The sequence below is a fragment of the Micromonospora sp. C28SCA-DRY-2 genome, from assembly GCF_030519475.1.
In the GTDB taxonomy this organism is placed as follows: domain Bacteria; phylum Actinomycetota; class Actinomycetes; order Mycobacteriales; family Micromonosporaceae; genus Micromonospora.
In genome coordinates this window covers 111,438-168,821 of sequence record NZ_JAUMKD010000010.1, presented here as the reverse complement: position 1 = coordinate 168,821, position 57,384 = coordinate 111,438, and the positions used below count along the sequence as shown (strand labels likewise).

The 57,384-nt window shown below is 75.0% G+C and carries 49 protein-coding genes (2 of these 49 running past the window's edge); 30 read left to right on the top strand and 19 right to left on the bottom strand.

Annotation, left to right across the window (positions count from 1 at the left end):
• Positions 1–440, bottom strand: the start of a protein-coding gene (rfbB, locus tag Q3W71_RS29430) for a dTDP-glucose 4,6-dehydratase (RefSeq protein WP_302922722.1). Its footprint begins 562 nt before the window's first position; the window shows 440 of its 1,002 coding nt (coding positions 1–440); the start codon lies at positions 438–440; its stop codon lies beyond the left edge, outside the window.
• 88 nt (positions 441–528) lie between these two features.
• Between rfbB and rfbA the strand changes: the two genes are divergently transcribed.
• The 5 genes from rfbA (at position 529) to Q3W71_RS29405 (ending at position 5,092) form a co-directional block, all read left to right on the top strand.
• Positions 529–1,416 carry a glucose-1-phosphate thymidylyltransferase RfbA gene (gene rfbA / locus Q3W71_RS29425; protein WP_302922721.1) on the top strand — a complete coding sequence of 296 codons (888 nt, stop codon included), beginning with the start codon at positions 529–531 and terminating at the stop codon, positions 1,414–1,416.
• A 52-nt stretch (positions 1,417–1,468) separates the two neighbouring features.
• Positions 1,469–2,092, top strand: a complete 624-nt coding sequence (locus Q3W71_RS29420; RefSeq protein ID WP_302922720.1) for a dTDP-4-dehydrorhamnose 3,5-epimerase family protein — start codon at positions 1,469–1,471, stop codon at positions 2,090–2,092.
• A 69-nt stretch (positions 2,093–2,161) separates the two neighbouring features.
• The gene (pafA, locus tag Q3W71_RS29415; RefSeq protein ID WP_088993761.1) at positions 2,162–3,520 is read left to right on the top strand and encodes a Pup--protein ligase; all 1,359 of its coding nucleotides are present in this window, start codon (positions 2,162–2,164) and stop codon (positions 3,518–3,520) included.
• 67 nt (positions 3,521–3,587) lie between these two features.
• On the top strand, positions 3,588–3,773 hold the full coding sequence (locus Q3W71_RS29410) for a hypothetical protein (protein WP_302922719.1): 186 nt from the start codon (positions 3,588–3,590) through the stop codon (positions 3,771–3,773).
• A 179-nt stretch (positions 3,774–3,952) separates the two neighbouring features.
• On the top strand, positions 3,953–5,092 hold the full coding sequence (locus Q3W71_RS29405) for an oxalate decarboxylase family bicupin (RefSeq protein ID WP_302922718.1): 1,140 nt from the start codon (positions 3,953–3,955) through the stop codon (positions 5,090–5,092).
• 30 nt (positions 5,093–5,122) lie between these two features.
• Here Q3W71_RS29405 and Q3W71_RS29400 read toward each other — a convergent pair whose 3' ends face one another.
• Both Q3W71_RS29400 and Q3W71_RS29395 read right to left on the bottom strand, forming a co-directional pair.
• On the bottom strand, positions 5,123–6,208 hold the full coding sequence (locus tag Q3W71_RS29400; RefSeq protein WP_302922717.1) for a DUF3866 family protein: 1,086 nt from the start codon (positions 6,206–6,208) through the stop codon (positions 5,123–5,125).
• A 227-nt stretch (positions 6,209–6,435) separates the two neighbouring features.
• Complete coding sequence (locus Q3W71_RS29395) at positions 6,436–7,425, bottom strand: cation diffusion facilitator family transporter (RefSeq protein ID WP_302922716.1); 990 nt, start codon at positions 7,423–7,425, stop codon at positions 6,436–6,438.
• A 112-nt stretch (positions 7,426–7,537) separates the two neighbouring features.
• On the opposite strand from Q3W71_RS29395, the gene Q3W71_RS29390 reads away from it, so the two are divergent.
• The 5 genes from Q3W71_RS29390 (at position 7,538) to tatC (ending at position 11,327) form a co-directional block, all read left to right on the top strand.
• Positions 7,538–8,536 (top strand): YafY family protein, encoded by a 999-nt coding sequence (locus Q3W71_RS29390; RefSeq protein ID WP_302922715.1) that lies wholly within the window; start codon positions 7,538–7,540, stop codon positions 8,534–8,536.
• Complete coding sequence (locus tag Q3W71_RS29385; RefSeq protein WP_302922714.1) at positions 8,533–9,594, top strand: YafY family protein; 1,062 nt, start codon at positions 8,533–8,535, stop codon at positions 9,592–9,594. The genes Q3W71_RS29390 and Q3W71_RS29385 overlap by 4 nt, the downstream gene beginning before the upstream one ends.
• A 10-nt stretch (positions 9,595–9,604) precedes the next feature.
• Entirely contained in the window at positions 9,605–9,853 is a 249-nt protein-coding gene (locus tag Q3W71_RS29380; protein WP_302922713.1) for a DUF5320 domain-containing protein, read from the top strand.
• A 209-nt stretch (positions 9,854–10,062) separates the two neighbouring features.
• Positions 10,063–10,359 carry a Sec-independent protein translocase subunit TatA gene (gene tatA / locus Q3W71_RS29375; RefSeq protein ID WP_302922712.1) on the top strand — a complete coding sequence of 99 codons (297 nt, stop codon included), beginning with the start codon at positions 10,063–10,065 and terminating at the stop codon, positions 10,357–10,359.
• 17 nt (positions 10,360–10,376) lie between these two features.
• Entirely contained in the window at positions 10,377–11,327 is a 951-nt protein-coding gene (gene tatC, locus Q3W71_RS29370) for a twin-arginine translocase subunit TatC (protein ID WP_302922711.1), read from the top strand.
• Between the two features lie 64 nt (positions 11,328–11,391).
• Here the strand turns inward: tatC and Q3W71_RS29365 are convergent, their stop codons facing one another.
• Positions 11,392–12,201: a formate/nitrite transporter family protein gene (locus Q3W71_RS29365; protein WP_302922710.1), complete on the bottom strand. Its 810-nt coding sequence runs from the start codon at positions 12,199–12,201 to the stop codon at positions 11,392–11,394.
• Positions 12,202–12,310: 109 nt separating this feature from the next.
• Here Q3W71_RS29365 and Q3W71_RS29360 point away from each other — a divergent pair, with 109 nt between their 5' ends.
• Complete coding sequence (locus Q3W71_RS29360) at positions 12,311–13,246, top strand: diacylglycerol kinase family protein (RefSeq protein WP_302922709.1); 936 nt, start codon at positions 12,311–12,313, stop codon at positions 13,244–13,246.
• Here the strand turns inward: Q3W71_RS29360 and Q3W71_RS29355 are convergent.
• Positions 13,209–14,057 (bottom strand): DMT family transporter, encoded by an 849-nt coding sequence (locus tag Q3W71_RS29355; protein ID WP_302922809.1) that lies wholly within the window; start codon positions 14,055–14,057, stop codon positions 13,209–13,211. The two genes, Q3W71_RS29360 and Q3W71_RS29355, sit on opposite strands and share 38 nt — an antisense overlap.
• A gap of 136 nt (positions 14,058–14,193) precedes the next feature.
• Between Q3W71_RS29355 and Q3W71_RS29350 the strand changes: the two genes are divergently transcribed.
• The gene (locus Q3W71_RS29350) at positions 14,194–15,048 is read left to right on the top strand and encodes a LysR family transcriptional regulator (protein ID WP_302922708.1); all 855 of its coding nucleotides are present in this window, start codon (positions 14,194–14,196) and stop codon (positions 15,046–15,048) included.
• Positions 15,049–15,282: 234 nt separating this feature from the next.
• On the opposite strand, the gene Q3W71_RS29345 is transcribed toward Q3W71_RS29350, so the two are convergent.
• A complete protein-coding gene (locus Q3W71_RS29345; RefSeq protein WP_302922707.1) occupies positions 15,283–16,047 on the bottom strand; it encodes an HAD family hydrolase in 765 nt (254 codons plus the stop codon).
• A gap of 87 nt (positions 16,048–16,134) precedes the next feature.
• Between Q3W71_RS29345 and Q3W71_RS29340 the strand changes: the two genes are divergently transcribed.
• The gene (locus Q3W71_RS29340; protein ID WP_302922706.1) at positions 16,135–18,912 is read left to right on the top strand and encodes an RNA helicase; all 2,778 of its coding nucleotides are present in this window, start codon (positions 16,135–16,137) and stop codon (positions 18,910–18,912) included.
• A gap of 118 nt (positions 18,913–19,030) precedes the next feature.
• Here the strand turns inward: Q3W71_RS29340 and Q3W71_RS29335 are convergent, their stop codons facing one another.
• The 3 genes from Q3W71_RS29335 to Q3W71_RS29325 all read right to left on the bottom strand — a co-directional run bounded on the left by Q3W71_RS29335 (position 19,031) and on the right by Q3W71_RS29325 (position 21,633).
• A complete protein-coding gene (locus Q3W71_RS29335) occupies positions 19,031–19,951 on the bottom strand; it encodes a 5'-3' exonuclease H3TH domain-containing protein (RefSeq protein WP_368051333.1) in 921 nt (306 codons plus the stop codon).
• Between the two features lie 51 nt (positions 19,952–20,002).
• Complete coding sequence (locus tag Q3W71_RS29330; RefSeq protein ID WP_302922705.1) at positions 20,003–20,236, bottom strand: hypothetical protein; 234 nt, start codon at positions 20,234–20,236, stop codon at positions 20,003–20,005.
• A gap of 128 nt (positions 20,237–20,364) precedes the next feature.
• Complete coding sequence (locus Q3W71_RS29325) at positions 20,365–21,633, bottom strand: MFS transporter (RefSeq protein WP_302922704.1); 1,269 nt, start codon at positions 21,631–21,633, stop codon at positions 20,365–20,367.
• A gap of 88 nt (positions 21,634–21,721) precedes the next feature.
• On the opposite strand from Q3W71_RS29325, the gene Q3W71_RS29320 reads away from it, so the two are divergent.
• Entirely contained in the window at positions 21,722–22,624 is a 903-nt protein-coding gene (locus tag Q3W71_RS29320; protein ID WP_302922703.1) for a winged helix-turn-helix transcriptional regulator, read from the top strand.
• Between the two features lie 85 nt (positions 22,625–22,709).
• Here Q3W71_RS29320 and Q3W71_RS29315 read toward each other — a convergent pair whose 3' ends face one another.
• Positions 22,710–24,089, bottom strand: a complete 1,380-nt coding sequence (locus tag Q3W71_RS29315; RefSeq protein ID WP_302922702.1) for a glycosyl hydrolase family 18 protein — start codon at positions 24,087–24,089, stop codon at positions 22,710–22,712.
• A gap of 231 nt (positions 24,090–24,320) precedes the next feature.
• On the opposite strand from Q3W71_RS29315, the gene Q3W71_RS29310 reads away from it, so the two are divergent.
• From Q3W71_RS29310 to Q3W71_RS29300, 3 genes are all read left to right on the top strand, one after another.
• Positions 24,321–25,436, top strand: a complete 1,116-nt coding sequence (locus Q3W71_RS29310; protein WP_302922701.1) for a Xaa-Pro peptidase family protein — start codon at positions 24,321–24,323, stop codon at positions 25,434–25,436.
• The gene (locus Q3W71_RS29305; RefSeq protein WP_302922700.1) at positions 25,433–26,575 is read left to right on the top strand and encodes an acyl-CoA dehydrogenase family protein; all 1,143 of its coding nucleotides are present in this window, start codon (positions 25,433–25,435) and stop codon (positions 26,573–26,575) included. The genes Q3W71_RS29310 and Q3W71_RS29305 overlap by 4 nt, the downstream gene beginning before the upstream one ends.
• Before the next feature lie 116 nt (positions 26,576–26,691).
• On the top strand, positions 26,692–27,198 hold the full coding sequence (locus tag Q3W71_RS29300) for an Lrp/AsnC family transcriptional regulator (RefSeq protein ID WP_088993780.1): 507 nt from the start codon (positions 26,692–26,694) through the stop codon (positions 27,196–27,198).
• On the opposite strand, the gene Q3W71_RS29295 is transcribed toward Q3W71_RS29300, so the two are convergent.
• Entirely contained in the window at positions 27,128–27,739 is a 612-nt protein-coding gene (locus Q3W71_RS29295) for a histidine phosphatase family protein (RefSeq protein ID WP_302922699.1), read from the bottom strand. The genes Q3W71_RS29300 and Q3W71_RS29295 overlap by 71 nt on opposite strands.
• 162 nt (positions 27,740–27,901) lie before the next feature.
• Between Q3W71_RS29295 and Q3W71_RS29290 the strand changes: the two genes are divergently transcribed.
• Positions 27,902–28,096, top strand: a complete 195-nt coding sequence (locus Q3W71_RS29290) for a CsbD family protein (RefSeq protein ID WP_302922698.1) — start codon at positions 27,902–27,904, stop codon at positions 28,094–28,096.
• A gap of 277 nt (positions 28,097–28,373) precedes the next feature.
• On the opposite strand, the gene Q3W71_RS29285 is transcribed toward Q3W71_RS29290, so the two are convergent.
• On the bottom strand, positions 28,374–29,780 hold the full coding sequence (locus tag Q3W71_RS29285; protein ID WP_302922697.1) for a KamA family radical SAM protein: 1,407 nt from the start codon (positions 29,778–29,780) through the stop codon (positions 28,374–28,376).
• A gap of 150 nt (positions 29,781–29,930) precedes the next feature.
• Here Q3W71_RS29285 and Q3W71_RS29280 point away from each other — a divergent pair, with 150 nt between their 5' ends.
• From Q3W71_RS29280 to Q3W71_RS29255, 6 genes are read left to right on the top strand one after another with little or no spacing between them, the layout of a single operon-like run.
• Positions 29,931–30,980: a zinc-binding alcohol dehydrogenase gene (locus Q3W71_RS29280; protein ID WP_302922808.1), complete on the top strand. Its 1,050-nt coding sequence runs from the start codon at positions 29,931–29,933 to the stop codon at positions 30,978–30,980.
• 5 nt (positions 30,981–30,985) lie between these two features.
• Positions 30,986–32,554 carry an amidohydrolase gene (locus tag Q3W71_RS29275; protein WP_302922696.1) on the top strand — a complete coding sequence of 523 codons (1,569 nt, stop codon included), beginning with the start codon at positions 30,986–30,988 and terminating at the stop codon, positions 32,552–32,554.
• Positions 32,555–32,614: 60 nt separating this feature from the next.
• Entirely contained in the window at positions 32,615–34,177 is a 1,563-nt protein-coding gene (locus Q3W71_RS29270) for a lysine 5,6-aminomutase subunit alpha (protein WP_302922695.1), read from the top strand.
• Positions 34,174–34,971: an OAM dimerization domain-containing protein gene (locus tag Q3W71_RS29265; protein ID WP_302922694.1), complete on the top strand. Its 798-nt coding sequence runs from the start codon at positions 34,174–34,176 to the stop codon at positions 34,969–34,971. The genes Q3W71_RS29270 and Q3W71_RS29265 overlap by 4 nt, the downstream gene beginning before the upstream one ends.
• Complete coding sequence (locus Q3W71_RS29260) at positions 34,968–35,360, top strand: hotdog domain-containing protein (protein ID WP_302922693.1); 393 nt, start codon at positions 34,968–34,970, stop codon at positions 35,358–35,360. The genes Q3W71_RS29265 and Q3W71_RS29260 overlap by 4 nt, the downstream gene beginning before the upstream one ends.
• Positions 35,357–36,694 carry a glutamate mutase L gene (locus tag Q3W71_RS29255; protein WP_302922692.1) on the top strand — a complete coding sequence of 446 codons (1,338 nt, stop codon included), beginning with the start codon at positions 35,357–35,359 and terminating at the stop codon, positions 36,692–36,694. The genes Q3W71_RS29260 and Q3W71_RS29255 overlap by 4 nt, the downstream gene beginning before the upstream one ends.
• A 390-nt stretch (positions 36,695–37,084) precedes the next feature.
• On the opposite strand, the gene Q3W71_RS29250 is transcribed toward Q3W71_RS29255, so the two are convergent.
• Positions 37,085–37,666, bottom strand: a complete 582-nt coding sequence (locus tag Q3W71_RS29250; protein WP_302922691.1) for a helix-turn-helix domain-containing protein — start codon at positions 37,664–37,666, stop codon at positions 37,085–37,087.
• A 75-nt stretch (positions 37,667–37,741) separates the two neighbouring features.
• Between Q3W71_RS29250 and Q3W71_RS29245 the strand changes: the two genes are divergently transcribed.
• The 4 genes from Q3W71_RS29245 (at position 37,742) to Q3W71_RS29230 (ending at position 42,534) form a co-directional block, all read left to right on the top strand.
• A complete protein-coding gene (locus Q3W71_RS29245; RefSeq protein ID WP_302922690.1) occupies positions 37,742–39,322 on the top strand; it encodes a bifunctional NAD(P)/FAD-dependent oxidoreductase/class I SAM-dependent methyltransferase in 1,581 nt (526 codons plus the stop codon).
• 264 nt (positions 39,323–39,586) lie between these two features.
• Complete coding sequence (gene lnt, locus Q3W71_RS29240) at positions 39,587–41,113, top strand: apolipoprotein N-acyltransferase (protein ID WP_302922807.1); 1,527 nt, start codon at positions 39,587–39,589, stop codon at positions 41,111–41,113.
• A 40-nt stretch (positions 41,114–41,153) separates the two neighbouring features.
• Positions 41,154–41,963 (top strand): polyprenol monophosphomannose synthase, encoded by an 810-nt coding sequence (locus Q3W71_RS29235; RefSeq protein ID WP_302922689.1) that lies wholly within the window; start codon positions 41,154–41,156, stop codon positions 41,961–41,963.
• A gap of 52 nt (positions 41,964–42,015) precedes the next feature.
• On the top strand, positions 42,016–42,534 hold the full coding sequence (locus Q3W71_RS29230) for an FxsA family protein (RefSeq protein WP_302922688.1): 519 nt from the start codon (positions 42,016–42,018) through the stop codon (positions 42,532–42,534).
• A gap of 73 nt (positions 42,535–42,607) precedes the next feature.
• On the opposite strand, the gene Q3W71_RS29225 is transcribed toward Q3W71_RS29230, so the two are convergent.
• Positions 42,608–42,949, bottom strand: coding sequence for an RNA polymerase-binding protein RbpA (locus Q3W71_RS29225; RefSeq protein ID WP_046564157.1), 342 nt, complete (start codon positions 42,947–42,949; stop codon positions 42,608–42,610).
• 219 nt (positions 42,950–43,168) lie between these two features.
• Between Q3W71_RS29225 and Q3W71_RS29220 the strand changes: the two genes are divergently transcribed.
• Together Q3W71_RS29220 and Q3W71_RS29215 are read left to right on the top strand one after the other, a co-directional pair.
• Complete coding sequence (locus Q3W71_RS29220) at positions 43,169–44,650, top strand: peptide MFS transporter (protein WP_302922687.1); 1,482 nt, start codon at positions 43,169–43,171, stop codon at positions 44,648–44,650.
• Between the two features lie 3 nt (positions 44,651–44,653).
• Positions 44,654–45,949 (top strand): low temperature requirement protein A, encoded by a 1,296-nt coding sequence (locus Q3W71_RS29215; protein ID WP_302922686.1) that lies wholly within the window; start codon positions 44,654–44,656, stop codon positions 45,947–45,949.
• Between the two features lie 41 nt (positions 45,950–45,990).
• Here the strand turns inward: Q3W71_RS29215 and Q3W71_RS29210 are convergent, their stop codons facing one another.
• From Q3W71_RS29210 to Q3W71_RS29190, 5 genes are all read right to left on the bottom strand, one after another.
• On the bottom strand, positions 45,991–46,596 hold the full coding sequence (locus Q3W71_RS29210) for a pyridoxamine 5'-phosphate oxidase family protein (protein WP_302922685.1): 606 nt from the start codon (positions 46,594–46,596) through the stop codon (positions 45,991–45,993).
• Positions 46,597–46,693: 97 nt separating this feature from the next.
• Positions 46,694–47,986: an aminoglycoside phosphotransferase family protein gene (locus tag Q3W71_RS29205; protein WP_302922684.1), complete on the bottom strand. Its 1,293-nt coding sequence runs from the start codon at positions 47,984–47,986 to the stop codon at positions 46,694–46,696.
• A gap of 156 nt (positions 47,987–48,142) precedes the next feature.
• Entirely contained in the window at positions 48,143–53,764 is a 5,622-nt protein-coding gene (locus tag Q3W71_RS29200; protein ID WP_302922683.1) for a non-ribosomal peptide synthetase/MFS transporter, read from the bottom strand.
• 6 nt (positions 53,765–53,770) lie between these two features.
• Complete coding sequence (locus Q3W71_RS29195) at positions 53,771–56,926, bottom strand: amino acid adenylation domain-containing protein (protein ID WP_302922682.1); 3,156 nt, start codon at positions 56,924–56,926, stop codon at positions 53,771–53,773.
• Positions 56,927–57,119: 193 nt separating this feature from the next.
• Positions 57,120–57,384 carry the final stretch of a hypothetical protein gene (locus tag Q3W71_RS29190; RefSeq protein ID WP_302922681.1) on the bottom strand. 908 nt of this gene lie beyond the right edge of the window, so only the last 265 of its 1,173 coding nucleotides appear in the window; the start codon falls outside the window, past its right edge — the gene reads right to left on this strand; the stop codon is at positions 57,120–57,122.

Here is a 57,384-nt window from a genome sequence, read left to right as displayed (position 1 = left end):
TCCGTCCAGGACCCCTCGTCGATCGAGCCGTACACCTCGTCGGTGGAGACGTGCACGAACCGGCCGGTGCCGTGGCGCAGCGCGGCGTCGAGCAGGGTCTGGGTGCCGAGCACGTTGGTGGTGACGAACGGCGCGGCGCCGGCGATCGAGCGGTCGACGTGCGATTCGGCGGCGAAGTGCACGATCACGTCGTGACCCGGCACCACCTGCTCGACCAGGGCCGGGTCGCAGATGTCGCCCTGCACGAAGCGGAACCGGGGGTCCTCGCGCACCGGCGCCAGGTTGGCCAGGTTGCCCGAGTAGGTCAGCTTGTCGAGCACGGTCACGGCGGCAGGTTCGATCGCGGGCACACCCGTGGCGCTGCCGAGGGGCACGCCCAGCAGCATGCGGACGTACTCCGACCCGATGAATCCGGCTCCGCCGGTGACGAGGATCCTCACGGGTCCGGAAGTGTACGCGACGTGACGGCGGGGCCGGGGGACGCGGACCCGGCTGTCCGGTTCGGCCCGGTCCCGGTAGGCTCCCCCGGTGCGCGGAATCCTACTCGCCGGTGGCACCGGATCCCGGCTCTGGCCGATCACCCGGGCGGTGTCCAAGCAGCTGATGCCGGTCTTCGACAAGCCGATGGTCTACTACCCGCTCTCCACGCTGGTGATGTCCGGCGTCCGGGAGATCCTGGTGATCACCACGCCGGAGGACCAGAGCCAGTTCCAGCGGCTGCTGGGCGACGGCAGCCAGTGGGGGTTGCGGCTGGAGTACGTCGTCCAGGCCCGCCCGGAGGGCATCGCCCAGGCGTTCGTGCTCGGCGCGGACTTCATCGGCGACGAGGCGGTGGCGCTGATCCTGGGCGACAACATCTTCCACGGCGTGGGCCTGGGCCGGCAGCTGGCCGCGCACGGCGACCTGGTCGGCGGGCGGGTCTTCGCCTACCCGGTGGCCAACCCGGAGGCGTACGGGGTGGTCGAGTTCGACGAGGGCGGCACGGTGCTCTCGATCGAGGAGAAGCCGGCCCGGCCCAAGTCCCGGTACGCGGTGCCGGGGCTGTACTTCTACGACAACCGCGTGGTCGACATCGCCCGCAAGCTCACCCCGAGCGCCCGCGGCGAGTTGGAGATCACCGCGGTCAACGAGGCGTACCGGGAGACCGGCGAGCTGTCGGTGACCGTGCTGGACCGGGGCACCGCGTGGCTGGACACCGGCACCTTCACGTCGATGATGCAGGCCGCCGAGTTCGTCCGGGTGATCGAGGAGCGGCAGGGCATGAAGATCGGCTGCGTCGAGGAGGTGGCCTGGCGGGCCGGCCTGATCGACGACGCGCAGCTGCGCGAGCTGGCCGAGCCGCTGACCAAGAGCGGCTACGGCGACTACCTGCTCGGGCTGCTGGCCGAGCGGGACGGCCAGGCGGTGCCCCGGTGAGCGCGAGGAGCGAGCTTGCGAGCCCCGCAGTCGCGAACGAAAGGCTGGCCCGGTGAAGATCCGGCCGTTGGGCATCGAGGGCGCCTGGGAGATCACCCCGCAGCAGCACGGCGACCCGCGCGGGCTGTTCATGGAGTGGTACCGGTTCGACCGGCTCGCCGAGGCGGTGGGGCATCCGCTGCGGCTGGCCCAGGGCAACCTGTCGGTCTCGGCCCGGGGCGTGGTGCGCGGCATCCACTTCGCCGACGTGCCGCCCGGCCAGGCCAAGTACGTCACCTGCGTACGCGGCGCGGTGCTCGACGTGGTGGTCGACCTGCGGGTCGGCTCGCCCACGTTCGGCCGCTGGGAGGGCGTCCGGCTGGACGAGGTGGACCGCCGCGCGGTCTACCTGAGCGAAGGGCTGGGGCACGGGTTCTGCGCGCTGACCGACGACGCGACGCTGAGCTACCTCTGCTCCACCACCTACAACCCGACCGGGGAGCACGCGGTGCACCCGCTGGACCCGGAGCTGGGCATCGAGTGGCCGGTCGAGGAGCCGCAACTGTCGGCCCGCGACGCCGCCGCGCCCAGCCTGGCGCGGGCGCGCGAGACCGGCCTGCTGCCCGAGCACGCGACCTGCCGGTCGTACGTGGCGAGCCTGGGGCCGGACGGTATGCCGCAATCGGCCGGGAATTGACCGCCCCGCGGATGACGACCTGTGGTGTGACAGTGACGAACGGGCCCTCCGGGCGGCTAATGTCTCATCATGGAGCGGCGAATCTTCGGCCTCGAGACCGAGTACGGCGTCACCTGCACCTATCGGGGGCAGCGGCGGCTCTCCCCTGACGAGGTCGCCCGGTACCTCTTCCGCCGGGTGGTGTCCTGGGGCCGGTCGAGCAACGTGTTCCTGCGCAACGGCGCCCGGCTCTACCTCGACGTCGGCTCGCACCCCGAGTACGCCACCCCGGAGTGCGACTCGGTGGTCGACCTGGTCGCCCACGACCGGGCCGGCGAGCGGATCCTGGAGGGGCTGCTCGTCGACGCGGAGAAGCGGCTGCACGACGAGGGCATCGCGGGTGAGATCTACCTGTTCAAGAACAACACCGACTCGGCCGGCAACTCGTACGGCTGCCACGAGAACTACCTGGTCTCCCGGCACGGCGAGTTCGGCCGGCTGGCCGACGTGCTGATCCCGTTCCTGGTCACCCGGCAGCTGATCTGCGGCGCGGGCAAGGTGCTGCAGACCCCGCGCGGCGCGGTCTACTGCCTGTCCCAGCGCGCCGAGCACATCTGGGAGGGCGTCTCCTCGGCGACCACCCGCAGCCGGCCGATCATCAACACCCGGGACGAGCCGCACGCCGACGCGGAGCGCTACCGCCGGCTGCACGTCATCGTCGGCGACTCCAACATGAACGAGGTCACCACGCTGCTGAAGGTCGGCACCGCCGACATCGTGCTGCGGATGATCGAGGCCGGCGTGGTGATGCGCGACCTCACCCTGGAGAACCCGATCCGGGCGATCCGCGAGGTGTCGCACGACATCACCGGCCGGCGCAAGGTGCGCCTCGCCTCCGGCAAGGAGGTGAGCGCGCTGGAGATCCAGCAGGAGTACCTGGCCAAGGCGACCGAGTTCGTCGAGCGGCGCGGCGGCGACCAGACCGCCAAGCGGGTGGTGGAGCTGTGGGGCCGGGTGCTGCGCGCGGTGGAGACCGGCGACCTGGAGCCGGTGGCCCGGGAGATCGACTGGGTGACCAAGCTGCGCCTGATCGAGCGCTACCAGCGCAAGCACGACCTGCCGCTGTCGCACCCCCGGGTGGCGCAGATGGACCTCGCCTACCACGACCTGCGCCGTGGCCGCGGCCTCTACGGGCTGCTGGAGCGGCGCGGCGAGGTGGACCGGGTGGCCACCGACCCGGAGATCTTCGAGGCCAAGGAGACCCCGCCGCAGACCACCCGGGCCCGGCTGCGCGGCGAGTTCATCCGGCACGCCCAGGAGAAGCGGCGCGACTTCACCGTCGACTGGGTGCACCTGAAGCTCAACGACCAGGCGCAGCGCACAGTGCTCTGCAAGGACCCGTTCCGGGCGTACGACGAGCGGGTGGAGCGGCTGATCGCCAGCATGTGACGGCGCGCCGCCCGGCCCCCACGGCGGTACCGTCCGGGGCCGGGCGGCCGGGTAGGCTGACCGCGCCATGACGACTTCCGAACCTTCCGGCGGCGACCGGCAGCGGCCGAACTTCATCGAGCGCCGCCGCGAGAAGATCCGCGCCGAGATCGAGCGCAACCGCCGCGGTGAGTACACGGTGCCGACCTGGGTGCTCGCGGTCGCGCTGGTGGTGATCGTCGGTGCCTGGCTCGGCCTGATCTTCCTCGCCTGACCGGCCCGGCCCGCGCCGCTTCCGCTGACCCCGGCGGGCCACTGGTTGGCCCGGCCGGGTCCAGTCGACGGGTACCCGGGGGCCGCCGACGTGGCGGCCCGGGACCGGGGCTGCGGCCACGCGGCCCGCGGCGCCCGCCGGGCGCGGCGCGGACCGGCCGACCCGGGAGAGGCGGACGCATGGGCGAGGAACGGCTGCCACAACCGCAGCGGGGGATACGGGGTGGCGACGACCCCGGGCCGCGGGACGTCCTGCGGGACCGGGAGAACCCGGACCTGCTGACCCCGCCGCCGACCGACGCGGGGACCGTGCCGAACCTGCGCTTCTCCTTCTCCGACGCGCACAACCGGATCGAGCGGGGCGGCTGGACCCGCGAGGTCACCCAGCGTGAGCTGCCGATCGCCACCGAACTCAGCGGCGTGGACATGCGGCTGGAACCGGGCGCCTACCGGGAGCTGCACTGGCACAAGCAGTCCGAGTGGGCGTACGTGCTGCGGGGCAGCTGCCGGATCAGCGCGGTCGACCAGGAGGGCCGTACCTTCCTCGACGACGTCCGCGCCGGGGACCTGTGGTTCTTCCCGCAGGGGGTGCCGCACCACATCCAGGCCCTCGACGAGGGGGTGGAGTTCCTGCTGGTCTTCGACGACGGCGCGTTCTCGGAGAACGGCACCTTCCTGATCAGCGACTTCTTCGCGCACACCCCGCGCGACGTGCTGGCGAAGAACTTCGGCTGGGCGCCGGAGCAGCTGGCGAACCTGCCCGAGCGGGAGAGGTACATCTTCGCCGGCCAGGTGCCGCCGCCGCTGGAGCGGGACCGGGTAATCAGCCCGACCGGGGACGTGCCGAGCACGTTCAGCCACCGGATGCTGGCCCAGCAGCCGCACCGCTTCCCGGGCGGCTCGGTGCGCATCGCCGACGTGTCGAACTTCCCGGCCGCCACCACCATCTGCGCCGCGCTGGTGGAGGTCGATCCGGGCGGGCTGCGGGAGCTGCACTGGCATCCCACCGACGACGAGTGGCAGTACTACATCTCCGGGCGGGGCCGGATGGGGGTGTTCGCCGGCACCGGCGCGGCCCGCACCTTCGACTTCCGGGCCGGCGACGTGGGCTACGTGCCGTTCGCCTACGGGCACTACATCGAGAACCGGGGCAGCGAGCCGCTGGTGTTCCTGGAGATGTTCCGCAAGCCGCGGTTCGCCGACATCTCGCTGGCCCAGTGGATGGCGAACACCCCGCACCAGGTGGTCGCGGACACCCTGAACCTGCCCCGGGAGCTGATCGAGGCGCTGCCCCGGGACAAGCGGCCGGTCGTCCGGTAGCGGCACCGCCGGACGGCGCGGCGGAGCGGCTCAGCCCGCGAGGCGGGCGGCGTGCCGGCCGGCCGCGGCGGCGGCCAGGAAGTAGGCGTGGTCGGCGTCCAGGCCACGGCCCATGGTGGACAGTGGCACAGCGGTGGCGCGCAGCGCGGCGTCCAGCCCGTCGGTGGGCACCCGGACGATCCGGTGCCGCGCCGCCAGCGGGTCCAGGGTCGCGTCGACCTCGGCGGCCAGCGCCGGGTCGAGGCCGTCGGGCACCACCAGCTCGGCGGCGGCCAGCGCCACCCGGCCGTACGCGGTGAGGCTGTGGTGCGACACGCCGCGGTGCCGGGGACGCGGGTCGGCGGCGGAGATGCGCAGCGACCCGACGGGCCGCCCGCCCAGCGCGGCGATCGCGTTGACCGCCTCGCCGACGGCCACCCCGGAGAAGCCCCAGCGGGTGCCGGTGCCCAGGTTGCCCGGCCCCTGGGCGACGATCGCCAGGTCGGCGTGGAGCACGTGCCGGGCGGCGAGCAGTCCGCTGTGCAGGGTGGCCGCCTCCAGGTCGCCGCCGAACGCCTGCCCGACGGTGATCGTGCCGACCAGTTCGTCGCGCAGCCCGGCGAGGGTGCGGGAGAACCAGGCGGGCAGCGCCCCGCCGTCGGTGAGCAGGTAGGCCACCCGCGCGCCGGGGACGTCGGCGCGGATCCCGGCCAGGATCGCCGGCAGCGCCGAGTGCAGGTCGGCGGTGACCACGGGCAGGCCGGCGACGTCCTCGGCGGCCGCGAGCACCGCCCGGTGCGGTGACGCCTCCTCGTCCACGCCGAGCAGAATCGGCTGCAACGGGGTGTAGCGGGCCTTGACCAGGTGGCCGGCGTCGCGGCTGTCCAGCGCCTGCGGCGGGTCCGGCGGTAGCCGGTCCGGCAGCGCCACCACCAGGGCGTAACCGCCGGTGCCGAGCCCCATCAGCAGCGCGCCGGCGTTGAGCAGCACCCGGTCGCCGGGTTCCGGCCGGCCGACGAGCTCGGGGTAGGCCAGCGCCCGCATGGTGCCGCCGTCCGGCAGGGCGACGTCGAGTTCGACCGCCCCGGCCCACTGCCGCCGCAGCGCCGTCACCGTTCCGGACCGCCATCGCACCATGCCCGGCACCGTATCGGGGGCGGGTGGCGGCGACCGGGGCGGGGGACCGCCGGCGTGACGCCCGGTGGGTCGGCGCGGGGCGGGCAGCCGTTCCGCCGGCGTCCGGGCGCCGGCGGTCGTGCCGGCCGCCGCCACCCCGATGCCGCCAGGCGGGCCCGGTGCCGTCCGCTGCCGTCAGGCTGGCCGGTGCGGCCCGCTGCCCCCAGGGCCGTCGCCGGACGGTGGCGTCAGTCGGGCCCGGTGCCGGCCGGTGGCCGGCCGGGGTCGTACCGGTCGGGTCGGTTGCCGCGCGCGGCGGCCGGGGTCGGGTCGAGGAAGACGTACCGGATCTCCGGCCAGCGGCCGGTCAGCCGGCGCTCCGCGGCGTCGGCGGCGGCCTCGATCTGCCCGCCGGTGGCCACGTCGTCGAAGTCGACCTTGGCGGCGACCAGGATGTCGGCCGGGCCGATCTGCATGGTCAGCAGGGTGTCGATCCGCCGCACCGCGGGCAGGTCGGCCAGCTCGCGTTCGATCTCCCGGCGCAGCCGGTCCGGCACCGACCGCCCCACCAGCAGCGACAGGTTGCGCAGCGCCAGCGTCACGGCGACCACCAGGAGCAGCACGCCGATCAGGATCGAGGCGATCCCGTCGTAGAGTTCGTCGCCGGTCAGCTCGGACAGCGCCACCCCGGCGGCGGCCAGCACCAGCCCGATCAGGGCGGCGCTGTCCTCCAGGAAGACCGCCTTCACCGTGGTGTCCGCGGTCAGCCGCAGGTAGCGCCGCGGGGTGGTGCGCCAGCGCCGGGACTCGCCGCGGACCTGGCGGGCGGCCCGGGCCAGGGAGACCGACTCGATCACGAACGAGACCGCCAGCACCACGTACGAGACCAGGTAGTCGCCGCTGTGCTCGTGCACGAGGATGGTGGTGACGCCGTGGGTGACGGCGAAGCCGGCCCCGGCGACGAACGTGAACAGCGCGGCCAGGAACGCCCAGACGTAGCTCTCCTTGCCGTAGCCGAACGGGCGCCGGGCGTCCGCCGGCCGCGCGCCCCGGCGCAGCGCCAGGTAGAGCAGCACCTCGGTGGTGGTGTCGGCGACCGAGTGGACCGCCTCGGAGAGCATCGCCGCCGAACCGGAGATCAGCCCGGCGACCAGCTTCGCCACCGCGATGGCGAGGTTGGCGGCCCCGGCGACGACCACCGTGCCGACGCTCTCGGTCCGGACGGTCGGCGCGGTCACCAGGTCACCCTATGGCCGCCGGCGACCTCCCGCCGGGCGACGCGGCGGGTGCCGCCGGCGTCCCCGGCGCGTGGGTGCGCGTTCCCGGCGCGCGGGCTGCTAGCGTTACCGCGTGTCGCGGACCCGCACCGAGCGCCTGGTCAACCTGGTGATCTGCCTGCTGTCCACGCGACGGTTCCTGACCGCCGCGCAGATCGCCGCGACCGTGCCCGGCTACGAGCACGACCCGGACGACGCCCGCGACCACGAGGCGTTCCAGCGCAAGTTCGAGCGGGACAAGGCCGAACTGCGGGAGCTGGGCGTGCCGCTGGAGACCGGGACGGCGAGCGTCTTCGACGCCGAGCCCGGCTACCGGATCGCCCGCCGGGAGTACGCCCTGCCCGACATCCCCCTCGAACCGGACGAGGCCGCCGCGGTGGGCATCGCCGCCCGGCTCTGGCAGCACGCCGGCCTGGCCGCCGCCGCCTCCTCCGGGCTGGCCAAGCTGCGCGCCGCCGGCGTCGACGTGGACCCGCAGGCCACCCTGGGCCTGGAGCCGATGGTCACGGTCGATCCGGCGTTCGCGCCGCTCACCGCCGCCGCCCGGGACCGCCGCGAGGTCAGCTTCGACTACCGGGTGCCCGATCGGGACGCGCCGAGCCGGCGCCGCCTCCAGCCGTGGGGCGTGGTCTGCTGGCGCGGCCGGTGGTACGTGGTCGGGCACGACCTGGACCGGGCGGCCACCCGCTGCTTCCGGCTCTCCCGGGTGGTCGGCGCGGTCCGGGTCACCGGCCAGCCGGGCGGCTACCAGCCGCCGGCCGGGGTCGACCTGATCAGCCACGTGGCCCGCTGGTCGGGCCCGGTGGAGCGGGCCGGCCGGGCCACCGTGCTGGTCACCCCCGGCCGCGCCGCGGGGCTGCGCCGCTGGGCGGTGAGCGTCACCCCGGGCGGCGCCGCCGACCGGCTGGTGCTGCCGTACGCCGACCCGGACTCGCTCGCCGGCCAGCTGGTCGGCTACGGCCCGGACGTCCGGGTGCTCGACCCGCCGGAGGTGCGCGAGGCGGTCATCCAGCGGCTCAAGGAGATCGCCACCCGGCACGAGGACCTGGCCGCCACCGGAGGGGCCCGATGACCCGCCCGGCGGCCAAGGGCGGCCGGGCCTCCGCCGACCGGCTCGCCCGGCTGCTCAACCTGGTGCCCTACCTGCTGGCCCGCCCCGGCATCGAGATCGCCGAGGCGGCCGGCGACCTGGGCGTCACCGAGCGGCAGCTGCGCGAGGACCTGGAACTGCTCTGGGTGTGCGGGCTGCCCGGCTACGGGCCCGGCGACCTGATCGACATGGCCTTCGACGGCGACCGGGTCACCATCACCTACGACGCCGGCATCGACCGGCCGCTGCGGCTCACCCCGGACGAGGCGCTCGCCCTGGTGGTGGCGCTGCGGATGCTCGCCGAGACGCCGGGGGTGGCCAACCGGGAGGCGGTGGAACGGGCGCTGGCCAAGATCGAGGACGCGGCGGGTGACCTGGTGACCGCGCCGGTCGAGGTCCGGCTGCCCGCCGACACCCGCCGGGTGCAGGAGCTGCGGGCCGCCGTGGAGAGCGGCCGGGCGCTGCGGATCACCTACTACACGGCCGCCCGGGACGAGACCACCGAACGGGTGGTCGACCCGCTGCGGATGCTGATGGTCGGCGGGCGGGCGTACGTGGAGGCGTGGTGCCGCCGGGCCGAGGCGGTGCGGCTGTTCCGCTCCGACCGGATCGACGCGGTCACCGAGCTGGACGAGCCGGCCGTGGTGCCGCCGCAGGCCCGCCCGCACGACCTCAGCGACGGGGTGTTCCGCCCCTCGCCGGACCTGCCGCTGATCACCCTGCGGGTCGGCCGGAGCGAGCGGTGGATCACCGAGTACTACCCGTGCGAGTCGGTGGCGGCCGGCGACGGCGACCAGTGGCTGGTCTCGCTGCGGGTGACCGACCTGGCCTGGGCCCGCCGGTTCGTGCTCGGCCTCGGCCCGGAGGTGACCGTGGTCGCCCCGGTCGAGCTGGCCGAACAGGTGCGCGCGGCGGCCGCGGCGGCGCTCGACGCGTACGCCTCGCCGGTCCCCGGCCCCGCGCCCGCGCAACCGGCGGGCGGACCCGACACGGCCGCGGCGCCGTCCACCGATCCGGCGATGACGGCGGGCGCCCAGTAGGCTGACCGCCGTGGTGACGTGGATCGTGCTCGCGGTGGTGCTGGTCGCGCTCGTCGGGTTCGCGCTGGCCGTCCGGACGGTGCTGGCCCGGCTGCCCCGGTTGCGCCGTGCGGCGCTGGCCCTGCAACGGCGGGCGACCGAGGCGGAGGCGCTGCGGGACAGCGCGGAGAGCCTCCAGCAGCGCGCCGAGACGCTCCAGGAGCAGCTCGACACCGCCCAGCGGCGGCTGGAACTGATCAAGGCGAAGCGCGGCGACTGATCGACCGTCGTTGTCGTCCCTGCGCGGTCCGGCCGGATTGCGCGCAGGAACGATCGGGCGCGGGCGGTTGACGGGACACTCGGGGTTGGTCAAGACTTCACCGGCCGGGCCGAACCACCACCGCCCGGCGGGTGGCAACGGCCTTCGGCGCACGTACGATGGGCTGCGACACACCCCTTGCCAGACACACAGAGCGACTGGAGCTTCCCATGGGTGCCCTCAAGCCGTGGCACATCGCCGTACTCGTGGTCGTGCTGATCCTGCTCTTCGGCGCGAAGCGGCTCCCCGACGCGGCCCGTTCGCTGGGCCGCTCGCTGCGGATCATCAAGGCCGAGACGAAGAGCCTGCACGACGACGACCGCGACCTGGCCGAGAAGGCCGACGCGCAGGCCGGCTACCAGCCGCTGCCGCCGCACGCCGGGCAGCAGGCCCCGCAGCAGGCGCCCTACCAGGCCCCGCCGCAGCAGCCGGTCGTTGACCCGGTGCACCGCGTCCGCGACAACTGACCGAAGGGCCCGCCACCGTGGCCTTCGGTCTCCGTAAGCGCGGTCCGAGCAACTTCCAGCGGGCCGCCGACGGCTCGATGACCCTGATCGAGCACGTCCGCGAGCTGCGCAACCGCCTGTTCAAGGCGTCGCTGGCGATCCTGGTCGGCTTCGGCTTCGGCATCTGGCTCGCCGGCCCGGTGCTGAACGTGCTCAAGCGGCCGTACTGCGACCTGCCGCAGGCGCAGACGACCAACGGCGCCTGCGACTTCGTCCAGCTCGGGCCGGCCGACCTGTTCCTGCTCAACCTGAAGATCGGGCTCTGGGTCGGGCTGATCCTCGCCGCGCCGATCTGGCTCTACCAGCTCTGGGCCTTCATCGCGCCGGGCCTGCACCGGCACGAGCGGCGCTACGCGTACGTCTTCACCGGGCTGGCGGCGCCGCTGTTCGCCGCCGGCGCGGTGCTGGCCTACTTCGTCACCTCGAAGGGCCTGGAGTTCCTGCTGGACATCTCCGGCAGCGAGATCAACACCACCCTGGACATCACCCGCTACGTCTCGTTCATCACCAACCTCATCCTGCTCTTCGGGGTGGCGTTCGAGTTCCCGCTGCTGGTGCTGATGCTCAACTTCGTCGGCATCGCCAGCGCGAAGCGGCTGCTGGGCTGGTGGCGGGTGGCGGTCTTCGTCTTCTTCGCCTTCTCCGCGGTGGTCACCCCCACCCCGGACCCGTTCGGGATGACCGCCCTGGCGATCTGCCTCTGCGCGCTCTACTTCGCCGCCGTCGGCGTCGCGTTCCTCAACGACCGGCGCCGGGGACGCGGCAAGGAGGTCTACGCCGGCCTCGCCGACGACGAGGTGTCGCCGCTGGAGTTCGACCGGGAGCCGGTGGAGGCGGGGGAGCGGGTCGACGCCGCCGCGCCGATCGCCGCCCCGGAGCCGATCGCCGCGCCGACCCCGATCGACCGCCGCTACGACGACATGACGTGACACCGCGTCGCGACCCCGGCGGAAGCCGCCCCCGATGGGCGGCTTCCGCCGTCTCAGCCCGTGGTCACCGGGGGCGGGCCCGCTCCCGCGCCAACCGGTGCGACACCCGGGGCATCCGCAGGAACGCGACCAGGCCCACACCGCCCACCATGTTGCCGAACGCCGACCAGGCGAGCGCGCCGAGCCAGTCCAGGTAGCCGAAGGGCGCCCCGCCCGTGGTGAGCGCGACGAACATGAAGATCGAGTCGAGCACGCTGTGGAAGAGCCGCCCCCCGGCGAGCAGGGCGCCGAACAGCAGTGCCGCGACCAGCCGGACGCCGAGGTTCTCCGTGGCGTGCTGCATCCGGGTCATCAGGGTGATCACCATGCCGGCCAGCACCGCGAGCGCGAACGAGCGCAGGTTGACGCCGAGCTGCGCGTAGTGGGTGCCGGTGGCGATCGCGGTCTCCCGCAGCTCCGCGTAGGCGTGGGTGATCAGCCAGGCGATCAGCCAGCCGCCGAGCAGGTTGCCGGCGAGCGCGACGGACCAGAGCCGGAGCAGGGCGCGCGGGCGCCCGTGCCGGGCGGCCACCGCGGTCACCGGCACCAGGAAGTTCTCGGTGAACAGTTCGCTGCGGGCCAGCAGCAGTGCGGCGAAGCCGACGCTGAACGCCACGCCGGCCAGCAGCGGCTCCCCGGTGGCCCGCTCGACCAGCAGGTACGCCAGCACGCCGGTGCCCACGTCCACGCCACCGAGCAGGCCCGTGACGACCAGGGACGGCCACGGCCGGGCCAGCCGTACGGTCCCCTCCTCGACGATCCGGCCGAAGGCCTCCTCGACCTCCGGCTCCGGCCGCGCGGGCGCCGGGAACCGGCCGGGACGCTCGTCGGGCATGCCGGCGTGTCCCCGGTGGCCGGACCGTTAAGCGTGGCGCGGTGACGCCGTCCGGACAGCCGGTGACGGCCTGCCGGCCGAGGTCGGTGGCGTTGCCGGTGGCGGTACGGTGCTCGCCGTGACCGCTGACGATCACCCCTCCGTCGCCCCCGACGGTCCCGTCGCCGTACTGGCCAACCCGACCGCCGGCCGGGGGCGGCACCGGGCACTGCTGCCCGGGCTGCTGGACCGGCTCGCCGCCGCCGGCCGGCCGCTGCGGCTGCTCGAGGCGCGCAGCGCCGACCAGGCCGAGGCGGCCTGCCACGCCGCCGTCGCCGACGGGGTGGCCGCCCTGGTCGCGGTGGGCGGCGACGGCACCGTGCACCGGGCGGTGCAGGCGGTCGCCGGGACGGCCATCCCGTTCGGTGCGGTGCCGGCCGGCACCGGCAACGACTTCGCGGTGGACACCGGCTTCCCGGCCGACCCGCTCGCCGCCGCCGAGGTGATCGCCGAGGCGCTGCGCGCCGGCCGCACCCGCCCGGTCGACCTGGCCCGGCTGACCGGCGCCGACGGCACCCGGCGCTGGTACGGAGCGGTGCTGGCGGCCGGCTTCGACGCGATCGTCAACGAGCGGGCCAACCGGATGCGCTGGCCGCGCGGCCCGCGCCGGTACGACCTGGCGATCCTGGTGGAACTGGCCCGGCTGCGGCCGCGCCGCTACACGCTGCGCCTCGACGGCGAGCCGCAGGAGGTCGACGCGGTGCTGGTGGCGGTCGGCAACGCGCCCAGCTACGGCGGCGGCATGCGGATCTGCCCGGACGCGGACCTCACCGACGGGCTGCTCGACGTGGTGGTCGGCGGGCGGTTCGACCGGCTCACCCTGATGCGCGTGAAGCCGAGCATCTACCAGGGCACCCACGTGCGGCATCCGCTGGTGCGCAGCTACCGGGTGCGGGAGGTGGAACTGGCCGCCGAGGGCATCACCACGTACGCCGACGGCGAGCGGCTGCTGGACCTGCCGGTCACCGTCACGGCTGCGCCGGCGGCGCTGCGGCTGCTGCGCTGACCCGCACCGCGCCGATGCTGGCCGCGATCACCAGCCCGATCGCCAGCACCTCGGGCAGGCTGAGCGCCTGGTCCAGCACCAGCCAGCCGGCGAGCGCGGCGATGGCCGGCCCGAGGCTCATCAGCACCGCGAAGGTGTGCGTGGGCAGCCGGCGCAGGGCGAGCAGTTCGAGGGTGTACGGCAGCACCGAGGAGAGCACGGCCACCGTCGCGCCCAGCGCCAGCACCGTCGGGTCCAGCAGCGCCGTCCCCGACCCGAGCAGCCCGGCCGGCAGGGTGAGCAGCGCGGCGACGGCGAGCGCCAGGGCCAGGCCGTCGGCGCCCGGGAAGCGCTGCCCGACCCGGGCGCTGAAGACGATGTACGCCGCCCACATCGCGCCGGCGGCGAGCGCCAAACCGGCGCCGACCGGGTTGAGCCGGTCGAAGCCGCCCTGCCCGAGCAGGGCCACCCCGGCCGCGGCGAGCCCCGCCCAGCACCAACTGGCCAGCCGGCGGGCGGCCAGCACGGACAGGGTCAGCGGGCCGAGCACCTCCAGGGTCACCGCCGGGCCCAGCGGGATGCGCTCGATGGCCTGGTAGAACAGCGAGTTCATGCCAGCCAGCGCCACCCCGAACGCGGCGGCGGCCGCCCAGTCGCCGGGCCGGTAGCCGCGCAGCCGGGGCCGGCACACGGCCAGCAGCAGCACCGCGCCCACGGTCAGCCGCAGCGTCACCGCGCCGGCCACCCCGGAGCGCGGGAAGAGCAGGGCGGCCACCGCCGAGCCGAACTGCACCGACAGCGCCCCGCCGAGCACCAGCCCCACCGCCCGCAGGTCGCCGCGCGGGGGCGCCGCCCCGGCGGCGGGAGCGGGCGGGCCGGAGCGCAGCGTGTCGGTCACGTCTGTCCACGCTAGGAGGCCGCCGCGCCGCGCGGAAATGCCGGTTCGCCCGCGCTTATGCTTGGCGGTCATGACCGTGGAGCTGCGCCACCTGCGGGCCTTCCTGGCCATCGCCGAGGAGGGCAGCATCACCCGGGCGGCCGCCCGGCTGCGGCTCACCCAGCCCGCGCTCTCCCGCACGCTGCGGCAGTTGGAGACCCATCTCGGGGTACGCCTCGCCGACCGGTCCACGCACCACCTGGCGCTCACTCCCGCCGGCCGGGCGCTGCGCGACCGCGCCGCGGCGGCGGTGGCCGCTGTCGACGACGTGCTCGACCCCGCCCACCTGGGCGGCCGGCCGATCCGGCTGGGCCACGCCTGGTCGGCGCTGGGCGGGCACACGGTGACCCTGCTGCGCCGCTGGCGGCGGCAGCACCCGCACACCCCGCTGGAGCTGCTGCGCATCGACGAGCGCACCGCCGGGCTGGCCCGGGGCCGGGTCGACGTGGCCGTGCTGCGCCAGCCGGTGGAGCTGCCCGGGATCCGCACCGAGCGGCTGCTCGACGAGCCGCGGCTGGCCACCGTGCCGGCCGACAGCCCGCTCGCCGGCCGGGCCGCGCTCACCCTGGCCGACCTGGTCGGCCAGCCGATCGCGGTGAACGCCGCGACCGGCACCACCACCCTGGAGCTGTGGCCGGCCGGCCGGGCGCCGGCCACGGTGGTGCCGGTGGCCAACACCGACGACTGGCTGGCGGCGATCAGCGCCGGCCGGGCCGTCGGGGTCACCACCGCCGCGACCGCGGCGATGTATCCCAACCCGGCGGTGGCGTACCTGCCGTTGACCGACGCGCCCCCGGTCACCGTGCTGCTGGCCTGGCGCGAACCGCCCGGCCACCCGGCCGTCGCCGACCTGGTCGCGCTGGCCCGCGACACGGTCCGCGGCTGAGCTGGCGTGCGAGCAACCGCCGGAGGGTGAGCGGCGCGCGGGCCGCTGCCGGGGGCTGAGCCGGCGCGCGGCCTGCGGGCGCGGGTTGAGCCGGCGCGCCGGCCGCTGCCGGGGGCTGAGCTGGCCTCCGGCCTGCGGGCGCGGGTTGAGCCGGCGTGCGGAGCGTTGCCGTGGGCCGACCCGGGTGGGGGCGCTGGCGGCGGCCGCGGCGGCGTCCGCGGCCGCCGGGGTGGGTCAGCCGGGCAGGGCCAGGTCGAGCACGGCGCCCAGGCCGTTATCCCGGCCGGCCTCGGCGGCCGGGAGCACCAGCACGGCGCAGCCGGCCGCCACCGCACCCGCGTCGGCCGGGGTGTCGCCGACCATCAGCGTCTGCTCCGGGTCGACACCGAGCATCCCGCAGGCGCGCCAGAAGATCGCCGGGTCGGGCTTGCAGCGCCCCACCTCGTACGACAGCACGAACGCGTCGACCAGGTCGGCCAGCCCCCAGGCGGCGAAGTGCGGCCGGATGTCGAAGCCGATGTTGCTCACCACGGCGACCCGTACCCCCGCCTCGCGCAGCGCGCTGAGCGTGGGCCGGGCATCCGGGTAGGGCACCCAGCCGTCGGGCACCAGCAGCCGCTCGTAGAGCGCCTCGGCGAAGCCGTCGATGCCGGCGTCCACCGTCTCGGCGAGCCCGATGTACGCGCCCCGGTGGGCGTGCGGGTAGAGGTCGCGGTCGGCCCAGAGCTCGGCCAGCCGGGGCGGCACCCGGGCCGGCAGTGGGCCACCCGCCCGGCCGGCGGTGAGCAGCCGGTCGGCCAGCGCGGTGGCCCGGGCCCGGTCCAGGGTCACCCCGCAGGTCGCGGCGGCGGCCAGCACCCACTCGCGGGCCTCCTCGACCTGGGCCAGGGTGCCGTGGAAGTCGAACAGGACCGCCTTCACGGGCCGGCGGGACGCCCTGGGACCGGCGGCGGCGCTGCCCGGGGCGGGTGTCTGGGGCGGTTCGGCATGGTCCGGCACGTGCTGCACCCTACCGACCGGCTCCGGCGGCCCCGATCGGGCGGCCTTGTCCGGTGTCGGCCGCCGGCACGCATTAATCTTGGTGCCATGTCGAGCCCCGCCGAGCGGTACGCCGCGGCGCGCCGCCGGGCCGCGCAGGCCTCCCAATTCCCGGCGCTGGACGAGTTCGCCCTTGACCTGGGGTTCGATCTCGACGACTTCCAGCGCGAGGCGTGTCAGGCGTTGGAGCGGGGCAGCGGGGTGCTGGTCTGCGCGCCCACCGGCGCCGGCAAGACGGTGGTGGGGGAGTTCGCCGTGCACCTGGCGCTGCGCGGCACCCCCGGGCAGCCCGCCGAGGGGACCCGGCGCAAGTGCTTCTACACCACGCCGATCAAGGCGTTGTCCAACCAGAAGTACCACGACCTGGTGGACCGCTACGGCGCCGAGCAGGTCGGCCTGCTCACCGGGGACAACGCGATCAACGGCGACGCGCCGGTGGTGGTGATGACCACCGAGGTGCTGCGCAACATGCTCTACGCCGGCTCGGCCACCCTGGAGGGGCTGGCGTACGTGGTGATGGACGAGGTGCACTACCTCGCCGACCGGTTCCGCGGCGGCGTCTGGGAAGAGGTGATCATCCACCTGCCCGCCTCGGTGACCCTGGTCTCGCTCTCGGCGACCGTCTCCAACGCCGAGGAGTTCGCCGACTGGCTGGTCACCGTACGCGGCGAGACGGCGGTGGTGGTCAGCGAGCACCGGCCGGTGCCGCTGTGGCAGCACATGCTGGTCGGCAAGCGGATGTTCGACCTGTTCCACGACGCCGACGCGGCCCGCAAGCACGACGTGCACCCGGAGCTGCTGCGCTACACCCGGGACACCATGCGCCGGCTGGAACTGGGCGAGGGGCGCAGCGCCGGCCCCGGCGGCGGGCGGCGCGGGCCGCGCTGGCGCGGCCCGATGCGCCCGGACATCGTCGACCGGCTGGACCGGGAGGGCCTGCTGCCGGCGATCCTGTTCATCTTCAGCCGGGCCGGCTGCGACGCCGCGGTGCAGCAGTGCCTCGCCGCCGGGCTGCGGCTCACCTCGCCCGAGGAGCGGGCGGAGATCCGCCGAGTGGTGGAGTCCCGGGTCACCGCGATCCCCGGCGAGGACCTGTCGGTGCTGGGCTACTGGGAGTGGCTCGACGGCCTGGAGCGCGGGCTGGCCGCGCACCACGCGGGCATGCTGCCGGCGTTCAAGGAGGTCGTCGAGGAGCTGTTCGTCCGCGGCCTGGTCAAGGCGGTCTTCGCCACCGAGACGCTGGCGCTGGGCATCAACATGCCGGCCCGCTGCGTGGTGCTGGAGCGGCTGGTCAAGTACAACGGCGAGGCGCACGTCGACCTGACCCCGGGCGAGTACACCCAGCTCACCGGCCGGGCCGGCCGGCGCGGCATCGACGTCGAGGGGCACGCCGTGGTGGTGTGGTCCCCGGAGACCGACCCGCGGCACGTGGCCGGCCTCGCCTCCACCCGCACCTACCCGCTGCGGTCCAGCTTCCGACCCTCGTACAACATGGCGGTCAACCTGGTCGGCACGGTCGGCGCGGAGCCGGCCCGGGCGCTGCTGGAGTCGTCGTTCGCCCAGTTCCAGGCCGACCGGTCGGTGGTCGGCCTGGCCCGGCAGGTGCAGCGCAACACCGAGACCATCGAGGCGTACGGCGCCGACGCCGCCTGCCACCACGGCGACTTCGACGAGTACTTCGCGCTGCGGGTGGCCATCGCCGACCGGGAGCGGGCGCTCGCCCGGCAGGGGCAGAGCCAGCGCAAGGCGGCCGCGGTGGCGTCGCTGGAGCGGCTGCGGGTGGGTGACGTGATCCGGGTGCCGTCGGGCCGGCGGGCCGGGCTGGCGGTGGTGCTGGACCCGGCGACCGGCGGGTTCGGCGAGCCCCGCCCGCTGGTGCTCACCCAGGACCGGTGGGCCGGCCGGGTCAGCCCCGGCGACTTCACCACCCCGGCCGAGGTGCTGGCCCGGATCCGGGTGCCGAAGCACTTCAACCACCGTTCCCCGGCCGCCCGGCGGGATCTCGCCGCCGAGGTCAGCGGCACCGGGCTGGACCGGCACGGCGGCCGCCGCGGCCGGTCCCGCCAGGCGGTCGGCGAGGACCACCGGCTCAGCCAGCTCCGCGCCGAGCTGCGCCGCCACCCCTGCCACGCCTGCCCGGACCGGGAGGAGCACGCCCGCTGGGCGGAGCGGCGGCGCCGGCTGGAGCGCGACACCGAGGAGCTGCGGCAGCGGGTGGCCGGGCGGACCGGCTCGCTGGCGCGGACCTTCGACCGGATCGTCGCGCTGCTGACCGCGCGCGGCTACCTGGCGCCGGACGGCGCGGTCACCGACGCCGGGCGGATGCTCGGCCGGATCTGGACCGAGGCGGACCTGCTGGTCGCGGAGTGCCTGCGGCGCGGGGTGTGGGACGGGCTCTCCCCGGCCGAGCTGGCCGCCGCGGTCTCCGTGGTGGTCTTCGAGGCGCGCCGCGACGTGGACGAGCGGGCCTCGCTGCCGCGCGGCGGGGTGTCCGAGGCGGTGGACGCGACCCTGAAGCTGTGGAGCGAGATCGAGGCCGACGAGGCGTCCCGGGGGCTGGCGGTGACCCGCGAGCCCGACCTGGGCTTCGCCTGGCCGATCTACCGCTGGGCCCGGGGCGAGGCGCTGGCCAAGGTGCTGGCCAGCGGCCACGAGATCGACGGGGAGATGCCGGCCGGCGACTTCGTCCGGTGGGCCCGGCAGGTGGTCGACCTGCTCGGCCAGCTCGCCGACTCCGGCGGCGCCTCGGCCGAGCTGCGGTCCACCGCCCGGCAGGCGATCGGCGCGGTCAACCGGGGTGTGCTGGCGTACCACGCCGCCGCCTGACCGGCGGGGGCGTTCGAGTCGGGAGGCCGGCCTCGGTCAACACCAGGCCGCCGGCACGGCGGTCTCCGGCCCGCCCGACACCCATGCCCCCGAGGGGCGGTGACCGGGCCGCCGGGGGTCAGGAACGGCCGGCGAGGGCGTCGACCAGCCGGCGGGCGGAGCCGGCGAGGTTCCACCGCTGGGCCAGCTCCAGCAGGCGGTCCGGGTCGGCCGGCGCGCTCGGCAGCTCGGTGGGCAGGTCGGGCAGCGGCACGTCGAGGGCGACCTTGACCACCTTCGGCGCCACGGCCAGGTAGTCCCGGGCGGCGGCGAGCTTGCCGCGCAGGCCGGGGGCGAACCCGGAATCCGGGTCGTCCAGGGCGGCCAGGATGCCGGCGATGTCGCCGTAGCGGGTGACCAGCCGGGCGGCGGTCTTCTCGCCGACGCCGGGCACACCGGGCAGCCCGTCGCTGGGGTCGCCACGCAGCGCGGCGAAGTCGGCGTACCGGTCGGCCGGCACCCCGTAGCGGGTCCGCACCGCGGCGTCGTCGCAGTCCTCCAGCTTGGCCACCCCGCGCCCGACGTAGAGCAGCCGCACCGGGCGGGCGTCGTCGACCAGCTGGAACAGGTCGCGGTCGCCGGAGACCACCTCGACCGGGGCGGGCTGGGTGACCGAGAGCGTGCCGAGCACGTCGTCGGCCTCGTAGCCGGCCGCGCCGACCGTGGTGATGCCGATGGCGTCGAGCACGTCGAGGATCACCGGCACCTGCGGGGTGAGGGTGTCCGGCATCACCTCGCCGCCCTCCGGGGCGAGCCGGTGCGCCTTGTACGACGGCAGGAGCGCCACCCGCCAGTCGGGCCGCCAGTCGTGGTCGAGCGCGCAGACCATCCGGTCGGGGCGGCGGGTGCGGATCAGGGTCGCCAGCATGTCAAGGAAGCCGCGCACCGCGTTGACCGGGCTGCCGTCCTCGGCGCGGGCGGCGGACTCGGGGATGCCGAAGTAGGCCCGGAAGTAGAGGCTGGGCGAGTCGACGAGCAGGATCGGGGGTTGCTGTGCCACGCCGACAGCCTGGCACAGCCCACCGACGATCGGGGGGACGGCCCGCCCGGGTCAGCGCCGGTCGTCGGCGCGGTAGACGGTCTCCCGGCGGGCCACGTGCTGCAGGGCGTAGCTGACCAGCAGCAGCAGGATCGCGGCGGTCACCTCGATCCAGGCGGTGGCGCCGTCGGCGATGGTCAGGCCGACCACCAGCAGCAGCAGGCCGACCAGTGCGAGGACCCCGGACCAGAGCAGCCGGCGGCGGCGCGCCGCGGCGCGGTCCGCGTCCCTGGCTGCCACCGGCATCGATCCTTCCGTCCGTCGGCGCCCGCTCCGGGCGCCCGACCCCAGGCTATCGGGGCTCCGGCGCCGGTACGCCGGAACCGGGATGCCGGCTGAACGCGTGACCGGGTTGATGTCGCGCCGCCGGTGGGTCAGCGGCCGGCCGGCACCGCGACGGCGGGTTGGTCGCCGGTCTCCCGGTCGTGGTCGGTGAGGTCGCGCAGCCGGCGGACGGGGGAGAGCAGCAGGGCGAGCGGGGCCCAGGCCGCCGCGGCCGCGAAGACCAGCAGCGTGGCCCGCGCGCCGACCAGGCCGGCCAGCGCGCCGGCGAGCAGCCCGCCGACCGGGATGGCGCCCCAGGAGACGAACCGGACCGTGGCCATCACCCGGGCCAGCAGCTCGGGCGGGCTGGCGATCTGCCGGTAGGTCCGGGTGGTCACGCTGAGCACCACCGTCCCGACCGAGAAGACCACGTTGCCCGCCGCGAAGGCCGCGTACGCCGGCCAGCCGCTGCCCACCGGGACCAGGACCGCCCCGCCGACGGTGACCAGGGCGGCGACGACCAGTGCCCGGGCGGTGCCGAGCCGGGCGGTGATCCACGGGGTGAGCGTCGCCCCGACCAGCGCGCCGGCGCCCTCGACGGCGAGCAGCACGCCGACCAGGGCGGCCGGGGCGTGCAGCTCGCGCACCAGGTAGAGCGGGTAGAGCGCGAACTGCGCGCCGCAGACCAGGTTCATCGCGGTGGCGGCCCACATGCTCGGGCCCATCACCGGGTGGCGCGCGACGAAGCGCCAGCCCTGCCGGATCAGTTCGCCCATCGGCGGCCACCGGTCCGGCGCCTCCGCCCGGCGCGCGGGCAGGGTGCGCAGCAGCGCGGCCGAGCAGAGGTAGCTCGCGGCGTCCACCAGCAGGGTCGGCACCGCGCCCAGCGCCTGCACCGCGAGCCCGCCCAGCGACGGCCCGCTGAGCTGGGTGGCCGCGTGGGTGGCCGAGGTCAGGCTGTTGCGGCCGTGCAACTGCTCCCGGTCGACGATGCTGGGCAGGAAGGTCATGTTGGCCACGTCGAAGAGCACGTTGGCGAAGCTGATCACCAGCGCGGTGACCACCAGGTGGGCGACCGTCAGGTGGCCCCACCACCAGGCGAGCGGGATGGACGCGACGGCCGCGGCGCGGGCCAGGTCGGCGCCGATCTGCGCGCCGCGCAGCGGCAGCCGCTGCACGACGACCCCGGCCGGCAGGCCGATCACCAGCCAGGCCACGTAGCTGGCCGCCGCGATCAGGCCCATCTCGAACGCGCTGGCGTCCAGCACGGTGAGCGCGGTCAGCGGCAGCGCCACGGCGCCGACCGCCGACCCGACCTGGCTGGTCGTGCCGGCGGTCCACCAGCGCCAGAACACCCCGGCCCGCTGCCCGACGCCCATGTCGTCCGCCCCCGTTCCACCGAGCCAGTCAGTTCCAAACTGAAACGGACTATAGTCGGAGCAACGGCGACCGGTGAAGGGGTGGGGTGTGCGGCGGGCCGACCTGGCGGACGCGGACTGCGGCATCGCGCAGGCGCTGGGCGTGCTGGGCGACTGGTGGACGTTCCTGATCGTGCGCGACGTCGCCGGCGGGACCACCCGCTTCGACCCGCTCCAGCGCGCGCTCGGGGTGAGCCGGCGGGCCCTGTCGGAACGGCTGGCCGGGCTGGTCGAGCACGGGGTGCTGCGGCGGCGGGCGTACTCCCAGCACCCGCCGCGCTTCGACTACCTGCTCACCGCCAAGGGCGAGGCGCTGCTGCCGGTGCTGATCGCGCTGCAGGACTGGGGCACCCACCACGTGCTGGGCGACGGCGGCCTCACCGCCACCGCCGGGGCGGACTCCGCCGAGGCGCGGCGGGTGCACGAGCTGGTCGGCCGGCGGCTGCCCGAGGTGCTGCTGCCCGGCCCGGACGGGCGGCCGGTGGCCCCGGCCGGGGGCGAGCGCTGGAGCGTCCTCTACTTCTTCCCCGGCGCGTTCCGGCCCGGCGTGCCGGGGCTGCCGCCGGGCTGGGGGGAGATCCCGGGGGCGCCCGGCTGCACCCTGGAGTCGACCACGTACGCCGCCCGGGCCGCCGACTTCGCCGCCGCCGGCGCCCGGATCGTCGGGGTCAGCACCCAGCGTCCCGACCAGTTGGCCGACTTCACGGCGTACGCCGAGCTGCCCTTCCCGCTCCTGTCCGACCAGGACGGCCGGCTGGCGGCCGGGCTGCTGCTGCCCACCTTCCGGGCCGGCGGGGTCGAGCGGTTCAAACGGCTGACCCTGCTGGTCGATCCGGCGGCCGTGGTTCGCGCCGTGCAGTTCCCGGTGACCGACCCGGCCGGCTCGGTGGACGAGATGCTCGACCTGCTCCGCGACCGTGCCGGCGGCGAGCCGGCGGCGGCGGTGGGCTGACCGGCCGGCGGTGTCCGTCGGTCGGGGGCCGGCCGGGGCGGCGACCGGGCGGGGCCCCGCCGGCCGGCGGGGCCCCGGGGAGCGGTCAGGCGGGCAGCCGCCAGACCTGGTTGGCGCCGCCGAAGCAGTCCCAGATCTGCAGCCGGGTGCCGTCGGCGGAACTGTTGCCGGTGGCGTCGAGGCACTTGTTGGCCTGCGGGTTGCGCAGCGTGCCGTTGGCCTGGGCCTGCCAGACCTGGGCGCCGGTGCCGTTGCAGTCCCACAGCTGCACCTTCGCGCCGTTGGCGGTGGAGCCGCTCGCCACGTCGGCGCACTTGCCGAGGGCGCGCAGGGTGCCGTCGGTGCCCACGGTCCAGCGCTGCGCGTTGGTGCCGTTGCAGGTCCAGAGCTGGATCGCGGTGCCGTTGGCGGTGCTGGCGGCCGCCACGTCGACGCACTTGCCGGCGATGCCGGTGATCGGGCCGGTGCGCCCGGTCGGCGGCGGGGTGCCGCCCATGACGGTGTCGTAGATGGCACCGACCAGCGAGGTCGAGTCGGTGCGGTCCTGGGACAGCTCCCAGTTCATCATCCCGCCGGCGTTGGCCAGCGCCCACTGGGTCTTCCGCTTGACCGTCGGTACGCCGTTGTAGCACTGCTGGACGCCGCCGACAGTGGTGCAGTCCCGGTTGGCGTTGGCCGGATCCATGCCCACCAGGGCCGAGTAGGTGTGGTAGCCGGGCCGGCTGTAGAACGGCACCCCGAGCACCGCCTTGGCGGCCGGCAGGCCGCGCGCCTTCCACCCGTTGACGGCGTTGACCGACCAGTCGTAGTTGGCGTGCGGGCTGCCCCCGTCGTACGCCATGATGTTGAGCCAGTCGACGTGGCCGAACACGGCGGTCGGCACGCCCTGCACGTAGTAGCCCTCGGCGACCACGGCCGCGGTGAGCAGCTTGCCCCGGGGGCGCAGGGCGCCGCTGAGCTGCTGCATCAGCAGGCTGTAGTTGGTCGCCGAGGTGCCCGGGTCGGGGTACTCCCAGTCCATGTCGACGCCGTCCAGGTTGTACTGGTCGACGAAGGCGACCACGTTGTTGACGAACGTGGTGCGGGTGCCGGCGTTGGCGGCGAGCGCCTCGAAGGCGGAGTCGTCGCCGTCGTTCCAGCCGCCGATGGCGATCGACACCTTGACGTTGTTGCTGTGCCCGACCGAGACCAGCTGGGACAGCTTGCCCGGGTTCTCCACCGGACGCAGGCTGCCGTCGGCGTTGGGCAGCAGGAAGGCGTAGTTGACGTGGGTGAGCTTGCCGTACTGGACGCCGGTGACGCTGCCGCTCCACGACGGCAGGTAGCCGACGCTCTTGAAGTTGTTCGGCAGCACCGCGGCGGCGGCCGGGGACGGTGCGGCGAGGGTCAGGCCGGCGCCGGCGGTGACCAGCGCGAGCAGGCCGGCGGCGAGGGCCGACCGGGGACGGTGACGTGGTGAGGACATCGCGGGCCTTCCCGTGGGCGGGCGGTGGCGGCCGTGCCGCCGGCGGGCACCCGGTGAGCGGGCGCCGGGCGCGGCGGACGGAGGGGGACGGGAGGGTGCGCAACCTCGGCGGAGCCAAATCCTAAAGAGTGTTAACGGATTGCGTCAATGACGCATCTCGATGGATGAGAGAGCGCTTTCCCGAGCGCGGGGCGGGTAGGGTGTGGCCCGAACGAGCGTTAAGCTGACCGGGTGGGAATCGACGAGCTGTACCCGCCGGACCGGCTGGCCGCCGCGCAGCGCGCCACCGCCGCCGCCGGCCTGGACGCGCTGCTGCTCACCCCCGGCTCCGACCTGCGCTACCTCACCGGGTACGACGCGCACGCGGGGGAGCGGCTGACCTGTCTGGTGCTGCCGGCCGAGGGCGAGCCGACGCTGATCGTCCCCACCCTGGAGCGGCCCGCCGCCGAGGCGTCGCCGGCCCCGGCCACCGGGGTCCGGATCGTCGACCACGCCGACGGCACCGACCCGTACCCGCTGGTCACCGCCGCCCTGGACGGGCCGGTGGTGGCGGTCGGGCTGGCCGACCGGATGTGGGCCGAGCAGGTGCTCGGGCTGCGCGCCGCGCTGCCCGGCGCCACCCAACGGCTCGCCGGCGAGGTGCTGCGCGAGCTGCGCATCCGCAAGTCGCCGGCGGAGGTGGCCGCGCTGGCCGAGGCCGGCGCGGCGATCGACGCGGTGCACCGGCGGATGGGGCAGTGGCTGCGCCCGGGGCGCACCGAGGCCGAGGTGGCCACCGACATCGCCGCGGCGATCCGCGCCGCCGGGCACGTCACCGTCGACTTCGTCATCGTCGCCGCCGGGCCGAACGGTGCCAGCCCGCACCACGGCACCTCGGACCGGCCGATCGGGGCCGGTGAGCCGGTGGTGGTCGACATCGGCGGCACCATGCCGTCGGGCTACCGCTCCGACTGCACCCGCACCTACGTCGCCGGGGGCCCGGCCCCGGCGGAGTTCACCGAGTACTACGCGGTGCTGCACGCCGCCCAGCGCGCCGCGGTGGCCGCGGTGCGCCCCGGGACCACCGCCGAGGCGGTGGACGCCGCCGCCCGCGAGCCGATCGCCGCCGCCGGCTTCGGTGCCGCGTTCCTGCACCGGACGGGGCACGGCATCGGTCTGGACGGGCACGAGGAGCCGTACGTGGTGGCGGGCAACCCCCGGCCGCTGGAGCCCGGCATGGCGTTCTCGATCGAACCCGGCATCTACCTCGCGGGCCGACACGGCGCCCGGATCGAGGACATCGTCGTCTGCACGACGGACGGCGTCCAACGGCTCAACACCACCCCCACGGAGCTCATCGCGCTATGACAGTCGACCGGATCCTCCCCACCGACGAGGCCCACGACCTGCTGGACCTCGCCACCGAACTCGCCGACCGGGAGCTCGCGCCGCGGGCCGCCGGGTTCGAGGAGCGCGCCGAGTTCCCCCGCGAGGTGCTGCGCACCCTCGGCCGGGCCGGCCTGCTCGGGCTGCCCTACCCCGAGGTGCACGGCGGCGCCGCGCAGCCGTACGAGGTCTACCTCCAGGTGCTGGAGATCCTGGCCAGCCGCTGGCTCGCGGTGGCCGAGGCGGTCAGCGTGCACACCCTGTCCTGCTACCCGGTGGCCACCTTCGGCACCGCCGAGCAGCGCAAGCTGCTGCCCGACATGATCGGTGGCGAGCTGCTCGGCGCGTACTGCCTCTCCGAGCCGCAGGGTGGCTCGGACGCCGCCGCGCTGAGCACCCGGGCGGTCCGCGACGGCGACGCCTACGTGGTCTCCGGCACCAAGGCGTGGATCACCCACGCCCGGGTGGCCGACTTCTACAACATCTTCTGCCGTACCGGCGGGCCCGGCCCGAAGGGCATCTCCTGCCTGCTCGCCGACCGCGGCACGCCCGGCATCCACCCCCAGGCGGCCGAGCGGACGATGGGGCTGCACGCCTCCCCGGTGGCGCAGATCGCCTTCGACGACGCCCGGGTCCCGGCCGACCGGCTGATCGGTGGGGAGGGGATGGGCTTCACCATCGCGATGTCCGCCCTCGACTCCGGGCGGCTGGGCATCGCCGCGTGCGCGGTGGGGCTGGCCCAGGCGGCGCTGGACTACGCCGTGGGGTACGCCAAGGAACGGCGGCAGTTCGGCCGGGCCATCATCGACTTCCAGGGGCTGGGCTTCAACCTGGCCGACCTGGCCACCCAGATCTCCGCCGCCCGGGCGCTGACGCTGGCCGCGGCCCGGCTGCGGGACGCCGGCCGGCCGTACTCGATCGAGGCGGCCAAGGCGAAGCTGTTCGCCACCGACGTGGCGATGCGGGTGACCACCGACGCGGTGCAGGTGCTCGGCGGCGCCGGCTACGTGAGCGACCACCCGGTGGAGCGGTACATGCGGGAGGCGAAGGTGCTCCAGATCGTCGAGGGCACCAACCAGATCCAGCGGCTGGTGATCTCCCGCGCGCTGGCCAAGGGCTGACCCGGTCGACCGTGGGTGGCGACGCCGGTGCGGTCGGTCGACCGTACCGGCGCCATCGTGGCCGGCCGGGGGCCGCGTCGTCGCCGTCGGGCGGTTTTCCCGGTAGGTTGCACGCCGTGGAGGAGATCGACCGCGCCATCGTCGCAGCGTTGACCGCTGACGGCCGGCTGTCGTACACGGATCTGGCGGAGAAGGTGGGCCTGTCGGTCTCCGCCGTGCACCAGCGGGTGCGCCGGCTGGAGCAGCGCGGCGTGATCAAGGGGTACGCCGCGCGGGTCTCCTTCGAGGCGCTGGACCTGCCGCTGACCGCGTTCGTGGCGATCCGGCCGTTCGACCCGTCGCAGCCGGACGACGCGCCGGAGCGGCTGGCCCACCTGCCGGAGATCGACTCCTGCTACTCGGTGGCGGGGGAGGACTTCTACCTGCTGCTGGTGCGGGTGGCCAGCCCGGCGGACCTGGAGCGGGTGCTCCAGGAGATCCGTACCGCCGCGAACGTCACCACCCGGACCACTGTGGTGCTCTCCACCCCGTACGAGGGGCGGCCGCCGAAGGTCAGTGCCGAACTCCCGACGCGGGCACGGTCCCGGGTGCCGGGAGAGGTGGCTGGTTCCAACGCCGGATGACCTGCCGGCCGTGCTCGTGGCCGAGGGTGCTCACCGTGGCGGTGTCCAGCCGCAGCCGGCCGCCGGCGGCCGGTGGCAGGCCGATCCAGCGGGCGCCGGCGACCCGGAGGCTGTGCCCGTGGGCGACCAGCGCCACGTGGCCCTGGTCGAGCAGGGGAGTGGCCCGGGCCAGCACCCGGTCGAGCCGGGCGCCCACCTGGTCGGGTGACTCGCCGCCGGGGCAGCCGTCGGTCCACAGGTACCAGTGCGGGTGGTCGGCGCGGATCTCGGCGCTGGTGCGGCCCTCGTACTCGCCGTAGTTCCACTCGGCGAGGTCGTCGTCGGTCGCGGTGACGGTGAGGCCGGCCAGCTGGGCGGTGCGCACCGCCCGCTGCCGCGGGCTGCTCAGCACCGCCACGAACCGCCGCCCGGCCAGGAACGCCCCGACCATCCGGGCCTGGCGTTCGCCGTCCGGGGTGAGCTCCAGATCGGTGTACGAGGTGTGCCGGTGACTGGCGCTCCAGGTGGTCTCACCGTGCCGGATCAGCAGGATCTCGCCCATTCGTCCAGTTAACCAGCCGCCGCCCCACCGCGTTCACCTAGTGTCCTAGGATGCCGTAGCGAGTGTGCGGTGCCCGACCCACGTTTCCGCTCACCGGGCGGGGGCATGCACCGGGTCGAGGGGCCGGTTCGGCCCCGGTTCGGCCGGAGCAGAGGAGGCGACATGAGCTTCACCGACAAGGCGAAGAGCAAGGTCGAGCAGCTGACCGGCGCCGCCAAGGAGCGGATCGGCGACGTGACCGACAACGAGCGGATGCGCGGGGAGGGCGGCTCGCAGCAGCGCGGGGCGCAGACCCGTCAGGCCGGTGAGCAGGCCAAGGAGGCCGGCCGGAAGCTGCGGGACGCCTTCACCAGGTGACCTCGCCCGTCGTGGTGGCCCCCGGCGTGACGCCGGGGGCCACCGGGCGTCCAGGTGGGCCGGCGGCAGGGCGGGGCCGCCCGGTCCGTGGTTGATCCACACCGCTTCCGGGATGTCGGGGTATCGGAGCCCCACCGACATCCCGATGTACGGAAACGAAGTGGATCTCGCCACCCGGGGGCGTGGTCGCACAGCCCGCGCGGTGGGCGACGGCCGGGTGAAACGGCGCACCCCCGCCGGCGGGTGGTGACGGCGGGGGTGGCGGGTCGCGGGTCGGTCAGTCGTCGCGGTGGTCGGCCCACCACTGCTGGCCGGACTCGGGCAGGGTGTCGATCGGGTCGTAGTAGGCGTAGCGCTTGTTGAGCGCCTCCAGGTCCGCCGACTCGATGCTGGTGCGGTAGTTCTTGGTCCAGTACGAGATGCCGCGCTCGCGGTCGTACTCGGTGAGCATGTGCACCCAGCGCTTGCCGACGAAGGGGACGTCGCAGACGATCCGCGGGGTGGCGTAGCCGGGCAGGTAGCCCATGATGTCGTGCTGGAGCTGCTGGGCGTGCCAGACCGGGACCCGCCAGTGCTCGGCGTTGGGGATCATGTCGCACATGTAGAAGTAGTACGGCAGGATGCCCGCCTCGCCCTGCAGGGCGAAGCAGAGGTCGAGCAGGTCCTTGCTGGTGGCGTTGACGCCGCGCATGAGCACGCCCTGGTTGCGCACGTCGCGGACGCCGACGTCGAGGGCGGTCTGGGCCGCCTTGGCGACCAGCGGGGTGAGCGACTGGGCGTGGTTGACGTGGGTGTGGATGGCGAGGTTGACGCCGCGGCGGGCGGCGGTGCGGGCGACGCGTTCGAGGCCCTCGACGACGTCGGCCTGGAGCCAGTGCTGCGGCAGGCCCATGAGGGCCTTGGTGGCGAGCCGGATGTCGCGGATGGTCTCGATGTCGAGCAGCCGCATCAGGTAGGACTCGAGGTTGCGCCAGGGCACGTTGGCCACGTCGCCGCCGGAGACGACGACGTCGCGGACGCCGGGGTGGGCCTTGAGGTAGGTGATGTGGGCGTCGTAGCGGTCGACGGGCTTGAGGGTGAGCTTGAGCTTGTCGACGGCGGGGGTGGAGTTGCCGACCAGGTCCATCCGGGTGCAGTGGCCGCAGTACTGCGGGCAGGTGGAGAGCAGTTCGGCGAGGACCTTGGTGGGGTAGCGGTGGGTGAGGCCCTCGGCGACCCACATGTCGTGCTCGTGCAGGGAGTCGCGGCTGGCGTAGGGGTGTGAGGGCCAGTCGGTGCGCCGGTCGGAGGCGACCGGGATCATGTAGCGCCGGACCGGGTCGGCGAGGAACGCCTCGGTGCTCATCGCCGCGAACGGGACCATGGTGTTGAGCATCTGGGGCGGCACCAGCATCGACATGGTGGCCAGGGCGGCCTGGTCGGCGGTGAGGTCCTCGTAGAAGGTCTCGTCGACGAGGTCACCGAGGACGGCGCGCAGCTGCTTGATGTTCTTGACGCAGTTGACGCGCTGCCACTGGGCGGACTCCCACTGCTCGCGGGTGACGTGGCGCCAGCCGGGGAAGCGGGTCCAGTCGGGTTCGACCAGGGGCGCGCGGCGGTATTCGTAGGGCTGTCCGGCGGTGGGGACCGTGGCCGGCGCGGGGCGGGGCGCTGGGATGGTCTGCACCGGTTGGGTCTGGGTCACGGCCCCTCCTCGTACGTGCGATGATCGGCGGCCCGAAGGCTACTGGAAAATATCCGGCGAAGAAATTAGTCTGCCGGAAGTTTTCCCGCTACGCGAGCCCTGACCGGGGGTTCGGGCGGTTGGACAAGGGAGGTCGGCGTGACGTCACCGGTGGGCCTGCACCGCGTTGTGGAACCGGCGGGGGTGCTGCCGCAGGCGGCGTGGCGGCTGGACGCGTCGCCCGCGATCGCGCCGAACGAGGTGCGGATCCGGGTGGAGCGGCTGAACCTGGACGCGGCGAGCTTCCGGCAGTTGTGGGAGAAGCACGGCGGCGACGGTGAGGCGGTGCGCGCCGAGGTGCTGGAGATCATCTCGACCCGGGGGAAGATGCAGAACCCCGTGACCGGGTCGGGCGGGATGCTGATCGGCACTGTCGACGAGGCCGGGCGGCGTTCGCCGCTGGGACTGAAGCCGGGGGAGCGGGTGGCGACGCTGGTGTCGCTGACGCTGACCCCGCTGGTGGTCACCGACGGGCTGGCCCGGTGGGACGGGCGCAGCGAGCAGGTGCCGTGCGACGGGTACGCGGTGCTGTTCGCCCGGTCGATCGCCGCGGTGCTGCCCGACGACCTGGACCCGCAGCTGTCGCTGGCGGTGCTGGACGTGTGCGGGGCGCCGGCGCTGACCGCGCGGGTGGTGACGCGGCACGTGGCCGACCGGGCGCGCGAGGGGGACGCCCGGCCGGTCAGCGTGGCGGTGATCGGCGGGGCGGGCAAGAGCGGGTCGCTGTCGTTGGCGGCGGCGCGGCGGGCGGGCGCCGCCCGTACGGTCGGGGTGGTGCCGGTGGCGGCGGAGCGGGACGCGCTGGCGGCGGCCGGGCTGGCCGACGCGGTGGCGCTGGCCGACGCCCGGGATCCGGTGGCCCTGTCGCAGGCGGTCACGTCGGCGCTGGGGGTGCCGGCGGACGTGACGGTGGTCTGCGTGGACGTGCCGGGCTGTGAGCACGGGGCGGTGCTGGCGACCGCGGACGGCGGCACGGTGATCTTCTTCTCGATGGCGACGAGCTTCTCGGCGGCGGCGCTGGGCGCGGAGGGCTTGGCGGCGGACGTGACGATGCTGGTGGGCAACGGCTACGTGCCGGGGCACGCGGAGTTGGCGTTGGGTCTGCTGCGGGCCGAGCCGGGGGTCCGGAGGCTGTTCGAGTCGCGGCTGGCGGCAGACTGAGTGCCATGACGAACCCCTCGACCCTGTACCGCGGCGGGCTGCTGCACTGCCCGGCCGACCCGACCGCGACGGCCCTGCTGGTCGCGGACGGCACGATCACCTGGCTGGGGACGGACGCGGACGCGCCCGCCGCGGACCGGGTGGTGGATCTGGACGGGGCGCTGGTGACCCCGGCGTTCGTGGACGCGCACGTGCACGCCACGGACACCGGTCTGGCGCTGTCGGGCCTGGACCTGTCCGGGGCGCGGTCGGCGGGGGAGTTGCTGGACGCGGTGGCCGGGTTCGCGGCGGACCTGCCGGCGGACGCGGTGGTGCTGGGGCACGGCTGGGACGAGTCGTCCTGGCCGGTGCCGCGGTTGCCGGACGCGGGGGAGTTGGACCGGGCGGCCGGTGGCCGGCGGGTGTACCTGTCGCAGGCGTCGATCCATTCGGCGTTGGTGTCGGCGGCGCTGTTGGCGGCGTGTCCGGAGGCGGCGGGCTCGGCCGGGTACGACGCGTCGGGGTGGCTGCGCCGCGACGCGCACCACGTGGTGCGGGCGGCGGCGTTCGCCTCGGTGACCCGGGCGCAGCGGGTGGCCGCGCAGCGGCGGGCGCTGGAGCACGCGGCGTCGTTGGGGATCGCGGCGGTGCACGAGTGCGGTGGGCCGGAGATCTCCGACGAGGAGGACTTCACCGGGTTGCTGGGGATCTCCGGTGCGGGGCTGCCGGAGGTGTACGGCTACTGGGGTGAGCTGGGCGGCGCGGCGCGGGCGCGGGAGTTGGGCGCGGTGGGCGCCGGTGGTGACCTGTTCGCCGACGGGGCGTTGGGGTCGCGGACGGCGCACGTGTCGCGGGACTACCTGGACGGCGACGGTGGCTGCGGGCACGGCTATCTGAGCGCGGAGCAGGTGCGCGACCATCTGGTGGACTGCGCGGCGCACGGGTTGCAGGGCGGGTTCCACGCGATCGGTGACGCGGCGATCGGCACGGTGCTGGCGGGGTTCGCGGCGGCGGCGGAGCGGGTGGGCACGGACCGGTTGCGGGCGGCCCGGCACCGGGTGGAGCACGCGGAGATCATGAACAAGCGGCTGATCGCCGGGTTCGTGGAGTTCGGGATCGTGGCGAGCATGCAGCCGGCGTTCGACCGGTTGTGGGGTGGTGCGGGCCGGATGTACGAGGCGCGGTTGGGCCTGGACCGGTCGTTGGAGTCGAACCCGATGGGGTCGATGCACGCGGTCGGGGTGGCGTTGGCGTTCGGTTCGGATTCGCCGGTGACGCCGCTGGACCCGTGGGGTTCGGTGCGGGCGGCGGCGGCGCACCACAACCCGGCGCAGCGGATGAGTGAGCGGGCGGCGTTCGCGGCGCACACCCGGGGTGGCTGGCGGGCGGTGCACCTGGACAACGAGGGGGTGCTGGCGCTGGGCGCGCCGGCGACGTTCGCGGTGTGGTCGACGCCGGCGGGGGTGGAGCGGGGGTTGCCGGTGTTGCAGGCCGGCGACCCGGAGGCGCGGGGTCCGCAGGATCCGACGCCGTTGCCGGTGTGCCGGCGCACGGTGCTGCGCGGTGAGGTGATCTATGAGGAAGGGTCTGCGTGAGCGAGCGAACCATCGGTGCGGCGCGGGTCGCGCCGGCGCCGGGCGGGGCGGGGTGACGGCGTGACGGGCAAGCTTGACCTGGATCCGGCGCTGGTGGCGCGGGCGCGGGAGTTGGCGCGCCGGGCCGGGCAGCCGGTGGTGGATCTGGCGCGCAGCCACACCACGGTGTCGGTGGAGCGGGCGGTGCTGCGGCTGGCCGGGGTGACCGGCGCGGATCCGGACGGCATTCCGTGGGTGAACCGGCTCGTCGACGCGGTGGTCGCCGACGTCGGGCTGGGGCACGGGGTGGCGGCGCCGGTGTTCGACGCCCTCGCCCGGGAGCAGATCAGCGACGTGACGTTGCTGGCGCAGAAGGCCGCGGCCGGGTCGGTGCGGTTCGGGCAGCCGACCGGGAGGGCGGCGACGGCGGCGCGGCGGGCGGCGCGGAAGGCGGTCGCCGCGGGGATCCGGCGGATCGACCGGCGGCGGGCCGAGCGGGAGCGGCTGGTGAAGCGGTACGGGGATCCGCGGCGGCGGCCGTGGATCTACCTGATCGTGGCGACCGGGGATATCTACGAGGACATCCCGCAGGCGCAGGCGGCGGCCCGGGCGGGCGCGGACGTGATCGCGGTGATCCGGTCGACGGGCCAGTCGCTGTTGGACTACGTGCCGGAGGGGGCTACCCGGGAGGGGTTCGCCGGCACGTACGCCACGCAGGAGAACTTCCGGCTGATGCGGGCGGCGCTGGACGTCTCGTCGAAGGAGCTGGGCCGGTACGTGCGGTTGACGAACTACGCGTCGGGGCTGTGCATGCCGGAGATGGCGACCCTGGCCGGCCTGGAGCGGCTGGACATGATGCTCAACGACTCGATGTACGGGATCCTGTTCCGCGACATCAACCCGATCCGCACGTTCGTGGACCAGCGGTTCTCCCGGCAGGTGCACGCGCGGGCGGGCATCATCATCAACACCGGGGAGGACAACTACCTCACCACCGCCGACGCGGTGGAGGAGGCGCACACGGTGACGGTGTCGCAGCTGCTCAACGAGTACTTCGCGCACGAGGCGGGGTTGGCGGACTGGCAGTTGGGGCTGGGGCACGCGTTCGAGATCAACCCGGATCTGCCGGAGTCGTTCCGGTTGGAGTTGGCGCACGCGCTGCTGGCGCGGGAGTTGTTCCCGGACGCGCCGTTGAAGTGGATGCCGCCGACGAAGCACATGACCGGTGACGTGTTCCGCGGCAACCTGCTGGACGGGTTCTTCAACCTGGTGGGCACGATGACGGGGCAGGGCATCCTGCTGGTGGGGATGATGACCGAGGCGGTGGTGACGCCGTGGTTGTCGGACCGGGACATCGCCCTGCAGAACGTGCGTTACGTGCTGGGCGCGGCCGGCGGGTTGCACGAGGACTTCGTGCCGGCGCCGGGCGGGTTCATCCAGCAGCGGGCGAACCGGGTGCTGGGCGAGGCGGTGGAGTTGCTGGAGCGCATCGGTGAGCAGTCGCTGCTGTCGGCGATCGCCGAGGGCACGTTCGGGATCATGAAGCGTCCGGCGGACCGGGGCAAGGGTCTGGACGGGGTGGCCCGGCACGAGGCGGACTACTACAACCCGGCCACCGAGATCCTGGAAGGGGACGCGGCGTGAGCGGCGTCGAGGTCGGCGCGGCGGCGCCGGGTGGCGGGGCCGCCGAGAAGCGGATCGTCCGGCCGTACGGGGACACCACCGGTGACGGCATGGTGCAGGTGTCGTTCACGCTGCCGGTGCCGCACGACAAGCGGGCCGAGGGCGCGGCGGTGCAGCTGGCGAACAAGATGGGCATCGACCCGGCGATGCTGGTGCACGCCAAGCAGATGGGCGACGGGTTCACCTTCTTCGTGGTGTACGGGCGGGTGAACCACCTGGTGGACCTGGCCGCGGTGCAGGTGGTGGAGCGGGACTTCCCGCTGCTGAGCGCCAAGGAGGTCAACGCGGTGGTGAAGCAGCGGCTGCGGCGCAAGTTGTCGGTGGTGGGTGCCTGCATCGGCACCGACGCGCACACCGTCGGCATCGACGCGATCCTCAACGTCAAGGGCATCGCCGGGGAGAAGGGCCTGGAGTACTACCGGGAGTTGACGGTCACCAACCTGGGCGCGCAGGTCAGCGTGCCGGAGCTGGTGGAGGCGGCGCGGGCGGCGAAGGCCGACGCGGTGCTGGTGTCGCAGGTGGTCACCCAGCGCGACGCGCACCTGCACAACACCCGGGAGATGTCCGCGGCGTTCCGGGAGGCGATGCCGGCGGGGAAGCGGCCGCTGCTGATCGTGGGTGGGCCGCGGTTCGACGAGACGATGACCGAGGAGCTGGGGGTGGACCGGATCTTCGGCCGGGGCACCACCCCGGGTGAGGTGGCCAGCTACCTGGTGCACGCGTTGATCACCAACCGGAAGGCGGCGAGGGCATGACTGATCCCCGGGTCGGGTTGACCGTGACGCACCGGCGGTACGTGCCGTACTCGCACGCCCACTACGCGGGGAACCTGGTCGACGGGGCGTACGCGCTGGGGTTGTTCGGGGACGTGGCCACGGAGGTGTGTATCCGCACCGACGGCGACGAGGGGCTGTTCGCGTCCTATTCGGACGTGCAGTTCAGGGCGCCGATGAAGGCCGGGGACGTGCTGGAGGTGACCGCGACGGTGACCCGGGTGGGTACCCGCAGCCGCACGGTGGACTTCGTCGCCCGGGTGGTGTGCCGGGGCCGGCCGGACAAGGGCGAGTCGGCCGCGGAGGTGCTCGCCGAGCCGATCGTGGCGGTCACCGCGACCGGCACCGTGGTCGTCCCGCCGCCGGCGTGAGCCTCGCCGTCTGCGCCGACGTCGGGTCCACGTACACGAAGGTGGCGGTGGTGGACCTGGACGCGGCGGTGCTGGTCGCGGCGGCGTCGGCGCCGACCACGGTGGGCACTGACGTGCTGCACGGCCTGGACGCGGCGGTGGCCGCGGCCACCGCCGGGCTCGGGGCGCGCGGCGCGCCGTGGTACGTGTGCTCGTCGGCCGGCGGCGGGCTGCGGCTGGCGGTGGTCGGCTACGAGCAGTTGGTGACGGCGCAGGCCGGCCGGCGGGTGGGGCTGTCGGCGGGCGCGAACGTGGTGCACGTGGCGGCCGGACGGTTGGGTGCGGCGGAGCTGACCGGGTTGCGGGCGGCCCGCCCGGACGTGGTGCTGCTGGTCGGCGGCACCGACGGCGGGGACGCCGAGACGCTGACCCACAACGCGACCCGGCTGGCCCGGGCCCGGTGGCGGCGGCCGGTGGTGCTGGCCGGCAACGCCGACGTCCGCGACGACCTGCACGCCCTGCTGGCCGGGGCGGGGGTGCCGGTGACGGTGGCGGAGAACGTGCTGCCGCGCATCGGGGTGCTGGCGCCGGCGGGCGCGCGGGCGGCGATCCGGGAGGTGTTCCTGCGCCACGTGATCGGCGGTAAGCGGTTGTCGCGGGGGTCGCGGTTCGCGCGGCTGGTGCGCGCGGCCACCCCGGACGCGGTGCTGACCGGGGTGGAGGTCCTCGCCGACGCGATCGGTGGGGACCTGGCGGTGGTGGACGTGGGTGGGGCGACCACCGACGTGTATTCGGTGCTGACCCCGGACGAGCGGGACAGCGGGCCGGGCCGGGAGGTCGCCGGCACGCTGTGGCGGGCCCGCACCGTCGAGGGGGACCTCGGTATGCGGTGGTCCGCGCCGGGGGTGGTGCGGGCGGCCGCGGAGGAGCGGCTGCTGGCCCCGGGTGAGCAGGAGACGTTGGCGGCGGCCGCGGCGGCGCGGGCCGCCGAGCCGGGCCTGCTGGCCGCGACGGACGCGGAGCGGGCCGCGGACCGGCGGATCGCGGCGCTGGCGGCGACGGTGGCGTTGCGGCGGCACGCCCGCGGTGGCGCCACCGGGGAGCGCGGCGGGCGGGATCTGCGGGACGTGCGGCTGGTGGTGGGTTCCGGTGGGGTGCTGCGGCACGCCCCGGCCGGTGACGCGGCGGGGGTGCTGGAGGCGGCGTTGGGCGACCACGCCGGCGGGTGGCCGCTGCCGCGGGCGGCGCGGCCGGTGGTGGACGTGGATTACGTGTTGGCCGCCGGAGGGTTGCTGGCCGGCGACCATCCGCAGGTGGCGGGGCGGTTGCTGCGCCGGCACCTGGCCGTCGACTGAGGACGCCGGGCGCGACACGCCGAAGCGCGACACACGACAGGCCGGGGGTGGGTTGACAGGGCCCGGGGGGCAGCACGTACCGTCTTTGAGTCCTACCACGGGAAGCGGCTGCTGTTCGCTTCGTCCCTTCGTCCGCTGGCCGAGCGACCCGCTTGGGTCGCGGCGGCCAGGTCCAGCGGGCGGGGGTCGGCGGGGCGGCGCGAACCGGCCGCGGTTACCGGTGTACGGGCAGGGTGGGGTGCACGGCCAGTAGACAACGGCCCGGCGGGGGCAGCCAGTCCGCGTCCGGTCGGTCCGAAGGTCGGCGTGCCGCATCCTCGCCCCACCGGCCGGGAAGGGCCTGGGAGCATCGGGGCGCGGCGCGAGCCGCGCCCCGATTTCGTTTTCCGGTCAGCGCTTCGCGGGGCGGGCGCGCACGTGCAGCCGTTCGCCCTGCGGCCCGAACAGGGTGAGGATCTCGGTGGGCTCCGGGCCGGGGTTGAGCACGCAGTGCGGCACCCGGGTGTCGAACTCGGCCACCTCGCCCGGCTCCAGGATCAGGTCGTGCTCGCCGAGCAGCAGCCGCACCCGGCCGGAGAGCACGTACAGCCACTCGTAGCCCTCGTGGGTCTGCTGTTCCGGCTCGGCGGGGGTGTGCGGGGGCAGGATCTGCTTGAACGCCTGCAGACCGCCCGGGCGGCGGGTCAGCGGCAGGAACGTCACACCGTGGCGGACGATGGGGCGGGCGTGCACCCGCGGGTCGCCGACCTCCGGCGCGCCGACCAGTTCGTCCAGTGGCACCTGGTGGGCGCGGGCCAGCGGCAGCAGCAGTTCCAGGGTGGGCCGGCGCTGCCCCGACTCCAGCCGCGACAGCGTGCTCACCGAGATGCCGGTGGTGGCGGCCAGGTCGGTCAGGGTCGTGCCACGCTGCTTGCGCAGGGCCCGCAGCCGTGGCCCCACCGCCGCCAGCACCGCCGCCTCGTCGTTTGCCATAACAGCAACATTACTTGTCGAATTCGCGGCGCCGGTGGAGCGTGGGAACCCGCACGAGGCGACGAGGGGGAGCAGATGGACGACAGGTACGACGTGGTGGTGGTCGGCGGCGGCGCCGCCGGGCTGGCCGGGGCGCTGGCGCTGGGCCGGGCCCGCCGCTCGGTGCTGGTGGTCGACGGCGGCGAGCCGCGCAACGCGCCCGCCGCGCACATGCACAACTACCTGGGCCGCGACGGCACCGCCCCGGGTGAGCTGCTGGCCGCCGGCCGGGCCGAGGTCACCGGGTACGGCGGGCGGATCGTGGCCGGCCAGGTGGTCTCCGCCGCCCGCGACGGGGCGGAGTTCACCGTCACCCTCGACGACGGGCGGACGGTGCGGGCGCGGCGACTGCTGGTCGCCACCGGGCTGGTCGACGAGCTGCCCGAGGTGCCGGGGCTGGCGCAGCGGTGGGGCCGGGACGTGCTGCACTGCCCGTACTGCCACGGCTGGGAGGTGCGCGACCGGCGGATCGGGGTGCTGGCCACCGGCCCGTTCGGGGTGCACCAGGCGCAGCTGTGGCGGCAGTGGAGCGAGCACGTGCTGCTCGTGCTGCACGGCGCGGCGGCGCCGGGGGCCGAGGAGACCGAGCAGCTCGCCGCGCGGGCCATCCCGGTGGTGGAGGGGCCGGTCGCCGGGCTGGAGGTGACCGGGGACGCGCTGACCGGGGTGCGGCTGGCCTCCGGCGAGGTGGTCGAGCTGGACGCGCTGGTGGTCGCGCCGCGGTTCACCGCCCGCGCCGGGCTGCTGGCGTCGCTGGGCCTGGCGCCGGTCGAGGTGGAGATGGGCGGGCACGTGTTCGGCAGCCAGATCCCCGCCGACGCCAACGGCGCCACCGCGGTGCCGGGGGTGTGGGTGGCCGGCAACGTGGCCGACGTACGCGCCCAGGTGATCACCTCCGCGGGGGCCGGGTTGACCGCCGGCGCGGCGATCAACGCCGACCTGGTCGCCGAGGACACCCGCGCTGCGGTGGCCGGCTACCGGGACCGCCGGGAGACCATGTTCACCGAGGCCGCCTGGGAGGAGCGCTACCGGTCCCGGCCGGCGGTGTGGAGCGGGCGACCCAACCCGCAGCTGGTCGCCGAGGCCGCGCAGCTGCCGCCGGGGCGGGCGCTGGACGTCGGCGCCGGCGAGGGCGCCGACGCGGTGTGGCTGGCCGGGCGGGGGTGGCAGGTGACCGCGGTGGACATCTCCACCACCGCGCTGGAGCGGGCCGCCGCGCACGCCGACACCGCCGGGGCGGCCGTCGCCGGGCGGATCGAGTGGGTGCACGCCGACCTGCTGGCCAAGCCGCCCGCCGCGGACTCCTACGACCTGGTGTCGGCGCAGTTCATGCAGCTGCCGCCGGAGCAGCGGCAGGAGATGTTCGCCCGGCTGGCCGCCGCGGTGGCCCCCGGCGGCACCCTGCTCATCGTCGGGCACCACCCCTCGGACCTGCGGACCAGCGCCCACCGCCTGCACTTCCCGGAGATGATGTTCACCGCCGAGGAGGTGGCGGCGGGACTGGACCCGGGCCGCTGGCAGGTGCTGGCCGCCGAGACACGCCCCCGGGCGATGGTGAACCCGGAGGGGCGGGAGATCACCATCCACGACGCCGTCCTGGTCGCCCGCCGCCGCTGACGGGTCACGGTCGGGTCCGCCGCCCCCGCGCGGCGGACCCGACCGCCGACAACCCGCCCCGGGGTGACCGGCGACACCGGGGTGACCGGCGGCCCCGGCGTAGCCCGCGCCCGTGGTCCTGCCGCACCCGGCGCCTCGCCGAGCGCGGCGACGCGGCGCCGGGCGGGTAGCCTTCAGCACCGTGATCGAGATGAGGCGCCGGTGACGACCCTGGACCCCACGCACGCCGAGCCGGCCGCCCGGCCGGCGGACGCGGCGCGCCCGCTGCCGCTGCGGGTGGCCGCGCCGCTGGCGATCGCCGCCGGGGTGGCGCTGCTGTTGGCGTTCCCCCCGTACGGGGTGTGGCCGCTGGCGCCGGCCGGGGTGGCGCTGCTGGCCGCCGCCGCGCACCGGCGGCGGCTGCGCGCCGGCGCCGGCCTGGGCTTCCTCACCGGGGTGGCGCTGTTCGCGCCGCTGCTGTCCTGGACGAACCTGCACACCGGCTACCTGCCGTGGGTGCTGCTGTCCCTGCTGCAGGCCGGCTACCTGGCGCTGCTCGGCGCCGCCACCGCGTGGGTGTCCCCGCTGGCCGACCGGTGGCGCTGGACGTGGCCCGCGCTGACCGGTCTGCTCTGGGTGGGGCAGGAGGCGCTGCGCGACCGCACCCCGTTCGGCGGGTTCCCGTGGGGGCGGCTGGCCTTCAGCCAGGACTCCTCGCCGCTGCTGCGGCTGGCCGCGCTGGGCGGGGCGCCGCTGGTGACCTTCGCGGTGGCGGTGGCCGGCGGGCTGCTGGTGACCGCCGCGTGGCGGCGCTACGACGTGCGCAGGTGGAGGGCGCCGGCCGCCGCGCTGACCGCCGGCGCCCTCGCCGTGGTCGCCGCCGGGCTGGCGGTGCCCGTCGGCGCGGCCGGCGGCGGACCCACCGTCACCGTGGCGATCGTGCAGGGCAACGTGCCCCGGCTCGGGCTGGACTTCAACGCCCAGCGGCAGGCGGTGCTGAACAACCACGTCGACGCCACCATCGAGCTGGCCGCCCGGGTGGCCGACGGGCAGCGGCCGCAGCCGGACCTGGTGGTGTGGCCGGAGAACTCCAGCGACATCGACCCGCTGCGCAATTCTGCCGCCGGAGCGCGGATCTCCGCGGCCGCCGACGCGATCCGGGCGCCGATCCTGGTCGGCGCGGTGCTGCTCGGCCCGCAGCCCGGCCAGGTCCGCAACGCCGGCATCCTGTGGCGTCCCGGCGCCGGCCCCGACCTGGAGCAGCTGTACACCAAGCGGCACCCGGTGCCGTTCGCCGAGTACGTGCCGCTGCGCGACCTGGCCCGGATGGTCAGCAAGCAGGTCGACCGGGTCCGCAACGACTTCGTGCCGGGCAGCGAACCGGGCGTGCTGCGCGCCGGACAGACGGTGCTCGGCGACGTGATCTGCTTCGAGGTCGCCTACGACGAGGTGGTCCGCGACACCGTCACCGGCGGGGCGCAGCTGCTGGTGGTGCAGACCAACAACGCCACCTTCGACGTCGCCGAGGCCCGCCAGCAGCTGGCCATGGTGCGGCTGCGCGCCGTGGAGCACGGCCGGCCGGCGTTGATGGCCTCCACGGTCGGAGTGTCCGGGTTCGTCTCCCCGCACGGGCGGGTAAGCGACGCCACCGGGTTCAACACCCGTGCGGTCGTGGTCCGGCAGGTGGCGCTCTCCGACGGGCGAACCCTGGCCACCCGGGTCGGGCTGTGGCCGGAGGTGGCGCTGACCGCCCTCGCGGTGGCGGCCCTGGCCGCCGCGGGGGTGCTGCGCCGCCGGCAGCGCGCCGGGTAGCGACAGCCGACCCCGGGCGGCGGAGGGGGTAATCGACGTGGTGGGCGAGGCGACCGACGTCCGGCGGCCGGGCCCGGACCGGCCCGGCCCCGGTCGGGTGCTGGTGGTGATCCCGACCTTCAACGAGGCCGACAACGTCACCCGGATCGTGGCGCGGGTGCGCCGGGCCGCGCCCGAGGTGGAGATCCTCGTCGCCGACGACAACAGCCCCGACGGCACCGGGGCCATCGCCGACGCCCTCGCCGGCGCCGACCCGCGGGTGCACGTGCTGCACCGGGAGGGCAAGCAGGGCCTCGGCGCGGCCTACCTGGCCGGTTTCGAATGGGCCCGCCAGCGCGGCTACGACGCGGTGGTGGAGATGGACGCCGACGGGTCGCACGCCCCGGAGGACCTGCCCGCGTTGCTGGCGGCGGCCCGGGACGCGGACGTGGTGATCGGGTCGCGGTGGACCCGTGGGGCGCGGGTGGTGAACTGGCCGCTGCGGCGGCTGCTGCTGTCGCGCTGCGGCAACCTGTACGCGCGGCTGGCGCTGGGCATGCCGGTCTCCGACGCCACCGGCGGCTACCGGGTGTACCGGCTCGACGCGCTGCGCCGGCTGGACCTGGCGTCGATCTGTTCCCAGGGGTACTCGTTCCAGGTGGAGCTGTCCCGGCTGGCGCACCGGGCCGGCGTGCGGATCGTCGAGGTACCGATCACCTTCGCCGAGCGGGAACGCGGCAGCAGCAAGATGAGCCCGCTGATCGTGGCCGAGGCGCTGTGGCGGATCACCGGCTGGGCGGTGCAGGACCGCCGGCTGGCGGTGCGGCGCGGCCTGCACGGCACCCCCACCGGTCAGGTGCGGTGGCCCTGAGCGGGGGCGTGTCATGCTGGACGGGCGGGACGTGCGGACGGGATGGGGTGACATGCGCCGGGGACTGAGGTTCGTACCGTTGGCCCTGCTGCTGGCGGTGGCGCTGGAGCTGGCGGTTTTCGTGCTGCTCGGGCGGGCCGTCGGGTTCGGGACCGCGGTGCTGGTGGTGTTCGCGGTGTCGCTGCTGGGGCTGGTGTTGCTGCGCCGGGAGGGGATGCGGGCGTGGCGGGGCTTCCGGGCCTCCGCGCAGGCCGGGCAGCCGCCGGGGCGGCAGGTGACCGACGGCCTGGTCGGGCTCGCCGGCGCCCTGCTGCTGGCCACCCCCGGCCTGGTCAGCGGGGCGGTCGGGCTGCTGCTGCTGGTGCCGCCGGTGCGGCGGCTGGCCCGTTCCGGGGTGCAACGTGCCGCCGAGCGCCGGGTGTCGTCGATGGTCGCCGGTGACCTGTTCGGGCCCCGCCGGGTGCGGGTGCGCCGGGGCGCGCCGCAGCCGGCCCCGCGTCCGGCCGAGCAGCCGACGGTGGTCGACGGTGGCCGCGCCATAGAGGGGGAGATCGTCGAGCCGGGCCGCTGAGACGGCCCGGAACGGACGACGGCGCCCCGGGAGGGTTTCCTCCCGGGGCGCCGTGGTGTCGGTGTCGGTGCGGTCAGGCGCGACCGCGGCGGGTGCGGACCTCCTGCAGCCGCTCGGCGAGGATGTCCTCCAGCTCGGCGATGGACCGCCGCTCCAGCAGCATGTCCCAGTGGGTACGCGGCGGCTTGGCCTTCTTCTGCTCCGGCTCGCTGCCGTCGACCAGCCGGGCGACGCTGCCGTCGAACTTGCACTCCCAGGTCGTGGGGACCTCGGCGTCGACGGCGAACGGCACCTCGAACTGGTGACCCTTGGCGCAGAGGTACTCGCGGGTCTGCCGCGGCGCGAGCTCCGTGTTGCGGTCGGACTCGTAGCTGACCGCGCCCAGCCGGCTACCGCGCAGCATACGCTCGCCCATGATCGACTTCCCCTCGTTCGTGGTGCTGGTCTTCAGGTGTAACGGTCCGTCTCCGCCGGGCCATTCCCGCCCCGGGCGCTGCCGCCGCACGGGTCGAGCCTGACCAAGGGTAGCCGGCCATGCCAGTCGCCCGGCGGGGTCGTCCCGGCCGGGCGGAATCGGTGGAGTGTTTTCGCTGCCAACGGGGATGTTAGCCGCCCGAGCAGAGCGGAGGCTGCGATGGCTGGTGACGCGCCGGTGGCGAACCGACCGCCCGCCGGGCGGACCTTCTTCGGCCATCCGCGGGCCCTGGCCACCCTATTCCTCACCGAGATGTGGGAGCGGTTCAGCTTCTACGGCATGCGGGCGATCCTGGTGCTCTACCTCACCGCGGAACTCGCCGACGACGGGCTGGGCCTGGCCGAGTCCACCGCGAACGCGGTGTACGGCTCGTACAACGCGATGGTCTACCTGATGGCGCTGCCCGGCGGCTGGGTCGCCGACCGGCTGATCGGCGCCCGCCGCAGCGTGCTCTGGGGCGGTGTGGTCATCGCGGCCGGCCACTACGTGATGGCGGTGCCGGCGCGGTGGAGCGTGTTCGCCGGGATGACGCTGATCGTGCTCGGCACCGGGCTGCTCAAACCCAACATCTCCACCATGGTCGGCGACCTGTACGACCGGGACTCCCCGCGCCGCGACGCCGGCTTCTCGATCTTCTACATGGGCATCAACCTCGGCGCGTTCATCGCGCCGCTGATCACCGGTTTCCTCGGCGAGAAGATCAACTGGCATCTGGGTTTCGGCGCGGCGGCGGTCGGCATGACCTTCGGCGTGGTGCAGTACGTGCTGGGCGGGCGCAACCTCGGCGAGGCCGGCGCCCGGCCCGCCGACCCGCTGCTCGGCGCGGACCGCCGCCGCGCGCTGACCCGGGTCGGGCTCGCCACCGCCGCGATCCTGGTGGCGGTGGTCGTGCTGGCCGTGGCCGGGCTGTTCACCGTCGACACCGTGGTCAACCTGCTCGCCGCGGTCACCGTGCTGGTGACCATCGGCTACTTCGCCCGGATCATGGTGGACCGGGAACTCAGCGCCACCGAACGCAGCCGGATGAAGGCGTACGTGTGGCTGTTCGTCTTCGCCGCCGCGTTCTGGCTGATCTACGATCAGGCCGGGTCGGTGCTGAACCTCTTCGCCGCCGAGCGCACCGACCGGGACGTCGCCGGGTTCACCTTCCCCGCGTCCTGGTTGCAGTCGGTCAACCCGATCCTGATCATCATCGGGGCACCGCTGTTCGCGCTGCTCTGGCTGCGGCTGGGGCACCGGGTCTCCACCCCGACGAAGTTCGCCGTCGGCCTGGTGCTCAACGGCCTGTCGTTCGTGCTGATGGCCGCCGCCGCGCAGGCCGCCGTCGGCGGCGACCTGGTCTCCCCGTGGTGGCTGGTGGCGGTGTACGCCATCCAGGTCGCCGGCGAGCTGTCGCTGAGCCCGGTCGGGCTGTCCGCCACCACCAAGCTGGCGCCGGTGAAGTACGCCAGCCAGATGATGGGGCTGTGGTTCCTGGCCACCGCCGTCGGCGACGCGATCGGCGGGCAGGTGGCCCGCCTCGCCGACACCTGGTCCGAGCCGGTGTACTTCCTGACCTTCGGGCTGGCGTCTGTGGCGCTCGGGCTGGGCGCGGTGATGTTCGCCCGGCAGATCCGCGCCCTGATGGCCGGCATCCACTGATCCATGACCGCCAGGGTGCGCCCGGGACTGCGACCGCTGTCCGAGCGGACCCCCGTCACCACCGCGGAACTCTTCTTCGACGTGGTGTTCGTGTTCGCCTTCATCCAGGTCACCACGCTGGTGACGGCGGAGGACGACGCGCTCGGCGTGATCCACGGACTGCTGGTGCTGACCCTGCTGTGGTGGTCCTGGTCGCTGTTCGCGTGGCTCGGCAACCGGGTCCGGGCGAACTACGGACTGTCCCGGCTGGTGGTCCTGGCCGTGACACCGGTGCTGTTCGTGCTGGCCGTCAACATCCGCGAGGCGTTCGACGACGCCCCGGGCGGGGTCAACACGGCGCTGTGGTTCGTCGGGTGCTTCGCCGTCGTGCGCATCCTCTACCTCGGCCTGCGGCTGTACGCCACGCCGGGCCTGACCGGCCGGGAGATCGCCGCGCTCACCGTGCCGGTGACCGTCGCCACCGGCCTGCTGCTGGCCGCGGCGCTGCTGCCCGAAACCTTCCTCCCACCCGAGCGGGTACGCCTCGGCGAGGTGGTGCTCTGGGCGCTGGCGGTCGCCGTCGACTACGGCTGCGGGATGGCGATGCCCGTCCCGGAGCGGACCATCTTCTCCGCCCGGCACTGGGCCGAACGACACAACCTGATCATCATCGTGGCGCTCGGCGAGGTGCTGGTGTCGGTCGGCCTCGCCGGCAGCGACATCCCCAACTCACCGGGCCTGCTGATCGCCTCGGCGCTCACCGTCGTCGTCGCCGGGGCACTGGAGTGGATCTACTTCGACCTGTCGACGCTGGCCGGGGAGCACGCGCTGCGCCAGGCCGACCAGAAACGCCGGGTGGTGCTCGCCCGGGACGGCTACACCTACCTGCACCTGCCGATGATCGCCGGCATCATCCTGCTGGCCGTCGGGCTCAAGCACACCCCCGCGCTGATGGGGGACGTCCGCGGTCAGGGCCGCGGCGACCCGCTCGACGACCTCGGCCGCTTCGCCATGTACGGCGGGGTCGCGCTGTTCCTGCTGGCACACGCGGCGTTCCAGCGGCGGGTGAGCAGGGCGGCCGGGATGGTCGTCTGGCCACGGATCGCCGCGGCGGTGCTGCTGCTCGCCCTCCTGCCGCTCACCGCCCGGATCGCCGCCGCGCAGTCGCTGGCGCTGCTCGCCGCGATCTGCCTGGTCACCGCGGTGACCGAGTTCTTCGTCAGCCGCCCGACGCGACGCCACCTGCGTCAGGCGTTGATCGAGGAGACCGACGGGCACCTGCCGGGGGCCGAGACGGACAACGGAAGCCGTTCGGCCTGACCGGGGCGCCGGCGACGCGGCCGCCGGAGCGGCGGGTGCGGTCAGGGCGTGGCCGGGCGGGGTCCGGGCGTCGGCGGCAGGGGCAGCGGCAGCCCGGGCAGCCCGTCGATGCTGCGCGCGACGTGCTCCTTCCTGGTGAAGTAGTCGCTCAGCGAGGCGTCGTCCTCGCGGGCGAAGCGACGGGCGTGCAGGTCCCGGTCGGCGTCGTAGGACATGAACGGCACCGCGTAGCCGCAGGTGTCCCGGACCAGCTCGGCGCGCACCACGATGATCGCGCGCAGCCCGTGCACGCTGGTGTCGATGTCCGGGAAGTACCCGGCCAGCTCCGTCCAGCGCGGGTCGTCGCGGAACACCGGCTCCCCGCGCCCGTGCACCCGCACGATGTTCGGCGGCCCCTGGAAGGCGCACCACATCAGCGTGATCCGGCCGTTCTCCCGCAGGTGCGCGATGGTCTCCGCGTTGGAGCCGGCGAAGTCCAGGTAGGCCACGGTGTGCGGGTCGAGGACCGCCCAGGAGCCGCGCAGTCCCTTCGGCGACAGGTTGATGGTGCCGTCACCGGCCAACGGTGCGGTCGCGGTGAAGAAGAGCGGCTGCTCCTCGATGAAGGTCCGCAGGCGGCCGTCGATGCGCTCGTACGTCTTTCCCACCCCGGCATCCTCTCCCCGGCGGCACCGGATGCGGTGCCCCGCCCGGCGCCGTCCCACACCCTGGCCGTGGTCCCGGCCCGCCGCGCCGGCCGGCCGGTCAGCCCAGCCGGGCCGGGCGGGGATCGCACCAGCCGGTCAGGTGGGCGTCCCGGCCGGCCACGCCGTCCAGGACCCGGCGCGCCCACACCGCCGCCATCGGCAGGTAGTCGAACTCGTAGCCGGGCCCGGTGCGGTCCATCAGGTCGACGAACTTGGCCAGCTCCACCAGCGCGGCGACCGGCTTGGCGACCCGCCACGCCTCCCGCAGCTCACTCGGGGAGGCCAGCTCACGCCAACCGTCCAGATAGGCGCCGACCTGCCGGCGCGCCTCCGGCTCGGGCACCTGGTGCAACCAGCCGGCCAGGTCGAACAGCGGATGCGAGACCCGGGCGAAGCTCCAGTCGAACAGCAGCGGCCCGTCCGGGCGGTCCGCCGCGTTGTCCGGGTGCAGGTCGCCGTGGGTCAGGGTCGCCGGCAGGTCGAGGTCGGCGAGTTCGGCGCAGCGGTCCTGCAACCACATCGCCACCCCGGTCAGCCCACCCGGACCGGTGCCGGCGCGGTCCCACACCTCGGCCCGGCGGGTCAGCGCCGGCACCCGGTCGGCCAGGTCGTCCAGGGTCAGCACCGGACAGCCGGCCGCCTCCAGCGGGCCGGTCCGGCCCGCCGTGGCGGCCTGGACGCGGGCCAGCAGGCGCAGCGCGGCCGCGCCGTCGCGGGCCGGCGGCTGGACGCCGAAGTCGGCGCTGAGCCACCAGCCGTGCTCGGCCGAGTGGGCCAGCACCTCCGGCACCGCCCGCGGCCACGTCCGGGCCAGTTCGGCGATCACCCGGGGTTCGGCGACCAGGTGCGGCAGCGCCGCCTTGAGGAACACCGCCCCCTCGGTGGTGGGTGCCCGCAGCACCGTCGAGGTCGTCCAGTGCCGGATCTGGCTGACCGGGCCGGTGCGGCGGGCCCCCCGCCCGGCCAGCACCGCGTCCAGCCAGCCGGTGGCGGCGGCGAACCAGCCGGGCCGGTACCAGGCCGGGCGGCCGCCCGGCGCGGACCGTTCCCGCCAGCGCCGCACCGACGCCGCACCGAACGCGGCCGCGTCGTGCCAGCCGTAGCCGGCGGCCGGTTCGCCGTCGACCGGCTCGGCCACGAACAGGGTGGTGTCCAGCGGTTCGAGCAGCGCCACCCGCAGCCCCGTCTCGGCGGCGACAGCACCGGGCAGTTGGCTGCTCGGCGGCGGCCACGACGCGGTCAGCCGCAGCCGGGGCAGGACCACCTCGCCGTCGCGCCGGCGGCCCAGCACCCGGCCCGGCCCGGCGGCGATGATCACGTCCACGTCGACCGCCGCGACCGGGGCACTCATGCCGGCACTCCGCTGCGCTCCGGGCCGCCATGAGGCACCACCGCACTGCACTGCTGATTCGCTCGCTGGCGCTCGCTCATGACGGCACTCCGCTGCGCTCCGTGCCGCCATGAGGCACCACCGCACTGCACTGCTGATTCGCTCGCTGGCGCTCGCTCATGCGGCGCTCCCGGCCCGCGGCCGCGACGGCACCACCGGCCGCGTCCCGGCCGGCTCGCGCCGGTGCCGCAACGACTCCACGCCGACCAGGTCGTCGGCGACCGCGTCCGGGGCGTCGGTGTCGAACCGGGCGATCGCCCGGATCCGCGCGGCCACGGCCACCAGCACGGCGATGACCAGGCCGCAGAGCAGGAAGACGAAAGCGATGCCGCGCCCCTCGCCCACCCCGATCAGCCGCCCGACGGTGCCGGCCAGCCGGCCGTCCGGCATCAGCATCGGCTCGAACAGCGCGGTCGCGGCGGGCGCCACCACCGCGAAGCCCAGCGGCAGCGTGGACCAGGAGATCATCTGGTTCAGCGCGGCGGCCCGGCCGTGGTAACGCTGCGGGATCTTCACCTGCACGATCGCCCGGTAGATGCCGGTGGTCAGGGTCAGCCCGGCGGTCAGCCCGAACGCGCCCGCCGCGACCAGCAGCGGGTCCGGCCGCAACGCGATCACCACGCAGGCCACCGCCATGGCCAGGATGGACAGCAGCACCCCGCGCATCGGCCGGCGGGCCGGACCGCCCCACAGGGCGACGGTCAGCCCGGCCACGGTGGCGCCCAGCCCGGAGACGAACGACACCTGGGCCGCGTCGGCGAGCGTGCCGAACGACAACACCAGCGGGCTCACCAGGATCAGCGGCGGCGCCAGGAAGATGTTGAGCACCAGGAAGAACAGCAGCATCGCCCGGAAGTGCCGGTGCCCCCACGAGTAGCGGAAGCCGTTGGCGATCTCGGCGGTCAGCGTCTCCCGCCGGTGCCAGCCCATCCGCGCCGGCCACCGCACCAGCGCCACGATCAGCACCGCCGCCGCGTAACTGACGATGTCGATCACCAGGATGCCGTCCAGGCCGACCGTCGCCAGCAGGCCGGCGGCGAACAGCGGCACGAACAGCGTGCCGACGCCGTTGACCATCTCCACCACGCCGATGGCGTGCCGCAGGTACCGCTTCGGCACCAGTTGCGGCACCGACGCGACGTACGCCAGGCGTTGGAACGCGGTGGCCACCGACAACCCGACCAGCAGCGTGTAGATGTGCCAGATCTGCAGGGCGTCGGTCCACAGCAGCACGCCGAGCGCTATCTGCACCGCCCAGGCGGCGACGTCGCCGGCGAGCAGCACGGCCCGGCGGCTGGACCGGTCCACCACCGCGCCGGCCAGCGGCGCGACCACCAGGCCGGGCACCAGCGCCAGGGTCACGAACAGCGCCAGCTGGGCCACCGACCCGGTGGTCAGGTAGATCCAGATCGGGATGGCCCACTGGGTGAATGCCGAGCCGATCAGCGACACCAGCTGGCCGGCCGCGACGCCGAGGAACCGGCCCATGCTCGGCTCGGCCGGCCGGCGGCTCGGGCCCGCGTCCACCGGCGGACCGCCGTCACCCGGTCCGCCCGCGCCGCGGCGGTGCACGCCGTGCAGCCACCAGTCGCTGTCCGCGCCGCGGGCCGGCCGGGTCAGCTCGGCGCCGTCGTCGGCGTCCAGCACCAGGTGGGTACGGGTGACGATCTCGGCCAGCTCGGCGGCCCGGTACCGGTTGAAGTAGTGCCCGCCCTCGTCGAGCACGACCAGCGCGCAGGTGTCGGAGAGGAAGTCCCACTCCCGGAACCGTTCGCCGTAGTAGTCGGTGGCCGGGTCCTGCTCGCCGACCACCGAGATGACCGGCGCGGCGATCCGGTCGATCCGGCTGTCCAGCAGGCCGCTGTAGTAGTCCTCGGCGCTGCGGGTGTCGTGCCGCATGTTGCGGATCACCCGGTCCGCCTCGTCCAGGCCCAGCTCCTCGATGTCCACGCCGCGCCCCACCAGGCGGTTGATGAACGTGCGGTTGCTGCGGAAGCGTTCCAACTCGGCCAGCCGGGACAGCCGGCTCAGCAGCCCGCGGGGGCGGGCGAACGGGAAGATGCCGCCCACGTACACCGCCTCGACCGGCCGGTCGGCGGCCTCCAGCCGGCGGGCCACCTCGACCACCAGGGCGCTGCCGATGCCGCAGTGGCCGTAGAGCACCAGCGGACCGCCGACGTCGCGGAGGATCTCGGCCACGGCCCGGTCGACCAGCTCGGCGAAGGGCAGGGTGTCCTGCTCGCCGCCGGCCTCCTGGCCGTGGATGGCCGCCGAGTAGAGCCGGTGCCCGGGCGGCATCGCGTCGGCCAGCGCCTGGTACACCGCCGCGCTGCCGCCGCCGTAGGGGACGCAGACCAGCGACCGGACGTGTGCGGCGTCGGGTACCGGCCGGGTCAGCTCGTGCAGCAGCCGGGCCGGCCGGTCCGCGGTGGCCGGCTCGTCGAGCAGCCGGGTCAGTTCCCGCACGGTGCGGCAGCGGAACAGGTCCATCAGCGAGATGGTGCCGGTGGCGCCGGCGGCCTCCAGGCCGCGGCGGATCCGGGTGACCGCCTGCGCGGCCAGCAGCGAGTGCCCGCCGACGAGGAAGAAGTCGTCGTCGATGCTGACCCGGTCCACCGGCAGCAGGTCGGTCCAGACGTCGGCGATCAGCCGCTCGGTCGGGGTGCCCGGGGCGGCGAACTCCTGCTCGGCCTGCCCGGCCAGGTCGGGGTCGGGCAGCGCGCGGTGGTCCAGCTTGCCGTTCGGGGTCAGCGGCAGCGCGTCGAGCACCACGAACGCCGCCGGCACCAGGTAGTCGGCGAGGCTGCGGGCCAGGTGCTCGCGCAGCTGCCCGGCGGTCGGGCGGCGGGCGCCGTCGGCCGGCACCACGTACGCGACCAGCCGCCGGTCGCCGGTGCCGTCGGGCTGCGCGAGCACCGCGCAGCCGCGCAGGTCGGGGTGGCGTTGCAGGGTGGCCTCGATCTCGCCCAGCTCGATGCGGTAGCCGCGGACCTTCACCTGCCGGTCGACCCGGCCCAGGTATTCCAGGGTGCCGTCGGGGCACCAGCGCACCCGGTCGCCGGTGCGGTACATCCGGGCGCCCGGCTCGCCGCTGAACGGCTCGGGCAGGAACCGTTGCGCGGTCAGCGCGGGCCGGTTCAGGTAGCCGCGGGCCAGCCCCTCACCGGCGACGAACAGCTCACCGGGCACCCCCACCGGCACCGGGTTGAGGTGCCGGTCGAGCACGTAGGCGCGCAGGTCGGCCAGGGGCCGGCCGATCGGCGAGGCGACCGGGCGGCGCACGTCGGCGCGGCGCAGCCGCTGCGCGGTGACGTGCACGGTGGTCTCGGTGATGCCGTACATGTTGACCAGCGCGGGGCGCTGCTCGCCGTAGCGGCTCAGCCAGTGCCGCAGCTCCCGGACGTAGAGCGCGTCGCCGCCGAAGACGATGGTGCGCACCGACAGGTCGGCGAAGGACCGGTCGGTCTCGGTGAGGGTGGCCCGCAGGCCGCGGAACGCCGCCGGGGTCTGGTTGAGCACGGTCACCCGCTCCTCGGCCAGCACGTCCAGCAGCCGTTCGGTGTCCCGGATCACCTCCGGCGGCACCACGACCAGCCGGCCGCCGTAGGCCAGCGCCCCCCACATCTCCCAGACGGAGAAGTCGAACGCGTACGAGTGCAGCAGGGCCCACACGTCGTCCGGGCCGAGGTCGAAGTGCTCCTCGGCGGCGGTGAGCAGCCGGACCACCTGCCGGTGCTCCACCAGCACACCCTTGGGCTGCCCGGTGGAGCCGGAGGTGTAGATGACGTAGGCCAGGTCGCCGGGGCCGGCGGCGCGGGCGGCCACCGGGGCGGCGGGCGCGGGCGGGTCGTCGTCCGGGGCGTCCAGCCGCAGCACCCGCCCGGAGTGGGTGGGCAGGTCGTCGCCGGGGGCCGCGTCGGTGACCAGCACCGGAGCGCCGGTGTCGGCGAGGATGAACTCCAGCCGTTCCCGCGGGTAGGCCAGGTTCAGTGGCACGTACGCACCGCCGGCCTTGAGCACGCCGAGGATCGCCGTGACGGTGCCCGTCCCGGGTCGCAGGTGCAGCGCCACCAGGGTGTCCGGGCCGACCCCGTGGCGGCGCAGCCGCTCGGCCAGCCGGTCCGCCCGGCGGTTCAGCTCGGCATAGCTGACCTGCTGGCCGTCGAACGTGAGGGCGACCGCGTCGGGGTGGCGGGCCACCTGCTCCTCGAACAGCGAGTGCAGCGTCCGCTCGACCGGGAACCGGGCCACCCGGGCGCCCCAGGTGTCCAGCACCTCGGCGCGTTCGGCGTCGGTGAGCAGGTCCACGGTGCGCAGCGGGGCGTCCGCCCGGTCGACCACGGTCCGCAGCAGCCGGGTGAACCGCTCGCCGAACCGGGCCACCGTCGGCGCGTCGAACAGCGCCGTGTTGTAGGTGAACTCGCACCACAGCTCGCCGGTGCGGGTCTGCACCACCAGCAGTTCCAGGTCGAACCGGGTGGTCGCCAGGTCGAGCAGCTCCCAGCTGACCGCCGGCCCGTCGCCGGCGGCGCCGTGGTCGCGGAACTGGTAGTTCTGCACCGCGAAGGTGACCTGGAACAGCGGGGACCGGCTGACGTCGCGGGGCACGTCCAGTTCGGACACCAGGTGCTCGAACTGGACATCCTGGTGGGTGAGGCCGTCGAGGACCAGCTGCCGGGTGCGGGTGAGCAGCGCGCTGAACGACTCGTCCGGGTCCAGCCGGGCCCGCAACGCCAGCATGTTGACGAACATCCCGACCAGCGGCTCCAGCTCCGGGCGGGTACGCCCGGCGACCGGCGAGCCGACGGCGAAGTCACGCTGGTCGCTGTGCCCGGCGAGGAGCACCTGGTAGGCGGCGAGCAGGGTCATGTAGACGGTGGCGTCGTGCCGGCGGGCCAGCGCGGTGACGGCGGCGGCGAGCGGGGCGTCCACCTCGAAGCGGTGGGTGGCCCCGTCGAAGCGCTGCGTCGGCGGGCGCGGGCGGTCGGTGGGCAGGTCCAGCGCGGGCACCCCGGCCAGTTGCCCGGTCCAGTACGCCAGGCCCCGGTCGGTGCCGGGGCGGTGCCGCTGCCAGTGGGCGTAGTCGCCGTAGCCGACCGGCAGCGCCGGCCAGTCCGGCGCCGTCCCGCCGCGGCGGGCCCGGTACGCGGTGAGCACGTCGGCCACCAGCACGTCGATGGACCAGCCGTCGCTGACGATGTGGTGCGCCTGCACCGACAGCAGCCAGCGGTGCCGGCCGTACGCGACGAGCAGGGCCCGCAACAGCGGCCCGGTGCCGAGGTCGAAGGGGTCGGCGGCGTGCTCGCGGGCCAGCTCGGCGGCCTGCCGGCGGGCGTCGCCGGGGTCGTCGGCGGTGACCGTGGCCCGGGACAGCGGCACCGGGCCCGGCGGGTCGACGACCACCGTCGGCTGGCCGTCGTCGCCGGCCGGGAACCGCATCCGCAGGCTCTCGTGCCGGGCCGCCACGTCGCCGAGGGCGTCGCCCAGCGCGGCCGGGTCCACCTCGCCGTCCAGCCACACCGCCACCGGCACGTGGTAGGCGGTCGAGCCGGTGGCGAACTGGTCGGCGAACCAGAGCCGCTCCTGCGCGTACGACAGGGTCCGCGGCGCGTCCGCGGGGGCGCGGCCGATCCGGCCGGCGCCGGTGTCGCCGGGTTGGCGCAGGAGCCGCTCCAGCAGGGCCTGCTTGGTGGCGGACAGCGGTGCCTCCCGGGCCGCCGACTCCGGGGCTGCGGACATGCGGGGCTACCTTTCGTAGGTGGCGAGGAGCGCGGCGGCCTCGTCCTCGGAGATCTCGTCGAGCCGGGCGACCAGCAGCCGTTCGACCTGCGCGGCCAGCTCGGCGACGGTGGGGTGGGCGAAGAGCATGTAGACCGGGACGTCCACGTCCAGGACCGCGCCGATGCGGGCGACGGCCCGGCTGGCCAGCAGCGAGTGCCCGCCCCGGTCGAAGAAGTTGTCGTGCACGCCGAGCGAGGCGACGCCGAGCACCTCGGCCCACGCCGCGGCGACCAGTTCCTCGGCGCCGGTGCGCGGGGCGGTGACCGCCGGCGCCGCGTCGTCGGCGTCGGCCGGGTCGGGCAGCGCGGCGACGTCGAGCTTGCCGCTGGGCATCAGCGGCAGGGCGTCGAGGGTGACGAAGGCGGTCGGTACGAGGTGTCCGGGCAGGACGGCCCGCAGCGCGGCGCGCAGCCGCGCCGGGTCGGCGTCGCCGGTGAGGTAGCCGACCAGCCGCCGCCCGCCGTGGCCGTCCGGGCGGACCGCCACCGCGGCCTGGTCGACGCCGGGCTGGGCGCGCAGCGCGGTCTCGATCTCACCGAGTTCCACCCGCGCGCCGTTGACCTTCACCTGCCGGTCGAGCCGCTCCAGGAACTCCAGCGTCCCGTCGGAGCGCCAGCGGCAGCGGTCGCCGGTGCGGTACAGCCGCGCGCCGGGCGGGCCGAACGGGTCGGGCACGAACGCGGCAGCGGTGTCGGCGGGGCGGCGCAGGTAGCCGCGACCGACCGGGCCGCCGCCGATGTGCAGGTGCCCGGGCGCGCCGACGGGGACCGGGTCGCCCCGTTCGTCGAGCACGTGCAGCCGCGCGCCGGGCATCGGCACGCCGATCGGCACCGCGCCGGCCGGGTGGGTGCCCGGGGGCACCGTGTGCGCGGAGACCGCGATGGTCGTCTCGGTCGGCCCGTAGAGGTTGTGCAGCGGCACGGCGCGTACCGCGCCGAGGCCGGCGGCCAGGTCGCCGTCGAGCTGCTCGCCGATGCAGACCACCTGCCGCAGGTCGGTCGCCTCGGCCAGGCCGGGGTGGGCGACCAGGTGCCGCAGCACCGTCGGCACGCAGGACAGCAGGGTGACCCGTTCCCGGCGGAGGGTGTCGAGCACCGCGTCCGGGTCGAGCGCGCCCTGCTCGGGGGCGATGACCAGGGTCGCGCCGGCCACCAGGGCCGGGTAGACCTCCTGGCCGAACAGGTCGAAGCTGGGGGAGGCGAGCACCAGCAGCCGGTCGTCGGGGGTGAGCGCGTGCTGCCGGGCGAACCAGGTGGCGTGCGCGGCGAGCGAGTGGTGCTCGATCATCGCGCCCTTGGGCCGGCCGGTGGAGCCGGAGGTGTGGATCACGTAGGCGAGGCCGTGCGGGTGCACCGGCGCGGGCTCGCCGGCGCCGTCCGGGTCGGGACCGCCGTCGAGGTCGTCGGTCAGGACCGGGCGGTACGCCCCGGCCGGCAGCGCGTCGGCGACGGCGGCGGAGGTGACCACCACCGTGGCGGCCGAGTCGGTCACCAGGTGGGCCAGCCGCCGCGCCGGGTAGCCGGGGTCCAGGGGCACGTACGCCGCGCCGGCCCGCAGCACCGCCAGCATCGCCACCACCACGTCGGCGCAGCGGGGCAGCGCCACCCCGACCAGCTGCTCGGGGCCGGCGCCGAGGGCGCGCAGCCGGGCGGCCAGCCGGGCGGTGCGCTCGTCGAGCTGCCGGTAGGTCAGCGACCGGCCGGCGTCGCGGATGGCGACCGCGTCGGGGGTGCGGGTGGCGTGGGCGCGGATCAGCTCGACCACGCCGGGGCCGGCCGGTGGCGCCGGCGGCCCGGCGGCCCACCCGGTGACCAGCAGGTCGCGTTCGGCGGCGGGCAGCAGCGGCAGCGCGGACAGCGGCCGGTCGGGCCGGGCCAGGCCGCCGCGCAGCAGGGTGAGCCAGCGCGCGACGATCCGCCGGGCGGTGTCGGCGTCGAACAGGTCGCTGCGGTACTCCAGCCGCCCGGCGGTGTCGCTGACCTCGAGCAGCAGTTCCTCGCGGGCGACCCCGTTGCTGGTGCTCAGCCCCACCTGGCCGAGGTGGTTGAAGCCGAGCTGGTAGAGCGGCTGCACGCCGGGCAGCCGGGGCGGGTTGAGCGCCTCGACGAGCCGGGGCAGCGGCAGGTCCTGGTGTTCCCAGGCGGCCAGCATGGTCTCCCGGACCCGGCCGATCAGCTCGCCGAAGCTCGGGTCGCCGGTCAGGTCGAGGCGCAGCACCAGCGTGTTGACGAACATGCCGATCAGCGGGGCCAGCTCGGGCCGGTTGCGCCCGGCGACCGGCAGCCCGACGCACACCTGCGCGTCGCCGCTGAGCCGGTGCAGCAGCGCGGCGTAGCCGGCGAGCAGCACCATCGCGCTGCTCGCCGAGTGCCGGCGGCCGACCTCGGCGACCGTGTCGCGCAGCTGCCCGGGCAGGTCGAAGGTGACCTCCGCGCCGGGCCGCTCGGTGGCCGCCGCGCGCGGCCGGTCCGGCAGCAGCCCGTGCACCGGCGGGGCGCCGGCGAGCCGCTCGCGCCAGTACGCCAGGTCGGCCTCGGCGGCGGCGCTGGCAGCCTGGTCGCGCTGCCACACCGCGTAGTCGGCGTACTGGATCTCCAGGGTGGGCAGGCGCGGCGTACGCCGGTGCAGCGCGGCCTGGCACAGCTCCTCGACCTCCGCCTCCAGGATCGGCTGCGAGCTGCCGTCGAAGACGGTGTGGTGCGCGGTGAACAGCAGCGCGGGGCGCTGCGGCAGGTGCACCAGGCGGGCCCGCCACAGCGGCGCCCGGTGCAGCACGAACGGGGCGGCCAGGTCGGCGGCGACGAGGTCGGCGAGGCGGGCGGAGCGGTCCGGCTCGGCCAGCCCGGACAGGTCGGTCTCGGCCAGCTCGATCGGCACGTCGGCGTGCACGACCTGGGTCAGCGCGCCGTCGGCGGTGCGCAGCGCGGTGCGCAGCGGCTCGTGCCGGCGGGTCAACTCGGCGAGCGCGGCGCGCAGCACGCCGGCGTCGGTGCCGGGTGGCAGCAGGATCGGCGAGCGCAGGTTGTACGCCGACGCCTCGGCGCCGAGCTGGCTGGCCAGCCAGATCCACTCCTGGGCGAAGGACGCGGCGAAGACGTACTCGTTGGACGTGACCTGCACCTGCGTTCCCCCCGCGGAATCCCTCCCGACACGCCGGATCCCGCATCGGTCATCGCCGATGCTATGGGCGGGCCCGGTCGGGATGCCTCCCGAGAATCGCCATCAGTGCATGGAGGATCGCTCAGGGTAAATACCTGAATGGACGGTTGATGAACGGGGAGTGTCCTGGGCCTGACAGACGGTGCGGCCCGCCTCAGCGGGCGGCGGCGTCGGCGACCGGCTCGGCGGGGGCGGCGGGGCCGGAGAGTCGGGCCAGCGCGGCGGCCAGGTCGGTGACCTGGCCGGCGAGTTGGGCGACCCGCTGCTGGCCGGCGTCGCGGTCGGCCTCGGCGGTGCGCAGCCGTACCGCCAGCTCGGCGAGCCGGTGCTCGGCCGCGGCGGTGGCCTGCCGGGCGGTGGCCAGCTCGGCGGTGAGCGCGTCCCGCTGGGCGGCGGTGGCCGCCAGCTCCGCGCGCAGC

Bases quoted from the DNA above. Each gene is read 5' to 3' on its own strand.
- pafA (WP_088993761.1), top strand. From the start codon at position 2,162: ATGGAGCGGCGAATCTTCGGCCTCGAGACCGAGTACGGCGTCACCTGC.
- Q3W71_RS29410 (WP_302922719.1), top strand. From the start codon at position 3,588: ATGACGACTTCCGAACCTTCCGGCGGCGACCGGCAGCGGCCGAACTTC.
- Q3W71_RS29405 (WP_302922718.1), top strand. From the start codon at position 3,953: ATGGGCGAGGAACGGCTGCCACAACCGCAGCGGGGGATACGGGGTGGC.
- Q3W71_RS29400 (WP_302922717.1), bottom strand. From the start codon at position 6,208: ATGGTGCGATGGCGGTCCGGAACGGTGACGGCGCTGCGGCGGCAGTGG.
- Q3W71_RS29385 (WP_302922714.1), top strand. From the start codon at position 8,533: ATGACCCGCCCGGCGGCCAAGGGCGGCCGGGCCTCCGCCGACCGGCTC.
- tatA (WP_302922712.1), top strand. From the start codon at position 10,063: ATGGGTGCCCTCAAGCCGTGGCACATCGCCGTACTCGTGGTCGTGCTG.
- Q3W71_RS29365 (WP_302922710.1), bottom strand. From the start codon at position 12,201: ATGCCCGACGAGCGTCCCGGCCGGTTCCCGGCGCCCGCGCGGCCGGAG.
- Q3W71_RS29350 (WP_302922708.1), top strand. From the start codon at position 14,194: ATGACCGTGGAGCTGCGCCACCTGCGGGCCTTCCTGGCCATCGCCGAG.
- Q3W71_RS29340 (WP_302922706.1), top strand. From the start codon at position 16,135: ATGTCGAGCCCCGCCGAGCGGTACGCCGCGGCGCGCCGCCGGGCCGCG.
- Q3W71_RS29330 (WP_302922705.1), bottom strand. From the start codon at position 20,236: ATGCCGGTGGCAGCCAGGGACGCGGACCGCGCCGCGGCGCGCCGCCGC.
- Q3W71_RS29325 (WP_302922704.1), bottom strand. From the start codon at position 21,633: ATGGGCGTCGGGCAGCGGGCCGGGGTGTTCTGGCGCTGGTGGACCGCC.
- Q3W71_RS29315 (WP_302922702.1), bottom strand. From the start codon at position 24,089: ATGTCCTCACCACGTCACCGTCCCCGGTCGGCCCTCGCCGCCGGCCTG.
- Q3W71_RS29305 (WP_302922700.1), top strand. From the start codon at position 25,433: ATGACAGTCGACCGGATCCTCCCCACCGACGAGGCCCACGACCTGCTG.
- Q3W71_RS29295 (WP_302922699.1), bottom strand. From the start codon at position 27,739: ATGGGCGAGATCCTGCTGATCCGGCACGGTGAGACCACCTGGAGCGCC.
- Q3W71_RS29290 (WP_302922698.1), top strand. From the start codon at position 27,902: ATGAGCTTCACCGACAAGGCGAAGAGCAAGGTCGAGCAGCTGACCGGC.
- Q3W71_RS29275 (WP_302922696.1), top strand. From the start codon at position 30,986: ATGACGAACCCCTCGACCCTGTACCGCGGCGGGCTGCTGCACTGCCCG.
- Q3W71_RS29260 (WP_302922693.1), top strand. From the start codon at position 34,968: ATGACTGATCCCCGGGTCGGGTTGACCGTGACGCACCGGCGGTACGTG.
- Q3W71_RS29250 (WP_302922691.1), bottom strand. From the start codon at position 37,666: ATGGCAAACGACGAGGCGGCGGTGCTGGCGGCGGTGGGGCCACGGCTG.
- Q3W71_RS29245 (WP_302922690.1), top strand. From the start codon at position 37,742: ATGGACGACAGGTACGACGTGGTGGTGGTCGGCGGCGGCGCCGCCGGG.
- Q3W71_RS29230 (WP_302922688.1), top strand. From the start codon at position 42,016: ATGCGCCGGGGACTGAGGTTCGTACCGTTGGCCCTGCTGCTGGCGGTG.
- Q3W71_RS29225 (WP_046564157.1), bottom strand. From the start codon at position 42,949: ATGGGCGAGCGTATGCTGCGCGGTAGCCGGCTGGGCGCGGTCAGCTAC.
- Q3W71_RS29220 (WP_302922687.1), top strand. From the start codon at position 43,169: ATGGCTGGTGACGCGCCGGTGGCGAACCGACCGCCCGCCGGGCGGACC.
- Q3W71_RS29215 (WP_302922686.1), top strand. From the start codon at position 44,654: ATGACCGCCAGGGTGCGCCCGGGACTGCGACCGCTGTCCGAGCGGACC.
- Q3W71_RS29205 (WP_302922684.1), bottom strand. From the start codon at position 47,986: ATGAGTGCCCCGGTCGCGGCGGTCGACGTGGACGTGATCATCGCCGCC.
- Q3W71_RS29200 (WP_302922683.1), bottom strand. From the start codon at position 53,764: ATGTCCGCAGCCCCGGAGTCGGCGGCCCGGGAGGCACCGCTGTCCGCC.